The organism is Pseudomonas sp. Sample_9, assembly GCF_004307535.1.
In the GTDB taxonomy this organism is placed as follows: Bacteria; Pseudomonadota; Gammaproteobacteria; order Pseudomonadales; family Pseudomonadaceae; genus Aquipseudomonas; species Aquipseudomonas mercuritolerans.
Genome location: NZ_RAZO01000109.1, coordinates 1 through 57,671 on the forward strand (window position 1 = coordinate 1; position 57,671 = coordinate 57,671).

At 60.2% G+C, this 57,671-nt stretch carries 42 protein-coding genes and 1 pseudogene (1 of these 43 running past the window's edge); 19 read left to right on the forward strand and 24 right to left on the reverse strand.

Annotation, left to right across the window (positions count from 1 at the left end; all coding sequences use genetic code 11):
- Position 1: 1 nt before the first annotated feature.
- A complete protein-coding gene (locus D6877_RS05555) occupies positions 2-226 on the reverse strand; it encodes a DUF2188 domain-containing protein (RefSeq protein ID WP_039758787.1) in 225 nt (74 codons plus the stop codon).
- A gap of 574 nt (positions 227-800) precedes the next feature.
- Between D6877_RS05555 and D6877_RS05560 the strand changes: the two genes are divergently transcribed.
- Genes D6877_RS05560 through D6877_RS05575 form a run of 4 tightly spaced genes read left to right on the forward strand, consistent with a single transcriptional unit; the run spans position 801 to position 17,353 of the window.
- Positions 801-12,521 (forward strand): BapA/Bap/LapF family large adhesin, encoded by an 11,721-nt coding sequence (locus D6877_RS05560; protein WP_130910115.1) that lies wholly within the window; start codon positions 801-803, stop codon positions 12,519-12,521.
- A 43-nt stretch (positions 12,522-12,564) separates the two neighbouring features.
- Positions 12,565-14,001, forward strand: coding sequence for a TolC family outer membrane protein (locus D6877_RS05565; RefSeq protein WP_130910116.1), 1,437 nt, complete (start codon positions 12,565-12,567; stop codon positions 13,999-14,001).
- A complete protein-coding gene (locus D6877_RS05570; protein ID WP_039758810.1) occupies positions 13,998-16,160 on the forward strand; it encodes a type I secretion system permease/ATPase in 2,163 nt (720 codons plus the stop codon). Before D6877_RS05565 ends, D6877_RS05570 begins: the two co-directional genes overlap by 4 nt.
- Before the next feature lie 8 nt (positions 16,161-16,168).
- Complete coding sequence (locus tag D6877_RS05575; RefSeq protein ID WP_038862077.1) at positions 16,169-17,353, forward strand: HlyD family type I secretion periplasmic adaptor subunit; 1,185 nt, start codon at positions 16,169-16,171, stop codon at positions 17,351-17,353.
- On the opposite strand, the gene D6877_RS05580 is transcribed toward D6877_RS05575, so the two are convergent.
- Together D6877_RS05580 and D6877_RS05585 are read right to left on the reverse strand one after the other, a co-directional pair.
- Positions 17,354-17,884, reverse strand: a complete 531-nt coding sequence (locus D6877_RS05580) for a trypsin-like peptidase domain-containing protein (protein ID WP_130910117.1) — start codon at positions 17,882-17,884, stop codon at positions 17,354-17,356.
- A gap of 304 nt (positions 17,885-18,188) precedes the next feature.
- Positions 18,189-20,078 (reverse strand): sigma-54-dependent Fis family transcriptional regulator, encoded by a 1,890-nt coding sequence (locus D6877_RS05585; RefSeq protein ID WP_130910118.1) that lies wholly within the window; start codon positions 20,076-20,078, stop codon positions 18,189-18,191.
- A gap of 246 nt (positions 20,079-20,324) precedes the next feature.
- On the opposite strand from D6877_RS05585, the gene D6877_RS05590 reads away from it, so the two are divergent.
- The gene (locus D6877_RS05590; RefSeq protein ID WP_130910119.1) at positions 20,325-22,148 is read left to right on the forward strand and encodes an NAD(P)/FAD-dependent oxidoreductase; all 1,824 of its coding nucleotides are present in this window, start codon (positions 20,325-20,327) and stop codon (positions 22,146-22,148) included.
- 114 nt (positions 22,149-22,262) lie between these two features.
- Positions 22,263-23,267 (forward strand): NAD(P)-dependent oxidoreductase, encoded by a 1,005-nt coding sequence (locus tag D6877_RS05595; protein ID WP_130910120.1) that lies wholly within the window; start codon positions 22,263-22,265, stop codon positions 23,265-23,267.
- 21 nt (positions 23,268-23,288) lie between these two features.
- On the opposite strand, the gene D6877_RS05600 is transcribed toward D6877_RS05595, so the two are convergent.
- From D6877_RS05600 to D6877_RS05660, 13 genes and pseudogenes are all read right to left on the reverse strand, one after another.
- Positions 23,289-24,398 (reverse strand): NAD(P)/FAD-dependent oxidoreductase, encoded by a 1,110-nt coding sequence (locus D6877_RS05600; protein ID WP_130910121.1) that lies wholly within the window; start codon positions 24,396-24,398, stop codon positions 23,289-23,291.
- Positions 24,395-25,498: a DegT/DnrJ/EryC1/StrS family aminotransferase gene (locus D6877_RS05605; protein ID WP_130910146.1), complete on the reverse strand. Its 1,104-nt coding sequence runs from the start codon at positions 25,496-25,498 to the stop codon at positions 24,395-24,397. The genes D6877_RS05600 and D6877_RS05605 overlap by 4 nt, the downstream gene beginning before the upstream one ends.
- Positions 25,482-26,744, reverse strand: a complete 1,263-nt coding sequence (locus D6877_RS05610; RefSeq protein ID WP_347233399.1) for an MFS transporter — start codon at positions 26,742-26,744, stop codon at positions 25,482-25,484. The genes D6877_RS05605 and D6877_RS05610 overlap by 17 nt, the downstream gene beginning before the upstream one ends.
- A complete protein-coding gene (locus tag D6877_RS29555) occupies positions 26,720-28,984 on the reverse strand; it encodes a glycoside hydrolase family 65 protein (RefSeq protein ID WP_206662973.1) in 2,265 nt (754 codons plus the stop codon). The genes D6877_RS05610 and D6877_RS29555 overlap by 25 nt, the downstream gene beginning before the upstream one ends.
- Positions 28,978-30,690: an NAD-dependent epimerase/dehydratase family protein gene (locus D6877_RS05620; protein WP_130910123.1), complete on the reverse strand. Its 1,713-nt coding sequence runs from the start codon at positions 30,688-30,690 to the stop codon at positions 28,978-28,980. Before D6877_RS05620 ends, D6877_RS29555 begins: the two co-directional genes overlap by 7 nt.
- 13 nt (positions 30,691-30,703) lie before the next feature.
- Positions 30,704-31,186 carry an adenylyltransferase/cytidyltransferase family protein gene (locus tag D6877_RS05625; RefSeq protein WP_039758830.1) on the reverse strand — a complete coding sequence of 161 codons (483 nt, stop codon included), beginning with the start codon at positions 31,184-31,186 and terminating at the stop codon, positions 30,704-30,706.
- Positions 31,187-31,192: 6 nt separating this feature from the next.
- On the reverse strand, positions 31,193-31,696 hold the full coding sequence (locus tag D6877_RS05630; RefSeq protein WP_039758832.1) for a GNAT family N-acetyltransferase: 504 nt from the start codon (positions 31,694-31,696) through the stop codon (positions 31,193-31,195).
- Positions 31,686-33,083 carry an aminotransferase class III-fold pyridoxal phosphate-dependent enzyme gene (locus tag D6877_RS05635; protein WP_130910124.1) on the reverse strand — a complete coding sequence of 466 codons (1,398 nt, stop codon included), beginning with the start codon at positions 33,081-33,083 and terminating at the stop codon, positions 31,686-31,688. Before D6877_RS05635 ends, D6877_RS05630 begins: the two co-directional genes overlap by 11 nt.
- 438 nt (positions 33,084-33,521) lie before the next feature.
- Positions 33,522-36,611 (reverse strand): efflux RND transporter permease subunit, encoded by a 3,090-nt coding sequence (locus tag D6877_RS05640; RefSeq protein WP_130910125.1) that lies wholly within the window; start codon positions 36,609-36,611, stop codon positions 33,522-33,524.
- Positions 36,608-37,717 (reverse strand): efflux RND transporter periplasmic adaptor subunit, encoded by a 1,110-nt coding sequence (locus D6877_RS05645; protein WP_130910126.1) that lies wholly within the window; start codon positions 37,715-37,717, stop codon positions 36,608-36,610. The genes D6877_RS05640 and D6877_RS05645 overlap by 4 nt, the downstream gene beginning before the upstream one ends.
- Positions 37,718-37,817: 100 nt before the next feature.
- Positions 37,818-37,983 (reverse strand): annotated as a pseudogene (locus D6877_RS29815) (transporter); the annotation flags it as partial.
- Between the two features lie 144 nt (positions 37,984-38,127).
- Complete coding sequence (locus D6877_RS05655) at positions 38,128-38,754, reverse strand: TetR/AcrR family transcriptional regulator (protein WP_130910127.1); 627 nt, start codon at positions 38,752-38,754, stop codon at positions 38,128-38,130.
- Between the two features lie 134 nt (positions 38,755-38,888).
- Positions 38,889-40,211 (reverse strand): APC family permease, encoded by a 1,323-nt coding sequence (locus D6877_RS05660; RefSeq protein ID WP_137213372.1) that lies wholly within the window; start codon positions 40,209-40,211, stop codon positions 38,889-38,891.
- 546 nt (positions 40,212-40,757) lie between these two features.
- Here D6877_RS05660 and D6877_RS05665 point away from each other — a divergent pair.
- Positions 40,758-41,120, forward strand: a complete 363-nt coding sequence (locus tag D6877_RS05665; protein ID WP_130910128.1) for a hypothetical protein — start codon at positions 40,758-40,760, stop codon at positions 41,118-41,120.
- Between the two features lie 499 nt (positions 41,121-41,619).
- Here the strand turns inward: D6877_RS05665 and D6877_RS05675 are convergent, their stop codons facing one another.
- Both D6877_RS05675 and D6877_RS05680 read right to left on the reverse strand, forming a co-directional pair.
- Positions 41,620-42,756 carry a nickel/cobalt efflux protein RcnA gene (locus D6877_RS05675; protein ID WP_130910129.1) on the reverse strand — a complete coding sequence of 379 codons (1,137 nt, stop codon included), beginning with the start codon at positions 42,754-42,756 and terminating at the stop codon, positions 41,620-41,622.
- Positions 42,757-42,763: 7 nt separating this feature from the next.
- Complete coding sequence (locus D6877_RS05680; RefSeq protein WP_130903043.1) at positions 42,764-43,057, reverse strand: metal-sensing transcriptional repressor; 294 nt, start codon at positions 43,055-43,057, stop codon at positions 42,764-42,766.
- 106 nt (positions 43,058-43,163) lie between these two features.
- Here D6877_RS05680 and D6877_RS05685 point away from each other — a divergent pair, with 106 nt between their 5' ends.
- Genes D6877_RS05685 through D6877_RS05695 form a run of 3 tightly spaced genes read left to right on the forward strand, consistent with a single transcriptional unit; the run spans position 43,164 to position 44,992 of the window.
- On the forward strand, positions 43,164-43,523 hold the full coding sequence (locus D6877_RS05685; RefSeq protein ID WP_130903042.1) for a hypothetical protein: 360 nt from the start codon (positions 43,164-43,166) through the stop codon (positions 43,521-43,523).
- 47 nt (positions 43,524-43,570) lie between these two features.
- Positions 43,571-44,308, forward strand: coding sequence for a HupE/UreJ family protein (locus D6877_RS05690; protein WP_130910130.1), 738 nt, complete (start codon positions 43,571-43,573; stop codon positions 44,306-44,308).
- 12 nt (positions 44,309-44,320) lie between these two features.
- Positions 44,321-44,992, forward strand: a complete 672-nt coding sequence (locus D6877_RS05695) for a transmembrane anchor protein (RefSeq protein ID WP_130910131.1) — start codon at positions 44,321-44,323, stop codon at positions 44,990-44,992.
- A gap of 70 nt (positions 44,993-45,062) precedes the next feature.
- Here the strand turns inward: D6877_RS05695 and D6877_RS05700 are convergent, their stop codons facing one another.
- Positions 45,063-46,037, reverse strand: coding sequence for an AraC family transcriptional regulator (locus D6877_RS05700; RefSeq protein WP_241662855.1), 975 nt, complete (start codon positions 46,035-46,037; stop codon positions 45,063-45,065).
- Positions 46,038-46,228: 191 nt separating this feature from the next.
- On the opposite strand from D6877_RS05700, the gene D6877_RS05705 reads away from it, so the two are divergent.
- The gene (locus tag D6877_RS05705; RefSeq protein ID WP_130910132.1) at positions 46,229-46,741 is read left to right on the forward strand and encodes a nuclear transport factor 2 family protein; all 513 of its coding nucleotides are present in this window, start codon (positions 46,229-46,231) and stop codon (positions 46,739-46,741) included.
- A 516-nt stretch (positions 46,742-47,257) separates the two neighbouring features.
- Here D6877_RS05705 and D6877_RS05715 read toward each other — a convergent pair.
- The gene (locus D6877_RS05715) at positions 47,258-47,569 is read right to left on the reverse strand and encodes a hypothetical protein (RefSeq protein WP_130910133.1); all 312 of its coding nucleotides are present in this window, start codon (positions 47,567-47,569) and stop codon (positions 47,258-47,260) included.
- Between the two features lie 262 nt (positions 47,570-47,831).
- Between D6877_RS05715 and D6877_RS05720 the strand changes: the two genes are divergently transcribed.
- Positions 47,832-48,728, forward strand: coding sequence for a serine hydrolase domain-containing protein (locus D6877_RS05720; protein ID WP_130910150.1), 897 nt, complete (start codon positions 47,832-47,834; stop codon positions 48,726-48,728).
- Here D6877_RS05720 and D6877_RS05725 read toward each other — a convergent pair.
- On the reverse strand, positions 48,702-49,634 hold the full coding sequence (locus D6877_RS05725; protein WP_130910134.1) for a LysR family transcriptional regulator: 933 nt from the start codon (positions 49,632-49,634) through the stop codon (positions 48,702-48,704). The genes D6877_RS05720 and D6877_RS05725 overlap by 27 nt on opposite strands.
- A 145-nt stretch (positions 49,635-49,779) precedes the next feature.
- Here D6877_RS05725 and D6877_RS05730 point away from each other — a divergent pair, with 145 nt between their 5' ends.
- The 4 genes from D6877_RS05730 to D6877_RS05745 all read left to right on the forward strand — a co-directional run bounded on the left by D6877_RS05730 (position 49,780) and on the right by D6877_RS05745 (position 53,812).
- A complete protein-coding gene (locus D6877_RS05730) occupies positions 49,780-50,826 on the forward strand; it encodes an SDR family oxidoreductase (RefSeq protein WP_130910135.1) in 1,047 nt (348 codons plus the stop codon).
- Positions 50,827-50,883: 57 nt separating this feature from the next.
- Positions 50,884-52,194: an MFS transporter gene (locus tag D6877_RS05735; RefSeq protein ID WP_130910136.1), complete on the forward strand. Its 1,311-nt coding sequence runs from the start codon at positions 50,884-50,886 to the stop codon at positions 52,192-52,194.
- An 84-nt stretch (positions 52,195-52,278) separates the two neighbouring features.
- On the forward strand, positions 52,279-52,821 hold the full coding sequence (locus D6877_RS05740) for an AAA family ATPase (protein ID WP_130910137.1): 543 nt from the start codon (positions 52,279-52,281) through the stop codon (positions 52,819-52,821).
- 88 nt (positions 52,822-52,909) lie between these two features.
- The gene (locus D6877_RS05745; protein ID WP_024012629.1) at positions 52,910-53,812 is read left to right on the forward strand and encodes a bestrophin family ion channel; all 903 of its coding nucleotides are present in this window, start codon (positions 52,910-52,912) and stop codon (positions 53,810-53,812) included.
- Positions 53,813-53,855: 43 nt separating this feature from the next.
- Here D6877_RS05745 and D6877_RS05750 read toward each other — a convergent pair whose 3' ends face one another.
- Complete coding sequence (locus tag D6877_RS05750; RefSeq protein WP_130910138.1) at positions 53,856-54,155, reverse strand: hypothetical protein; 300 nt, start codon at positions 54,153-54,155, stop codon at positions 53,856-53,858.
- 110 nt (positions 54,156-54,265) lie between these two features.
- On the opposite strand from D6877_RS05750, the gene D6877_RS05755 reads away from it, so the two are divergent.
- Together D6877_RS05755 and D6877_RS05760 are read left to right on the forward strand one after the other, a co-directional pair.
- Positions 54,266-54,877: a transferase gene (locus D6877_RS05755; protein ID WP_130910139.1), complete on the forward strand. Its 612-nt coding sequence runs from the start codon at positions 54,266-54,268 to the stop codon at positions 54,875-54,877.
- 287 nt (positions 54,878-55,164) lie between these two features.
- A complete protein-coding gene (locus D6877_RS05760; RefSeq protein WP_130910151.1) occupies positions 55,165-56,172 on the forward strand; it encodes a LysR family transcriptional regulator in 1,008 nt (335 codons plus the stop codon).
- Here D6877_RS05760 and D6877_RS05765 read toward each other — a convergent pair.
- On the reverse strand, positions 56,169-56,630 hold the full coding sequence (locus D6877_RS05765; RefSeq protein ID WP_039759017.1) for a Rid family hydrolase: 462 nt from the start codon (positions 56,628-56,630) through the stop codon (positions 56,169-56,171). The genes D6877_RS05760 and D6877_RS05765 overlap by 4 nt on opposite strands.
- A 214-nt stretch (positions 56,631-56,844) precedes the next feature.
- Between D6877_RS05765 and D6877_RS05770 the strand changes: the two genes are divergently transcribed.
- Positions 56,845-57,237, forward strand: coding sequence for an AraC family transcriptional regulator (locus D6877_RS05770; RefSeq protein WP_039758866.1), 393 nt, complete (start codon positions 56,845-56,847; stop codon positions 57,235-57,237).
- 319 nt (positions 57,238-57,556) lie between these two features.
- Here the strand turns inward: D6877_RS05770 and D6877_RS05775 are convergent, their stop codons facing one another.
- Positions 57,557-57,671, reverse strand: the 3' portion of a protein-coding gene (locus D6877_RS05775) for a cupin domain-containing protein (protein ID WP_125926132.1). 272 nt of this gene lie beyond the right edge of the window; 115 of the gene's 387 nt are visible here — the last part of the coding sequence; its start codon lies off the right edge, out of view — the gene reads right to left on this strand; it ends in the stop codon at positions 57,557-57,559.

Genomic DNA, 57,671 nt, shown 5'->3' on the forward strand with positions numbered 1-57,671 from the left:
CTCAGCCTTTGGTTTTTCGCGGGTCGGCTGCGCGCGGAAAGGTGCGTTCTTCCTGGATCGTCCCATCTTCTTTATGGATTTTCAGCGAGGCGGTTTTGTCTTGGAGGTAGTCGCTGGCAATCTGCGTGATCTCGGCTTTGGTCGCAGCCGTTTTCGACGCACGCTGCGCGCCTTCTTTGACCAGTTCCCAGCGCTGCTGGTTTTTACTGATGTGGTAGTTATCCATTCCTTCACCTCTGATGTGAATGACGTGACCGTTACAAGGATTGACCTTGAGCGGTTCAGAGAGTTTGAAAGAAATCGCGATGCGCTCTGTGCCACGTAAACACTAGTGCCCATCCGTTCTCTATCACTTCGGCGATCGATAGCTAGCGCATGAAGTGATGTGGAGGCGAAAAATCCGCTGAAACGAAAAAGCGTAAATACTTATACAAAGCTTGTCGTCCTTCCTGCGCTTATTGATTAATACCTTCGCCAATGGACGACTGCGCAATTCATTTATAGCGCTTAATAATTTCAATACTAATTAGCCATCAACGTTACGGTTGCGATTCTGCTTCCTCTTCGGTCTTTTTTGCCAATTTTAAAAAAGACACATTTTGTTTCATCCAATTATTCGTTGGATCCAACGGCCCGACAAACGGCAGCCTTACAAATTTCTTTTAATTTCAGCTGGATAGTCATCGGAAAAATGCCACTTCGGTAACTCGCCAAAAATCAGGCAGCCTTATTTCAAACTCCCTATCTATGGTTTTAAAACCATCCGTGGACGTCCACCCACCCATTTACAGGGAGTAGTAATGGACAACATCGTCATTGCCGACAAAGCCAATTCTCAGCTCACTGCCCAGAACTGGGGCAATGTTCAGCTCAGTCAGCCTTCAGTTGTACAAATGCCGGTCCGCCCCGACCAACTGGCGTCGACCAGTCGCAGCGGTCAGGATTTGATCGTCAATCTGAAGTCTGGCGAGCAAATCAAAATCTCCAATTTCTTTGTCACCAGCCCTGACGGCGTGCCCAATGACATTGTCTTTCAGGGTGACGACGCGACGCTGTGGCAGGCGCGCTACAGCGCCGAGCCGTTCAATGGCTTTACCTTTGACGAAATCAATTCGCTGGACGAGCTGATCGCTGGCGTCGGTGTGGTGGATGGCGCGACGCCGGCCTGGGCGATTGCCGGGCTTGGCCTGTTGGGCGCGGGTGGTGCGGCAGCCGCTGCCGGCGGAAGTGGGGGCGGCGGAGGTGGTGGTGGCGGTGGAGACGCGACGCCTCCTGCGCCCGCGACGGGATTAACCTTGTCGGCCGATGGCCGGGTGCTGAGTGGTTTTGGCGAAGCTGGCAGTGTCGTTCAGGTACGCGATGCAGCCGGCAACCTTTTGGGTTCCGGTACCGTTGGCGCCGATGGCAGTTTCCAGGTCGACCTGGGTACGCCGCAGAACAATGGCCAGCCGCTCGACGTCACGCTCACCGACCCTGCGGGCAACGTTTCGACGCCGGGTACGGTCACTGCGCCGGATACCACCGCGCCCACTGCGCCTGGCAACCTCGCTGTGAGCGCCGATGGCAGGCAACTCGGCGGCACCGGTGAAGTCGGCTCGACCATCCAGGTGCGCGCCGCCGATGGCAGCCTGCTCGGCAGCGCCGTGGTTGCGGCCGATGGCACCTTCAGCGTCGTCCTCAGCCCTGCGCAAACCGGCGGTCAGCCGCTGACAGTGAATGCCACCGATGCCGCAGGCAATATCTCGACCGGCGCAACGGTCAGCGCGCCGGAGATCGTCGAACCGACGACGCCAGGCAATCTTGGTTTGAGCAGCGACGGCAGCCAACTGACCGGCACCGCCCGGGCCGGCACCACCATTGAAGTCCGTGCCGCCAACGGCGAATTGCTCGGGCGCGCGGCGGTGGCCGCTGACGGTACTTTCCTGCTGACGCTGGTTCGTGCGCAGGCCAACGGTGAAACCTTCAGTGTCGTGGCGGTCAACAGCGCCGGTGCGCAATCGCCGGCCGTTACCTTCAACGCACCAGACATCACCGGCCCCGCCGCGGCGACCGATGTAGCGGTGAGCAGCGATGGCCTCTCGGTGACCGGCCGTGGCGAACCCGGCAGCACAGTCAGCGTCTCCAATGCGCAAGGCACGCTGCTGGGGACAGCTTTGGTCGCCGCCGATGGCTCGTTCACCGTGCAACTCAACCCCGCGCAAATCGATGGCGAGGCGCTGAGCGTGCTGGTCACCGACGCCGCCGGCAACCCTTCGCCAGCAGTGACTATCATCGCGGTTGACCTCGACGGGCTGACTCAACCGAGTGACATCGCAGTGAGCGTCGATGGCACGCAATTGAGTGGACGCGGCCAGGCCGGTTCGACCGTGACGGTGCGCGATGTCAACGGCAACCTGCTCGGCACGGCAGTGGTGGCAGCGGACGGCACGTTCAGCCTGCAACTGAGCAGTCCGCAAAACAATGGCGAAACGTTGCAGATCAGTGCCAGTGATGCGGCTGGCAACACCTCTGCCCCATTGAACTATGTGACGCCTGACACCCAAGGGCCGGCGCCGCTGACGGGCGTCACGCTCGACGGCCAAGGGCAGACTCTGACCGGCACAGGCGAAATCGGCGCTTCGATTACCGTGCGCGATCCGGCCGGCAATATCATCGGCACCGGCACGGTGGGCGCTGACGGCAATTTCACCATTCCACTTTCCACACCACAGACCGATGCGCAACAACTGCAAGTGATCCAGACCGACGCGGACGGCAATCCATCGGCGCCGGTCAACGTGATAGCACCCGATCTGACCACACCGGTAGCCGTGACCGATGTAAGCATTTCCGCCAATGGCGCCATAGTTTCCGGCGCGGGTCAGATCGGCGCCACCGTTACTGTCACTGACACCAATGGGACCGTGCTGGGAACAGCTATTGTCGGCAGCAACGGCCGGTTCGAGGTCACCCTGTCCTCGCCACAAACCAATGGCCAGAACCTCAGCGTCGTGCAGAGCGACGGCTCGCCGTCGGGCTCGCCGGCAGTTCCAGTTGAAGCGCCGGATATCCAGGCCCCCACTGCCCCTTCGGATCTGACACTGAATGCAGGCGGCACTGAACTGAGCGGCACCGGCGAACCCGGTGCCACCGTGTCGGTCAAGGATTCGGCCGGCAATGTGCTGGGCACCGCAATCGTCGACGGCACCGGCGCCTTTACAGTGCCGCTGAACAGCCCGCAGATCGATGGCCAACAACTGCAAGTGAGCCAATCGGATGGCGTGAACGTCTCCCCCAACACGCCGCTGACCGCAGCGGACACCACCGCGCCGCTAGCGCCGGACAATGTCGTGCTCGCCAGTAACGGCGTGACCTTGACCGGCACCGGGCAAGCGGGCAGCACCGTAACCGTCAGCGCAGCGGACGGCACGGTGCTTGGCACTACGGTGGTCGCCAGCGACGGCAATTTCAGCGTCAACCTGAGCCCGGCTCAGCTCGACGGTCAGGTGCTGAGTGTGATCCAGACCGATGCGAGTGCCCTGCCCTCGCCGGCCACGCCGGTTACGGCACCGGACATCACCGCCCCGCCTGCACCGACCGGGCTGGTCGTCGATCCTGCAGGGGCCACGGTCACCGGCATCACGCAGCCCAATAACACGGTGCAGGTGCTGGATGCCGGCGGCAACGTCATCGGCACCGCAACCGCTGACGGCACGGGCGCCTTCACGGTCGACCTCGATACGGCGCAGACCAATGGCGAAGCCTTGCAAGTCGTGGTGTCGGACGGCGCCAACAGTTCGCTGCCAGGCACCGTTGCCGCGCCGGACAGCACGCCGCCGGCGCCGGTCAGCGATCTCGCGCTCAACCCCGCCGGCACGCAGGTCTCTGGCCTTGCCGAACCCGGCACCACGGTCACCGTCAGCATTGCCGGCGGTGGCGCTGTGCTGGGCACCGCGACGGCCGATGCGGATGGCCGCTTTATCGTGACCCTCAGCCCACCGGCCGAGCCCGGCGGCAATCTGGAAGTCATCAGCACGGATGGCGGCGGCAATGATTCGCCCGTCGTGCCGCTGGCAGGACTGGACGGTAGCCAGGTCGCGACCCCGACCGATCTGGCCTTGAGTGCCGATGGTTTCACCCTGACCGGCGCCGGTACGCCCGGTTGCACCGTGACGGTAACCAGCAGCAGCGGCGCTGTGCTCGGCTCAGGTCTGATCAACAGCTTCGGCCGCTTCACCCTGTTGCTCAGTAGCAAACAGATCAATGCGCAAGTCCTCCAGGTGACCGCCACAAGTCCCGACGGTGACGTGTCGATTCCGGGCACGGTGACGGCGATCGATGGCACCGCGCCGGATGCTGTGAGCAATCTAGCGCTGAATGCCAACGGCACGACACTCACTGGACGCGGTGAGGCCGGGGCGACGGTCACTGTCACCGACGCCACAGGTACCGTGCTCGGTACTGCACTGGTCGCCAGCAATGGCACGTTCAGCCTGACGCTGACGCCGGCACAACTTAATGGCCAGGCGCTTACCGCGATCCAGAGCGATGCCGCCGGCAACCTGTCGCAACCCGCCGGCATCATCGCTACCGATCTGCAACCTCCAGCTGCCGCGACTGGCGTCAGCATCAATGACGTCGGCACCGTGGTCAAAGGCCAGGGCGAAGCCGGCAGCACCGTGACCGTGCGCGATGCCGCCGGTAACGTGTTGGCGACCGGCGTAGTCGATCAGAGCGGTAACTTCCAGGTCACCCTGCCCAACGCGCAGAACACCGGCGAAACCCTGCAGGTCACTCTGACCGACGCCAATGGCAACGCCTCGACTTCCACTGGTGTGATCACCGTAGACGGCACCCCGCCGGCCGCTGTACAGAATCCACTGATCAGCGCCGATGGCAGCACCCTCAGCGGCACGGGTGAAGCTGGCGCAACCGTCAATGTCACCACCGCCAACGGCACCCTGCTGGGCAGCGCCGTGGTGGGCGCGGACGGCTCGTTCAGCGTGACCCTGGCGCCGGCGCCGACCAATGGTGAGGCGCTGGCGATCAGCCAGACCGACCCTGCCGGCAACGTCTCGCCATCGACCAGCGTCAATGCGCCCGACATCAGCCCACCAGCTGCACTGACCCAAGTCGCGGTGAATGCTGACGGCGTCACCGTCACTGGTCATGGCGAACCGGGCGCAACGGTGTCCGTGCGCAGCGCCGACGGCACCTTGCTCGGCACCGCGCAGGTCGGCAGTGCCGGCGCGTTCACGGTCACCCTCAACGCAGCACAACTGAATGCCGAAGTGCTGACCGTCACTCAGGAAGATCCGCCGGGCAACGTTTCGACGGCGGTTGAAGTCATCGCCGCGGATTTGACCGCGCCGGCGATTCCGAGCGCATTGACCCTCAATGCTGCCGGCGTGCAACTGGCCGGTAACGCCGAGGCCGGCAGTATCGTGACCGTACGCGACAGCCAGGGCAATCTTCTCGGGACCACCACGGCGGCCGCAAACGGCACTTTCCAGATTACCCTCAACAGCCCGCAAACCAATGGCCAGCCGCTGAACGTGACGGCCACCGATGCGGCAGGCAATCCGTCGGCCCCGGCAATCGTCAATGCGGTCGATAGCACGGCGCCGTTGGTAGCGAGCGATCTGGCGGTGAGCGCCAATGGTGCCACCCTGACCGGCATCGGCGAGGTCGGCGCCAGCGTGGAAGTTCGCGATGCCGGCGGTATTTTGCTGGGTACCGCGACCGTTGCCAGCAACGGCAATTTCAGCGTCACGTTGTCCCCGGCTGCGGTGGCTGGATCGAATCTTTCCGTGGTGCAGATCGATGCTGCCGGCAACACCGGAACGGCGGCGCCGGTGACTGCACCGGGCAATCTGGCGGAAAGTGCACCGACCAACCTGGCCCTCAGCGCCGACGGTCTGACCCTCACCGGCTCGGCCACCGCCGGCAGCACCGTGAGCATTCGCAATGCCTCGGGCGTGTTGCTCGGCAGCGCGCTGGTGGCGGCCAATGGCACTTTCAGCGTCACCCTCAACGCCGCGCAACTCAACGGCGAACAGCTGTCTGCCGTGGCAACCTCGAGCACCGGTATCAATTCGTCACCGACCGACTACACCGCTGCCGACATCGCCGCGCCAACGCCGCTCAGCGAACTGAGTCTGGCACCGAACGGCACGGCCCTGACCGGGCGCGGTGAAGCCGGCGCCACGGTGACCGTGCTCGGCACCGGCGGAGTGGTTCTCGGCAGCGCCGTGGTGGCGGCCAACGGCACCTTCAGCGTCACCCTCAGCCCGGCACAGACCTCTGGCCAGACTTTGAGCCTGAGCCAGGCCGACACCGCCGGCAACGAATCCAACAGCGTCAACCTGATCGCCCCGGACCTGCTCGCGCCCAATGCGCCGGCGGCGCTGGTGGCAAGCCCTGACGGCACCTTGCTGTCGGGTACCGGTGAGGCCGGCACCACGGTCAACGTGTACAACGCCGCCGGAGCGCTGGTCGGGACCGGCACCGTGAGCATCGACGGCACGTTTGCGATAACCCTGACCACGCCGCAAGCCAATGGCCAGGCGCTGACCGTGTCGCTGACGGATGCGGCGGGCAACACTTCGGCAGCCACGCCGTTCACTTCGGTCGACAGCACACCGCCAGCGGCCGTTTCGCAACTGAGCATCGGCGGCGACGGCGCAAGTCTGACCGGGCGCGGCGAACCGGGCGCGCAGGTGCGCGTCATCGACAGCGACGGCAACGTGCTTGGCACCGCCGTGGTCAGCGCGACCGGTACCTTCACCCTGCCACTGAACCCGGCGTTGACCAACGCCGAAGTGATCACCGTGGTCCAGGCCGACGCAGCGGGCAACGACTCGCCGGCAGTGAACCTGACCACACCGGACTTCACCCCGCCTGATCCACTGGACAACGTCGATATCAACTCGTCCGGCGCGTTGGTCATCGGTACTGGCGAACCCGGCGCGACCGTGACCGTGCGCGATGCCAATGGCACCTTGCTCGGCACCAGCGTGGTACTCGGCGACGGCACCTTCAGCGTCACCCTCAATCCGCCGCAGATCAATCAACAGATCCTCAGCGTGCAGCAGGCCGATCCACCCGGCAACGTCAGCGCGCCGGTGTCGATCACCGCACCGGATCTGACCCCGCCAGCGACGCCGGCCGATCTGCAACTGAATGCCGATGGCGACACCCTCACCGGGACCGGCGAAGTCGGCGCCACTGTCCGGGTTACCTCGGCCGATGGCACCGAACTGGGCACCGGCACCGTGGGTAGCGATGGTCGTTTCCAGATCACCGTGACCCCGGTGCAGACCAATGGCCAAGCGCTGTTCGTGGTGTTGGCGGATGCAGCCGGCAATGCCTCGCCTGCCGGCACCCTGACGGCGCCTGACAGCACGCCTCCTGCAGCACTGACCGATGTCGAGATCGACGCCAGCGGCAGCCTGATTACCGGTTCCGGTGCGGCGGGCTCGCAGGTAGTCGTCACCAATGCGCTGGGCACCATCGTCGGCACCGGCACCGTCGCGGCCGATGGCAGTTTCAGCGTCACCCTCGACCAGCCACTGCTCAATGGTGAAGCCTTGTCGGTGATCCAGCGCGATGCCGCGGGTAATCCTTCGCCGATCGTGCCCGTCACTGCGCCGGACATCACCCTGCCCGCTGCGCCCACCGGCCTCGTTCTCGCGCCCGACGGCGTGACATTGACCGGCAGCGGTGAAGCCGGCGCCACGGTGCGCGTGCTCAGCGCGACTGGCACGGTACTGGGCTCGGCAACCGTGACCGGCAATGGCTCGTTCAGCGTGACCCTCAATCCGCCGCAGGTGAATGGCGAGCTGTTGAGCGTCAATCAGACTGATCCGGCTTCAAACATTTCACCCACAGCACCTCTGCAGGCAGGCGACAGCACCGATCCGCTGGAAGTCGCCGACCTCGACGTCAGTCAGGACGGCTTGACCGTGACCGGCACCGGCGAGCCCGGCGCAACCGTCACCGTGCTTGACGGCGCGGTGGTGCTCGGCACGGCGACGGTGGCGGCAGATGGCCATTTCAGCGTCACGTTGTCGGCTGCGCAACTGGATGGCCGCGCGCTCTCGGTAGTGCAAGCCGACGCGCAAAACAACCAGTCCGAGCCCGTACTGGTCGACGCGCCCGACAGCACTGCACCTATCGCACCAACGGTGACATCGCTGACCGGCGCCGGCACCTTGCTCGCCGGGACCGCCGAAGCCGGCAGCACCGTGACTGTGCTGTCCGCCACCGGCACCGTGCTCGGCACAGCGGTGGCATTGGGCGACGGCACCTACACCGTCACGCTGAATCCGGCTCAGGCCAATGGTCAGTTGTTGTCGGTGATCGCGACGGACGAGGCGCAAAACGCATCGCCAGCGCTGCTCTACCCAGCGGCAGATACCACGGCTCCGGATGCCGTCACCGGTCTGACCATCAGCGGCGATCTGAGCCAACTCGCCGGTCGTGGCGAAGCCGGCGCCAGTGTCGAAGTGACCGATGCGCTGGGCAATATAGTCGGCACCGGCACGGTCGCGGCCAACGGCACATTCCTGATCGATCTGGACCCCGGCATCACCGCCGGGCAAGTGCTGATAGTAAATCAGACAGACGTCGCGACTAACGTGTCCGCAGACGCCGACCTGACTGTTCCGGCAGTGCCAGCCCCGGCTGCGCCGGACAATCTTGTGCTGACAGCCGACGGCGTGACGCTGACCGGCACGGCGGCGATCGGCACCACCATCAATGTCTACGCGCCGGACAACAGCCTGATCGGCACCGGCGTCACAGGCCAGGATGGCACGTTCAGCGTGGTGCTGACGCCTGCGCAAACCAACGGCCAAAGCCTCGAAGTCACCGCCAACACTGCGTTGGGTGGCGCCTCGCTGCCGACTGAAATCACCGCAGGCGACACCTCGGCGCCGGCGCCACTTAGCGATCTGGCGGTCAATGCCAGCGGCACACTGGTCACCGGTCGCGGCGAAGTCGGCGCGTCGGTGACTATCACCGGCGCTGGCGGCGTGGTGTTGGGCAATGCGACGGTCGGCGCCAATGGCACCTTCAGCGCGCAGCTCAATACGCCGCAGGTCAACGGTCAGGTGCTCAATGCGAGTCAGACCGATGCGTCCAATAACACCTCATCCGGGCTTAACGTAACCGCGCCCGATATCACTCCCCCAGCCGCTCCGACAGCACTGGTACTCAGCGGCGCCGGTCTGGTCCTCGGCGGGCTCGGTGAAGCCGGCGCCACCGTCACTGTTCGCGGTGCGGGTGGCGCGGTGCTGGGCACGGCGACGGTGGCGGGCAATGGCTCGTTCTCGGTGACCTTGTCCTCCGCGCAACTCAACGGCCAGCAACTGAGCGTCACGCAGAGTGATGCGGCGGGCAACGTTTCGCCGGTTACCAACCTCAGCGTCGCCGATACCACCGCGCCAGCGCCGCTGAGCAATGTCAGCCTGAACGGCACCGGTCTGGCGGTCAGCGGCACGGGTGAAGCCGGCGCGACCGTCAGCGTGACCAACGCAGCCGGTACCGTCCTCGGCACCGCCGTGGTCAATGCTGGCGGCACCTTCACCGTGCAACTGTCCAGCGCGCAACTGAACGGCCAACAGCTGAACGTTCAACAGGCCGACCCGACGGGCAATCTATCGCAGGTCTTCAATCTGACGGCCCCTGACGTGCAGGCGCCGATCGCGGCCAGCGGTCTGACGCTCGCTGCCAACGGTCTGACTTTGAGCGGTACGGGCGAAGCCGGTGCGACGGTCAACGTCTACGGCCTGGGCGGCGCGCTGATTGGCACTACCACCGTGGGCAGTGGCGGCACGTTCAGCTTCAACCTGAACACCGCGCAACTCGACGGGCAGCTGTTGACCGTGCGTCTGGTCGACCCGGCCGGCAATCTGTCGCCCAACGCCAGCCTGACAGCGCCGGACATTACCGCGCCCGGCGCGCCGACCGGCGTCAGCGTCAATGGCAGCGGCACCGCGCTCACTGGCGTCGGTGTGCCCGGTTCGACCATCAGCGTACGCGGCGTCGGCGGTGTGGTGCTCGGCACCGCGACCGTTGCCGCCAACGGCAGCTTTTCGGTAGTACTGGCATCGGCGCAGATCAACAGCCAGGTGCTCAGCGTCACCCAGGCCGATCCGAGCGGCAACGTATCGGCTGCGGCGACCGCGACGGCGCCAGACCTGACACCGCCCGCTGCCGCCACGGCGCTGCTGGTCGGCGCCGACGGTCTGACCGTCACCGGTACCGGCGAAGTCGGCGCAACCGTCACCATCAAGTCGGCCAGCGGCGCCGTTCTCGGCACCGGCACGGTCAACAACCTCGGCGTGTTTACCGTCACCCTGAGCAGTGCGCAGATCAACGGTGAAAACCTCACCGTCAACCTCAGCGACGCACGCGGCAACGTTTCGGTGGCCGCCAACGTCATTGCGCCGGACGTCGACGTCAACGCGCCAGTGATCGCCAGCGATAACCTCGCCGTCGGCACCGTCACGCTGGCCCCGGTCACCGCCTCGCAGACCTTCAACGATTCGTTCACCACGCTGTTGGCCGGATTCTCGAAAACCTTCACTTTTACCGTCGCCGGCGGCACGCGTCTTGATCCGACCCTGACGCTGACCACCAGCAGCCTGATTTCGCTGATCGATGGCGTGGTCTACACCCTGCAAGTCAAGGATGCCAGCGGCAACTGGGTGACTCTGGATGTCAACGGCAGCGGCGGCCTGCTCGACCTGATCGCGCTCGCCGGCCAAGGCGTGCGGGTCGACATCGGTAACCTGCTGTCAGGCGATTATCGACTGACGGTTTCAAGCACCGGCATCGGCGTGCTGACCACGGTCAATACCCAGCTGCAACTGGATGTCAGCAGCCTGACCCAGTTCAACGGCATTGCCGGGCCAGCGGTGACTGGCAACGTCATCACCAACGTCGGCGTCGATGGCACGGCCGATCAGACCGGCCCGGACAACGGCGCGCAGTTGCAGATCTTCAAGAACGGCGCCTGGGTCAGCGCCGGCGCCGGCACCACGGTGCAAGGGTTGTACGGCACGCTGACCATCGACGCCAACGGCAACTACAGCTACAAACCGAACGGCAGTGTCGGCAGCGTCGGCAAAGTCGACGTGTTCAACTATCAACTGGTGCACCCGAACGGCTTGAGCGACACCGCCAATCTGTACGTGCGCATCGACAGCCCGCAAGCCAGCGAAGTGTGGAATGACGCCAACCTTGGCAGCCCGGCACTGGTGGTGGATGCCACAGCGGACATCGCCTCGACTGACGTCACCCTGATCAACCGCGAAGTCACCACCAACTCTGCCCTTGGCACGTTCAATGTGCTGCTGGGCGGCGGCAGCGGTAACTACAACACCGTGGTCGCGGCCGATACCGTCAGTGACCTGACCGTGGTGGTCAATTCGAGCAACCTGTTGGCGCTGCTCGGTTCGATGACGGTGGGCCTGTACAAGCTCAACACCGCCACCAACCAGTACGTGCTGGTCAAGAGTTACGGCGGCAACGCGCTGGTCAATCTCGGCGGCGGCAACTACGGGATCAAGTTCGACGACCAGACCGCCGGCAGTTATCAGGTGCGGGTGGCAGTGGGCGGCCTCGGCCTGCTGACCAGCGTCAACACCAGCCTGATCAACGTCGCGACCTACAACAATCAGTTCGTGGTCGGCAGCTACACACCGGTGTCGGGCAACCTGCTCACTGACACCGCGGGCGGCGGTGCCGATGTGCTGGGCTCGGTCTACACCTTGCTCAGCGTGCTGGTCGCCGGCAGTTACGTCGCGCCGGGTTACAACGGCGTCTCGCTGTTCGGCAATTACGGCACCCTGGTGGTGCAGGCCAACGGCAACTACACCTACACGCTCAAGGCCGGGCTGACCGATGCCGTGATCGGTCAGGAAGACACTTTTACCTATCAGCTCACCCACCCCAACGGCACGGTCGATACCGCCACACTGACCATCGACCTGAACAAGGCCGGCGCTTTCGCCAGTACCGCGTTCTCGGCGCTGGCCAGCGATGACCTCGGTCTGGCCCATGTCGCTGGCAGCGAACTGATCCAGGGCACCGAGGGCAACGACACCCTCGACGGCTCGCACGGGGGCGCCGTCACCCTGCAAGGTGGCGGCGGCGACGACACGCTGATCGTCGCCGACCAGCAGTTCGCTTCAGTCGATGGCGGCAGCGGCACCGACACCCTGCTCTGGGCCGGTGGCGACGTGTCGATCAACCTCGGCGATCTGCAGAGCAAGATCCACAACGTCGAAATCCTCGACCTCAACCATTCCAGTGCCGTTGCGCTGACACTGAATCTCAGCGATCTGCTGGCGATCACGTCCTCGGACAACAACACCCTGCTGATCAAGGGTGACGACAGGGACAGCGTGCACATGACCGATGGCTGGGTCGCCGATGGCACGCAACAGGCCGACGGCATCGACTATGTTCAATACACGGCGCAGGAGGATCCGAGCCACCACTTGTGGGTACAGAACGGCATTCAAGTGGTTTGAAACAAGCCATCGAACGTTGGTCTCTCAACAGTAAGGGAAGTCTGTGGAGTCAGTTTTTCGCCAGAAATGGCCGGTGGTCCTGTTGACCATCGGCCTCTACCCCGCTTTCACCGTCGGCGTTCGCGCCGACGACAATCTCGACATCAGCTTGCGCAGCATCAGCCCGTCGCAACTGCAACAACCGGCAGGCACTGACAATCGTCAGCGCCCTGCCCTCGCTTCCAAAGCGTCTGCCGATGCGGATGCGTTGGGTCTGGAACAAGCGGTCAGGCTGGCCGTGGACTGGCACCCACGGATCGGCGAAGCGATCGGCACCCTGTTCCAGCAAGGCGAAGGGGTCAACGTCGCCGAATCCGGCTATTACCCGCAGGTCACCGGCGGCATCAAGGGTGGCTACACCAGCGGTTACGGCAGCGATGCCGGCAGCCAGTCGGTGAACATTTCCCTCAAGCAGATGCTGTATGACTTCGGCAAGGTTTCCAGTTCGGTCGACGCCGCCCGCGCCCGGGTGGCGCGCAGTCAGGCCGGGATTCTGCTGGCGATCGACGACATCGCCCGCGACACCGCCAGGGCCTACATCGAGGTGCAGCGTTATCAGCGTCTGCTCGAGGTTGCGCGTGAACAGATTCAGGGCATCGGCGGCATCGTCGACCTGGCCAAACAGCGCAGCGACATGGGCGCCAGCACCCGCTCCGATATGGTCCAGGCGCAGTCCCGGGCCGAAGGCGCGACTGCGACGTTGCAGGAATTCAAGGCGCAATACGCACGCTGGCAAGCGACGCTGACCAGCTTGCTTGGACGGCGCACGCCGCCGGCAGTCAGCGACGCCGCCGCGCCGACACTGACTCAGGCCTGCGACGCCTCGCAGATCTCCGACACCCTGCCCGCTGTCCTTCAGGCAGCTGCGCAACGCACGCAGGCTCAGGCCGAACTGGCGCAAGCCAAGGCCGAAGCCTACCCGACCCTGTCGCTGCAACCGTCGGTCAACCAATATCTGGACGACCATTACGACGATCAGAACTCGCGCGCCGATCGCACTCAGGTCGGGATCTTCCTCAACCTCGAAGTGCCGATCTATCAGGGCGGTGCGATCAGTGCGCGCAGCCGCGCCGCCGGGCATGCGCTGACCGCAGCGGATTCGGCCGAAGACTTCGCCCGTCTGCAAGCGCGCCAGGGTCTGGCTGAAGCCCAGGCGCAAACCTCGGGCCTGAACCGGCGGCTGCGCTCGCTGGAATTTCGCCAGACCAGCATCACCGAAGCGCGCATGTTGTATGGCCGCCAGTACCTGGAACTGGGCACGCGGCCGCTGCTCGACCTGCTCAACGCCGAGCAGGAAATCCATCAGTCGCGCTTCGATCTGGTCAACACCCAGGCTGATCTGCAACGCCTGCAGATCGACTGCTTCTACAACAGCGGTGCGATTCGCCGGGTCTTCGGCATCGACCACAGCGCCATCCAGAATGTCGAGATCCTGCCATGACCGATGCCAGCATCACTGTTCCCGAACCCGCCGCTGCCGAGGCTCGCGAAGATTATTCGCCATGGCTGGAAGCGGTGCTCAAGGTCGCCCGCCACTATCGCCTCGACGTCTCCCCGGAAAGCGTGCGCCTGGCCTCGGTGCACAGCGAAGGCCGCGTCGAAGAAGTGGTTCGGCACATGGCGCGTCAGGCCGGTTTGAGCGTCAAATTCGCGGTGTTCGACAACAAGAGCCTGAGCCGCTGGCGCACGCCGCTGGTGGTGCAACTGCGCGACGGTCAGGTCGGCGTGCTCGAAAGCATCGGCGAAACCGGCGAGCTGGGCATCTGCTTCAGTGGCGATCAGGGTTTGCAGAGCCGCATGGAGGCTGGCGCGCTCGCCGAGCAGGCATTGCGCACGGTGATTCTGCGTCCGACGCAACCAGTGGCGGACGTGCGCACCAACGATTACATCAAGCCCTACGACGAGCACTGGTTCCGGCGCATCGTCCTCACCGACCTGCGCCCCTACAGCCAAGTGATGATCGCCTCGCTGGTCGCCAACCTGCTGGGCATGGCCGGCGTGCTGTTTTCCATGCAGGTGTACGACCGGGTGATTCCGGCCGAGTCGCTGCCGACCCTGTACGTGTTGTTCGGCGGGGTGATGCTGGCGCTGCTGTTCGATTTCGTCATGCGCATTCTGCGTCTGCGCATCACCGATGTGCTGGGCAAACGCGCCGACTTGCGCGTCTCCGATCTGGTCTTTGGCCACGCCTTGCGTCTGCGTAATTCGGCGCGGCCGAAATCCACCGGTTCGTTCATTTCGCAATTGCGCGAGCTGGAGCAGATCCGCGATCTGATCACCTCCAGCACCGCCACGGCACTGGCGGACATGCCGTTTTTCCTGCTGTTCCTGCTGGTGTTCTATTTGATCGGCGGGCCACTGGTGTTGATTCCACTGGTGGCGCTGGTGTTCATGTTGCTCCCCGGGATCATCGCGCAACCACGTCTGGCGCGACTGGCCAATGCATCAATGCGTGAAGCGGCGCTGCGCAACGCCATGCTGGTGGAAAGTATTCAAGGCCTCGACGACATCAAGGCATTGCAGGCCGAGCAGCGTTTCCAGCAACAGTGGAACCAGTACAACGCCGCCTCGGCGGACAGCAGCCTGCGCCTGCGCACCTTGACCAACAGCCTGGTGGCGTGGACGCAGAACGTGCAAGGCGGAGTGTTCGCGGTGGTCATCGTGTTCGGCGCGCCGATGGTGATTGCCGGCGACCTGACCACCGGCAGTCTGGTCGCGGCGTCGATTCTGTCGTCGCGGATGATGGGGCCGATGGCGCAACTGACCCACGTGCTCACCCGATGGCAGCAGGCCAAGGTCGCGCTCGAAGGCTTGAACCGGATCATGCAGATGCCGGTGGATCATCCCGAAGGCAGTCAGCGCGTGCACCTGCCGGCGATTCGCGGCGACTACCGCCTGCGTCAGGCCAGTTTTCGCTACAGCGAGGAATCGACCCCGGCGCTCAACAACATCGACCTGAGCATCCGCCCCGGCGAACGCATCGCCCTGCTCGGCCGCAACGGCGCCGGCAAGTCGACGTTGCTGCAAGCACTGGGCGGCGCGATGGATCTGAGCAGCGGTGAAACCACTCTGGACGGCATCGCCCTGGCACATCTGGATCCGGCCGATCTGCGCCGCGACGTCGGCCTGCTGTCGCAACAGGCGCGACTATTTCACGGCACCTTGCGCGACAACATCACCCTCGGCGCCGGTCAGGCCAGCGATCAGGAAATCATCGCCGCGCTGACTGTCACTGGCGCGCTGGATTTCGTTCGGCAGTTGCCTAAAGGCATGGATCATCTGGTACTCGAGGGCGGGTTGGGTTTGTCCGGCGGTCAGCGTCAGAGCCTGTTGCTCTCACGCTTGTTGATCCGTCAGCCACAAGTGCTGTTGCTCGACGAACCGACGGCCGCGCTCGATGACGTCACCGAGCGGCTGCTGTTGGAAAAACTCGCGACCTGGACCCAGGGTCGAACGTTGGTGGTCGCCACGCACCGGGTCAGTGTGTTGCAACTGGTCGAGCGGATCATCGTCCTCGACAACGGGCGTATCGTCATTGACGACCACCGCGACGCGGCATTGGCGCGGCTGCGCGCACCGGGCAAAGGGGTGGCGGTATGAAGCCGATGATGACCGATGTGCCGGACCCGATGTCCTATCTCGACGGCCGCGATGAGCGCGCACTTGCCGGTGGCGCAAAGGTGATCTGGGGTTGCGCGCTGATGCTTGCCTGCTTCATTGCCTGGGCGGCGTGGTTCGAGATCGTCGAGGTCTCGACCGGCACCGGCAAAGTGGTGCCCAGCTCGCGCGAACAGGTGATTCAGTCGATGGAGGGCGGCATTCTTGAGCAGCTCAATGTCAGCGAAGGTGCTTTGGTCGAGCGTGGGCAGATTCTCGCGCAATTGGACCCGGTGAAGAACCAGTCCAACGTCGGCGAAAGCGCGGCCAAGTACCGCGCGGCGCTGGCCAGCGTCAACCGCTTGCAGGCCGAAGTCAGCGAAAAGCCGCTGACCTTCGACGCATCGCTGCAGGAATTTCCCGATCTGATCCGCGCCGAAACCGAGCTCTACCAGACCCGGCGCAAAGGTCTGGCAGAAACCCTCGACGGTATTCAGAGCTCGCTGAAACTGGTGCGCAGCGAACTGGCGATCACTGAAAACCTGGCGAAGATCGGCGCCTCGAGTCGGGTCGAAGTGCTGCGCCTGACCCGTCAGCGCTCGGAGCTGGAATTGAAAGCAACCGAAGCCCGCTCCGATTACATGGTCCGCGCCCGCGAAGACCTGGCCAAGGCCAACGCCGAAGCGCAGATGCTCGAAGCGGTGATCCGTGGGCGCACCGATTCACTGTCGCGCCTGACCCTGCGCTCGCCGGTGCGCGGCATCGTCAAGGACATCGAGGTCAGCACGATTGGCGGCGTCATCGCGCCTAACGGCCAGGTCATGCAGATCGTGCCGCTCGATGAACAACTGCTGATCGAGACGCGCATCTCGCCGCGCGACATCGCCTTCATTCACCCGGGCCAGGCGGCGAAAGTGAAAATCACCGCCTATGACTATTCGATCTACGGCAGCCTCGACGGCGAGGTGGTGACGATCTCGCCGGACACGATTCAGGACGAAGCCAAGCCGGAAATCTTCTACTACCGCGTGTTCATCCGCACCGCTTCGGATGAACTGCGCAACAAGGCCGGCAAACGCTTCGCCATCGTGCCCGGGATGATCGCCACGGTGGACATCCGTACCGGCGAAAAAACCGTGCTCGACTACCTGATCAAACCACTCAACCGCGCCCGCGAAGCGTTGCGCGAACGCTGATCAGCGACTGGCCAGTTTGGTCGCTGGAGGAGTCGTTGGAGTGATACTGGCCTGATAGCGCGACCACTCGCGATTGATCTCCGCGTACGGCAAAAAGATGCTTACGCGCGGTTGATCGAGCAAGTCTTTGCGCTTGAGGCGGCTGACGTCGTCACGGGTGAGGAACGCCACGTTGATGCCAACCACTTTCCCGTCGGCGGAAAACACCGGCCCGCCGGACATGCCTTTGGCCAATGCGCCATTGTGGGTGCCGTAAAGCACGTTGCCCTCTTTGACGTCGAGGCGAACCATGGCCGGCAAGGCCTGGCCGGTGCCCTTGACCGACATGTACAGCGAATTGAAGCCCACCGAAGTCAGCTCTTCACCCGGCTTGTAGCCGCGCCACGCCGGCACGCTAGTGGCCTTGTGACGGAAGAACTGCACGTCTGCCTGCCCCTGGAAAACCGTGCCCGACAAGTAAGGAATGTGCTTTACCGTCACGGCGAAGTCTTCATTCCATTGCACAGCCGAACCCATCAGCAGGTAAGGCAAAGGCGCTCCGGAGTGAACGACAAAGGCTTGGTCTAAAACAGGATCCTGAACAAAAGCGACTGGCATTCCATTGCACCCGCTGAGCAGCAACGAGGCTGCAACAAGTGACTTGAGGGGGCGCATTTTCGGTACATCTTGAAGTGAGGGAAGGTGCTGCAATATGTCATTGCGCCATCACTTCTAGCAATAGGCTCAGCCTACCGCTTGTCGGCGTGCGATATAGTGAGTTAATGATTGGATCCAAGCAAATTCCCGGCAATGCACGCAATCAACAGCGAATGAACGCAAATGATCGCAATTGTCTTCAACCAGGTCGATTGATCCCGTACTGACGAAGCTTGCGATACAGCGTATTGCGGCTGATCCCCAGACGACGGGCAACACGCGCGACATGCCAGTGTTCAGCTTCAATCAAGCTGAGCAGAGTTTGCCGTTCGGATACGCCCAGTGGATCGTCAACAGGTTGGTCATCACTTGCGGGCAGTAACTCGTGCACGTCCTCCAGCGTGACCCGGCCGTCCACCGCCAACGCCACCAGCGTACGCAAACAGGTGCGCAGTTGCCGGACGTTGCCCGGCCAGGGCTGAGCCAGCAAGTGTTGTCGAACTCCCGCTTCCAGCCGCACATTCGCACCCGCCGCTTCTTCGCGCAGCAGCAGGTCGAGCAGACGGCCCTTGTCGGAACGCTCGCGCAGCGGTGGCAGTTCCACGGCGAAACCGCCAACGCGATAGAACAGGTCCTCGCGCAGGCGTCCGTCGGCCACGCAGGCTGGCAGATTCTGGTGACTGGCGCTGATCAGGCGTACATCAAGCGGTCGCGGCGTTGCGCTGCCCAGCGGCACAACCTGGCGCTCTTCGAGCACGCGCAGCAGACGGGTCTGTAGCGCGAGGGGCATGTCGCCGATTTCGTCGAGAAACAGAATGCCGCCATGGGCCTGCTCAAGCTTGCCGACCATGCCATCCTTGCGCGCGCCGGTGAAGCTGCCGCCGCGATAGCCGAACAGCTCGCTTTCAATCAGCGTCTCGGGGATCGCCGCGCAGTTGATCGCGACAAACGGCTGGCCGGCGCGCGAGCTGGCGCGATGCAGCGCTGCCGCAAAGGCCTCCTTGCCGGTGCCGGTTTCACCCTGCAGAAACACCGGCACGTCACGCTCCAGTACACGCAACGCGCGAGCGAATCCGCGTTGCAGGCGCGGGTCTTCCAGGCACACGCGCTCATCCTTGATTGGCGGGACAGGCGCAAGGGTCAATGGCGCGGAGCGGATCGGTTCGCGCAACTGGCCGTAGAACAGGCGTCCATCTATCAACCGCATCGGCCAGCAGACGTGCGCCTGGGCACTGGCCTGATTGAGCAACTGCTCCATCGGCGTTTCCAGCAGCATAGTCAACGACTGCCCGACCATCTGCCCGCGGCTCAGGCCCAACAGATCCAGCGCCGCCGCATTCACCGAACAGATCCGCGCACTCTCGTCGAAGCTGAGCAGGCCTTCACCCAGCAGCCCGACAAACCCGGCATCCGGATGAAACCGCAGCAAATAGCGTTGCGGATCGTGGCCGAGGAAAAAACAGCTCTCGATCAACCTGGCCGACAGATTGGTCAGGGCCATGGCCTTGAAGCGTTGCTCAAGGCTGCTTTCCTCGCGCACGGAGGACAGGTTGAGCACCGCGAGCAACTCACCGCTGGCGTCGAATATCGGGCTGGCCGAACAGGTCAGGCCGACGTGCTGGCCACGAAAATGCTCGTCGCGGCGAATGGTCACGTGCTGGCGCTCGACCAGGCAGGTGCCGACACCGTTGGTGCCCTCGTGCTCCTCGCTCCAGACCGAGCCGAGCCACAGCCCGGAGCGCTGGAACTCGCCGCGTTCGGCTTCGTTGAACACGCTGTCGATTGCCACGCCGCGTGCATCGGTGAGCAGCACGACATGGCCGTCACGTCCCAGTTGCTGGTGCAGGCTGTTCATCTGCCAGTGCGCCACGGAAATGATGTGTTCCAGCGGCGCACGGTGTTCGCGCAAACGCGCCTGTTCGAGCACATCCGGCGCGCGGCGGCTGGCCGGATCGAGCTGGTATTGATCCAGGCAACGCCGCCACGAACGGGTGATCGCCAGGTCTGCCGCCGCGCTGTGGCTGGCAACAGAGCCCTGCACCGCTTGCAGTACCTGGCGCGCGTGGGCGCTGATCGAGGCCGGTTTCATTGTTGTTGTTCTCCGCTTCGGTGAAGACACGGGTGTGTCCGCAGCTTAGATGAAAAGCTCGTTGCGGGGGAATTTCGCGCCGAGTGACACAGTGTCATCCGCGATTCTCGAATTTGTGACATGTCGCTTGCGCCAAGCCTTGTCGGCCTTTGCATCAAACGCTCTGGCCCGCGTCTTTCAAGGAGATGGCCCAAGCCTTGCTCTGACGCCATGGCTTACCAAAACAACAAGATCGGGAGTGGCCCCATGAACATCGCTATTGAAACCCCTTTGCAATCGCCAACAGCGCAACTTGCGGCCTGGGTCGAACGCCTCGGCGAACGTCTGGCGCAACGAGATGTGGACGGCACGCTGGAGCTGTTTGCCGAAGAATGTCACTGGCGTGACTTGCTGCTGTTCAGCTGGAACCTCGTCACCCTGGAAGGCAAACCGGCGATTCGCGACATGCTGGAAACACGCCTTGAGCAGACCCGGCCCGAACGCTGGCAACTCGAAGGTGAAGCCACGCTCACCGATGGCGTGCTTGAAGGCTGGATGAGTCTGGAAACCGACACTGCGCGCGGCAAAGGCTACGTGCGCCTGAAGGACGGTTTGTGCTGGACGCTGCTGACCACCATGCGCGAACTCAAGGGTTACGAAGAACCCAGCGGCCGCCGCCGGCCCATGGGGGCGAGCCACGGCCATGCCCACGCTGACAAGCGCAACTGGCTGGAGCGCCGCCGCGATGAAGAAGCGGCGCTGGGCATCACCACGCAACCGTACTGCCTGATCGTCGGCGGCGGTCAGGGCGGGCTCGGCCTCGGCGCAAGGCTCAAACGCATGGGCGTACCGACGCTGATCATCGACAAAGCCGAACGCCCCGGCGATCAATGGCGCGGCCGCTACAAGTCTTTGTGCCTGCACGACCCGGTCTGGTACGACCACATGCCCTACCTGCCCTTCCCCGACCACTGGCCGGTGTTCACCCCGAAAGACCAGATCGGCGACTGGCTGGAGATGTACACCAAAGTCATGGAACTCAACTACTGGCCGCGCACTGAATGCCTCGGCGCTACGTTCGATGAACAGACTGATCGCTGGACCGTGGAGGTCCTGCGCAACGGCGAGCCCGTCACCCTGCAACCGACGCAACTGATCCTCGCCACCGGCATGTCTGGCGTACCGAATGTGCCGGTGTATCCAGGCGCCGAAGACTTCCAGGGCCAGCAACATCACTCCAGCCGTCACCCCGGCGGCGATGCGTGGAAAGGCAAGCGCGCAGTGGTCATCGGCGCGAACAATTCAGCCCACGACATCTGCGCCGATCTGGTGGAAAACGGCACCGAGGTGACCATGGTGCAACGTTCGAGCACGCACATCGTGCGTTCGGACAGCCTGATGGAACTGGTTTTCGGCGGGCTTTATTCCGAAGAGGCGCTCGAGTCGGGTCTGACCACGGACAAGGCCGATCTGCTGTTCGCATCGATTCCGTACAAGGTAATGCCACAGTTTCATCGGCCGATCTTCGACGCGATCAAGGAGCGCGACAAGGACTTCTATGAACGCCTGAGCCGGGCGGGTTTCATGCTCGATTTCGGCGACGATGAATCGGGTTTGTTCATGAAATACGTACGCCGTGGCTCGGGTTACTACATCGACGTCGGCGCCTCGGAACTGATCGCCAACGGCACCATCAAGCTCAAGAGCGCGCCGGGCCTCGGCGTCGAACGCATCGAAGCGGACGCGGTGGTGCTCACCGATGGCAGCCGCCTGCCGGCCGATCTCATCGTTTATGCGACAGGTTATGGCTCGATGAACGGCTGGGCCGCGAAGCTGATTTCCCAGCAAGTCGCCGACAAGGTCGGGCGCTGCTGGGGCCTAGGTTCCGGCACCACCAACGACCCCGGCCCGTATGAAGGTGAACTGCGCAACATGTGGAAGCCGACCCAGCAGCAGAATCTCTGGTTTCACGGCGGCAACCTGCATCAGTCACGGCACTATTCGCTGTATCTGGCGTTGCAGTTGAAAGCCCGTTTCGAAGGCCTCGACACCGATGTTTATCGCCTTGCAGAGCGGCATCATCTGGGCTGACTCCTCCAGTGGTCGTTCGTCGGTGCGCAGGCCAGGCGCACCGGCGAACTGGAAAGTGCGTGCTAGGGTGTCTGGCCCAAGCACGTTTCAATCCAGGAAAAATGAGGAGGATTCATGCCACTTCATCCCATTCTGTTCATGGGCGGCTCCGGCGCCATCGGCCATCAGACGGCTCTCGCATTGCGCGCGGCGCATCCCGATGTTCCCTTGCTGATCGGCGGGCGCGATCTCGCCAAGGCTGAGCAAACCGCCGCGCAAATCGGCAATGCCCAAGGTGTGGCCATCGACGCTCACGCAGAAGACCTCGGGCTGGGTGATCGCCCGGTCAGCGCCATCGCCCTGTTCTACATGGACCACGCCCTCGCCGGGCTGCGCTTTGCGCAAAAGCGCAAGGTGCCGCACTTGAGCATCTCTTCCGGCGTGTTCGAAATCGCCCCGCAAATCGCCAGTTTCATTTACTCGCCCGACGCGTCGCCCATTGTCCTCGGCTACGAATGGATGGTCGGCGCCACCACGGTAGCGACGCTGCACATCGCCCAGGCATTCGCCCGCGTGCACGACATCCGCATTCATGCACTGGTCGACGAACAGGACGGCGGCGGCCCGACCGTAGCCGTCGATTTCGAACACCTGAACAAAATGCTGCCCGCCGCGCTGACCCGCCGTGACGGCGAATTCATCTGGCGTGAAGGCGACGACGCCAAGGTCAGCTTCCGCGCCGTCGACGGCACAATCATGCAGGGCGCCGGTTTTTCTTCCATCGACGTGACAGGCCTGGCCGCCGCCACCGACGCGCCGAACGTCGAGTTCAACCTTGCCAGCGGCATCAGCTCGACCCGGCGTCAGGGCCAGCCGATGTCGACGGAAATACTCATCGAACTTGAAGGCACGGATCACGATGGCCAGCCATTGCGCACCCGCCACGCCGTGGTTCACCGCGCAGGTGCAGCGGCGTTGACCGGGCTCAGTGTGGCCATGTTGCTGGAGCGGCTGGTTGGGCTGGATGGGCAAGCGCCGGTAAGGCCGGGGCTGTATTTTCCGTATCAATTGCTGGAGGCGCAGGTGTTTTTGCAGCGGTTGGAAAAGGAAGATGGCGAGCTGATCGAATTGGACGTGTGACCCCCTCTGGACAAAGGCTGGTCAATTTTGCCCGAGCGCCTGTACGACACGCTCCGCGATGGCGAGACAGCTCGTCAATCCTGGAGATTCGATGCCGAACAGATTAACCAGCCCCGGCACTCCATGCGCCGATGGGCCACTGATGACAAAGTCCGCCGCCGGTTCGTGTACGGCGTTGATTTTCGGGCGGATGCCGCTATAGGCCGGTTCCAGGCTGCCATCGGGCAGGCCGGGCCAATAGCGGCGAATCGCCTGATAGAAACCTTCGGCCCGCTGAGGATCCACACGGTAATCAACCTGATCGATCCACTCGACATCCGGTCCGAAACGCGCCTGCCCCCCCAGGTCAAGCGTCATGTGCACGCCAAGACCCGCGGCTTCGGGCGCGGGATAGATGAGATGGCGAAAAGGTATCCGACCGCTGAAGCTGAAGTAGCTGCCTTTGCACAACCTGGCCAACGGGACGTATCGTGAAGACAGACCGACAATGTGACCCGCAAGCTGGGGCGCAGACAAGCCCGCACAGTTGATCAGTTCGCCACAGCTGACGTTCATGGGTTGCGCACCGCCGATCTGCAACTCAAAACCCTGCGGGCGACGACAGGCCGATTCGAACGGCGTGTTAAAGGCAAACGAGGTGCCCGCCGCCTCGGCGTCTGCCTGCAAGGCAAGCATCAAGGCATGGGAGTCGACAATTGCGGTAGAGGGCGACCAGAGTGCCGCGATACATGACAACTCAGGCTCCAGTTCCAGCGCCTGCCGGGCGCTGAGCAGTTGCAGGTCGTTGACCCCATTGCGCCGTCCCTGCTGCCATAACCGCTGCAATGCCCCGCACTGCGCCTCATCGGTTGCGACAACAAGCTTGCCCAGAGGTTGGCGCGCTACTGCGTGCGCTTCGCAAAAGGCATACAGGCGATGCCTGCCGTCGACGCACATTTGCGCCTTGAGGCTGCCAGTGGGGTAGTAGATGCCGGCGTGAATGACTTCTGAATTGCGCGAGCTCATGCCCGTGCCAATGCGTTCAGCCGCCTCCACCACAATCACTTCACGGCCGCTCAAGGCCAGGGCCCGGGCGACAGCCAGCCCGAGCACTCCGGCGCCAATCACGACACATTCGATATCGACGCTCACCACCTCACCGCGCGTTCAAATTGCTTGATCAGCGTGACGACCTTTTCCACATCGCCATCCGACAAATGATGGTGGCAAGGAAGTGTGATCATTTGCCGGGACAGGCGTTCGGTTGTGGGCAACGCAATGCGCGGCTGACTGCTCAACCATGCCTTCTGCCAATGAATGGGCACCGGATAATGAATGGCCGCTTGCACATCGTGCTCTGCCAGATAAGCCTGCAACTCGTCACGATGCGTGGATTGCACGACATAGTGATAGTAGGCATTTCCCGGTTTGCCGCGCCCCAGGTCAGTGCCCGTGCGGGTTGTCGAGAGGACGTCATCATAGAACGCGGCAATTTCCACGCGTCGCTTCAGCCACTGATCCAGATACTGCGCTTTGATGTTGAGTGCTGCTGCCTGCAACGAGTCGAGTCTGGAGTTGATGCCGAACCGGATCGATTCGTTACGGTTTTCCAGGCCGTGATTGCGTGCAATCCGCGCGTATTCGGCAATTCCCGGATCGCGAGTCACCAGCATCCCACCGTCACCCAGACCACCGAGCGTCTTCAACGGATGCATGGAAAACGCTGACGCATCAGCGCGAGTGCCGACTTGCCGGTCATCGATCGTAGTGCCGATCGCCTGAGCGCAATCCTCGATCACGGCAACCCCGCGCGAGCGGCACAGGTCGATGATGGGGTCGATATCCAGAGGGCGTCCGCGCAGATAGACAGGAATCACGGCTTTGGTCCGATCAGTCACAAGTGGCGCAATCGTCTCGACGCTCAGGAGTTCATCGTCACCCACATCTGCCAGGATCGGCCGGGCACCAACAGCAACAATGGCTCCGACAGTGGCAACAAAGGTATTGGCGCAGGTGATCACCTCGTCACCGGGGCCGATATCGAGCGCGCGCAATGCCAGAAACAGCGCATCCGTGCCTGAATTGAGGGCAACGGCGTGCGCGCCGCCACAACGATCCGACATCCATGACTCGAACGCCAGAACCTGATCGCCGAGAATGAACTCGCCCGATTGCAACAGCTCCCGCCAGCGTTCAAAGATCTCGCCACAGAGATCCTGGGCCTGTTCCTGTACGTTATTGCACTTGATCATTACGCGCACTCCCTGGCATGAACATGATGGACGTCAGGACGATCAGCAGAGTGCCAACCGCGCTGATGACGGCGGTCAACGCAAGCGTCTGGGAATAGCCGATCATCCCGCCGACTACGCCGCTGCCCAGATAAATGAACGGGTGCACACCGCTGGTGACAAAGGTATCCACCGCCACGACTTTGCCCAGATCCTTTTCGGGCGACAGTGTTTGCATGGCGGTTGCCCAGCCGGTGAGCCAGGACGCTTCGACGATACCGACGAACGTCGCCCCCAGAACCGCCATCCATGCCGCCGTTCCCAGCCCGAGTAACGCCATCGCTCCGGCCAGGAACAACCCGCATACCACAGCAAGGCCCACCAGGCGTTCGTGCCCCGAGGCCAGCACGGTGACAACCGATCCGAGACAAGCGCCGAACCCTGATGCTGCCAGGCAATATCCCCACATTTCTTCGCTGAAACGAAGACTGATCGCGTAGGGTGCAACGACCAGAAAAATCGGAAAACACAGCACGTTCACCACCAGCGTCGCCGCAAACCCCAGCAGCAGCGTGGCGTTACGGCTGACCACGGTGATGCCCTTGAACGCCTCGCGCAGGGAGAACTCTTCTTCGGATTCATGACGGCCGACATTCGGTAACTGAGCGGTGTAAATCGCCGCGCCGAAGAAGGTCAAGCCATCGATCAGTATCCCCCAGACCGGATCCCACAAGATGATGAACACGCCCAACGTCGCCGGAAACAGAATGGCGACCAGGTTATCGAGGAAGTTCATCGCGCCGTTGCCCGCGACCAGCGCCTTTTTGGGTAACAGGCTGACCAGCAGCACCTGCGCGCAGGGCCGAGAAACGCCGATGCCGATGCCGAAGATCAGATAGGCCAGCACCAGCCAGCCCCAAGGCGCACCGGTCAGAAGCAGTGCGACGGCCGCAAGCTGCGCCATGCCTCGGGCCGTATCGGTGTAGATGAGCACCTGTCGAGGCGACTTGCGATCCGCCAGCATCCCTCCGGCCAGAGCACCGATGACGGTCCCTACCCCGACTGCGGCCATGATGAAGCCAAACACATCACCACCAAAACCGTGGCGGATCAGCGCTATCGGCAGCGCCGCCAGACAGATGGCGTCGCCGGCCATCGACAGGCCCTGGCCGATCAGCAACTTGCGAAAAGGCAAGACTCGCAGCGCATCGTTATAGGGGGACAAGCGTTCTTTGATAGAAATCATCGGTGCCCCTCCTTGAGGCATATATATCCATCCTGGCCACGTTCGGTTGGCAACTGCCGGCCGCCCTCGCGGATTTCCAGCTCATCGTCTCCGATTACGCAAATGCGCAGACGGCGGCCCCGAAACTCAAGGGTGAAGTGGTAGGCATCCCAATCGGCGGGCAACCTCGGGCGGAAGGCCAGTTGGTCCGCAATGAGATCAAGTCCTGCCAGCCCTTCCACCAAGCCCTGCCAGGCTCCGGCATAGGCGGAAAGATGCAGGCCATTGCTGTAGTCGTCGAGCGGGGTGAAATCCAGGTTGTAGCGGCTGGCCCGAGCAATGAAATCGGCACTGATCGACGTCTTGCCCAAGTGCGCGGCGACAACCGCGTGCGGGCCGTAGCTCAATGACGATTCATGCACCGTACGCGGTTCATAATATTGGAACGCTGCGCGTTTCACGTCCGTTGAAAAATCTTCTGGGAACATCGACATCAACAACACGATGTCCGCCTGTTTGACCACCTGCGACGCGAAATTCTGCAGATTCTCTGCGCTCTCCCGTTCGGCCTCGCCCGCAAACTGCGGCCCACGCTTTTTGTCGGAACGCAGCTGCGTGTCAGGTAAGGCGGCATAACCCTCGAACTCTTCAGGAATGACCACGCCACCCACAGTGATCCAGGGCAGAAAGACGTTATCGGCTATCGATTGCCAGCGCCTGGACTGGCCCTCGGGCAATCCCGGAAACCCCGGCCGGTCGCACAGGGAAAGCGCTGACCGGAGACACCAGCGCAGCATGTAATTGGTAAAAAAGCTGTTGTCCACATGATAGTGGTATTCGTCCGGCCCCATGACCGATTCAACGACATACGCCTGACGACTCTCGGACCACTTGAACACGGACGCGGCGAAACGGGCGCACTCAAGCAGCATTTCAAAGCCGCGAGAGATCATGAACGCATCGTCACCGGTGACCTTCCAGTATTTGTTCACGGCATAGCAAACGTCTGCCGAAATGTGGAGCACCTCATGGACACTCCACTCTCGTCGAATGTCCTGTTCGGGATACGCCAGCACATAATGGGGACCATTTTCCCGCCCTCGATCATTGGCTGCTTCCGGAAAACGCGCTCCCTCATAGCCACTGGCCCGAGCAAACTCCCGCGCTTGTTCCAGACAGTGGTAGCGATAGTCAATCAACGCCCTGGCGACACCGGGTTCGTTCCAGATCCAGAACATGCACTTGTGCAGTTCGGTATCGAAAAACGTCGCTCCGGAGTGATACGTACTGGTCAGGCCGCGCGCCGGCGAGAGCGTTCCCCGCTCGGGGGGTGCGACTCCCACGCCGTGCTGCAGCAATTGAAACATCGCGTATTTGATGCCCAGATCGGTACGTCTCTGCGCGGTTTGAACAGTGACGTCATGCTCGCTCCAGATCCTGCTCCATCGGTCAAGATGGCTGCTCTGGATATGGGTCACATCGAAGTCGCCAGAAAGCGCGTCGGGCATACTGTGCTCGCCATCGATTGCAACCCGCCAATGCGTGGCGATGCGATGCTGCAGCACCGAGTTGAAATCCATGGTGACGGAAGCAATACAACCCTGCAGGCCGTGTCGCCAGCAAACAACGGAACTCGCCGCTGAACCGGACTGTTCGACACGTACGTCGTAGCGCAGCCGATACTCTGCGGCATCGACATCCACAGTGAAGGCCGTTCGATCGACAACACTTTGCCCAAAACGGTAATGTCGGGCGGTCAGCCAGTCACTGGTGCCCAGGTATTCATTCTCGGCACTGCCATCCACGCCGTAATCCAGTCGCAATCGGTGCGCACCGGTCGGCTCGCCCAGTCGAGTCAGACTGATGCGGGTCGACACGGCGCTGTCATCAGGGGCATCAATGAACTGATCAATCGTCAGCTCATAACGGACGCCCCGCAGTTGGAACAGCTCGCGGCTGCTGACTGTCGCCTGATCCATTGCCAACACCACCGCCGGTCCATCGCCTGATGGCTCGAGAGGTTCGCCCGTGTCCACATCGTAGAGGCGCAGGACTGCCGGCGCTGGCAAAGAAATGATCTCCCGCGAAACGCCGACCCCGGGTGCATAGACCCCCGCGCAGAGCAGTTGCGTTCGCCGTGTGCGCGGCGAGGCACTGGGCACATGCGGGCGCACGCCGATCAAGGGATTGGCCAGCATTGCCACGCAGGCTGCGAAGGACGATGTCCGCGGCTCGATACCGACGATATCCTCGCACTCCTCTCCATAAGCGATGGTCAGCACGACGTGTCCCCAGACGGCTGGAACGACCAGTCTTTGTGCAGCATGTTGCGCACATTGTGATAGCGGGTGTCGGACAACACATCGTCACTGTCGTTGAAGTTCCCGGATTGCCATTGCTCGCAGATTTCCACGATGGCATCCCTGATCGAATAGATGAACTCGAAACCCAGTGTCTCCTGCACCCGTCGCGAATCCAGACGGTAAGACCGAACATCATCGCTGCGGGTAGTGGTGATCGGCACGTTGACGAGGAAATAGCGATCGACAACCTGTTTCACCTGATCGGCTATCTCGGTCACCGTGTGGTTTTCGTAGCCGACGTTGATTGCGGTTCCGCAGACTTCGTCCAGCGATTCGCGCTCCACGAGCATCGTATACAGCCGGGTCAGATCGCCGATATGCACATTGGGGCGGTATTGACTGCCGCCGAACACGGTAATTTCACCGCGCGCCAGCGCACTGGCGGTAAGGATATTGACGGTCAGATCCAGGCGCTGGCGAGGCGACCAGCCGCACACGGTAGCGGCTCGAACCGCGACGGTTTCAAAGGATGCATCAGTGAGCCCGAACAGTATTTTTTCGCCGTCAGCCTTGAAGCGGTTGTAGTCGGTGATGGGCACGCAGGGTTGGCGCTCATCGACAAATGGTTCTGTATTGACGCCGTAGACACTGGCTGAGGATGCATAGATAAAGCGCCGGCAGCCAAGGCGCTTTGCACTGCTCATGAGATGCGGCAGACAATCGATATTGATGGACTGGCCGAGTTCGGGTGCCGAATTGAAACTGGGATCATTGGCCACTGCGGCAAGATGGACAACGGTGTGCATCCCCCGAAGCGACTGCTCGACGAGCAGCGGATCGCGAATATCGCCCTTTATGAATTCCAGTGCCGGATGGTTCATCACGCCCTCCAGGCCGTTGCCGAAATAAAGCGCATCCAGTACCCGGACCCGGTAACCGGCAGCCAGCAGTTTTGGTACCAGACGCGAGCCAATGTAGCCCGCACCGCCTGTAACGAGAACAGCGGATTGATTATTCATGGTCCTTCCTTGGGATGGGTTTGCCAGGGGGTATTCATCAAGCGATGACAGTATTGATGCCTGTGGATGAGCAGCCTTGGGCTCAAGAGCATGCCGGCGGATCTGCCAGGCGTGGAGCCCCAGGCCACAGGCCAGATCCGTTGCATAGGGACTGTCGTCAATCAGCTCGACATCCTGCGGATCGCGGCTTCCGACCAGTTGTTGAATCAGCGCTTCGCGGCTCTGACCGGGCGCCTGTCGGGTAATCGATAACCTTGATTCTTGCCGCAGACTGGAGCGCTCGATAGCCGCCTCGAACAATTGCGGCGCATTCAGAGACGCCGTATAAAACATCACTGGCTGTGCGGCTTGTGCAATACGTTCCAGCAATCGCTTTGCGTCCTCGAACAGCTCAGTGCCTTGGGAGAGCTGTAGAAATTCCTTTTGTTTGTGCTGCGCCAGTTCGTCTGCGCTGAGCGAGGCGGTCATTTCAGCACCGATGTCATCGGTGATCAGCGCCAGCAATCGTGAAGCGCCTTCCATGCGAGGACGTCCGGCAATGTGGTCAATGTATTCGCGCTGAGTCAGTTGTTTGCCGGCAAGTCTGTGAGCGACGTTGCTCCACGCTTGAAAATGCGGCGTGTCGATCATTGTTCCGTCGAGGTCAATCAGCAAAAGTTCCGACATGATTGCTTACCTGTCATCTGTGCGTGGACATGACGAGCCGGGCGATTCTGGACGTCGAGTCGAATATCTTGTCGTCCGTCAAGATCATTCGCCCCCCTGCGCTTTCAACCAGTGCGCGCTCCGCCTGAAGTCTCACGTCTGACCCGTCACTGTAATCCGCACCCTTGAAATAGAGGTTGGGACGTAGCGTCTTGATCATCAATTCAGCAGTGGGTGTGTGATTTACGATGACATGATCGCAATAGCGAATAGAGGCAAGAAACTCTGCGCGTTTTTGATCGGGGAATACCGGCCGGTCCGCTCCTTTATTGACATATGGGTCGGCGGTAACTGACACGAACAATCGATCCACCATTGTTCTGGCACGTTGCAAATGATAAAGGTGCCCAGGATGCACAATGTCGAAACAGCCGTGACAAAGACCGATAGTCAAACCTTTTTCGCGGCAATAAACCGCCTCATCCTGCAGTGCAGTGATGTCACTTAAAACGCCCATGATGATTCATTCCTTTGAGATAAGAGATTTAGCCATGATGTTCAGGTGTTCAAGTTCTCCCCAGTAATCGGGAAGCTGCCCGACGATTTGAAAACCATTGCGTAAATGAAAACGGTAGGCTGCACGTTCTTTGTCAATATTTCCTATATCCAGACATAACCATGTCTTTTCATTTGCCAGAGCGTACTTTTCAATTTCGTCATATAACAACGAAGCCACCCCGTATCGACGGTATTGGCTATCAACAATCAACCAGTCTGCCCACAGGACATACTTCGAGGGGATCGGACCTGCGGCGCAGCCCATCGTCCCGATCACCCGTCCGTCTACTGTGGCGACAAATCGCCCCCCCTCAAATTGAGGATTGGCAAGTTCATTGGCAAATTGCTGACCCGCAGACTCGGTAAGATCCTCGCCAGAGGCAATCTGGGCGACCAACCCCAGAACAGCTTCCATGTCAGCCTTTGCAAATCGCCGCAGGCGAATCTTCGTAACAGGTTCATTTGGCATGGTACTGAACCCTCTTGAGTGCCGAATCCAGCCGCTCACAGGCGTCCGCCAACATTTCAGTCGTATGCGATGCACTCAGGGTGACAGGCTCTGGGCAATAACTGAGGGGCATCAAAAAGCCATACAAGTTGTACTCACGGGATAGCAGGGCGAACAACTTCTGGGCAAAGTCGATCGGGTAGAAATGCTCTATCTCTCTCATGGTTCGAGGACGTTCGGAGGTTCCGATGTGGACGCCGATTCGACCGCCGTACCCATCGATATGACAGGGTATGTGGTGTTTATCGAAAACGTCCCTAAGCCCGGCCTTCAAGCGCGATTCCAGCGCGGCGATGTGCCGGTGCACCGTTCCATCCTGCAAATGCTCGATGGCGGCAAGCGCGGCGGACACGGACAGGTATCGCCCCGTATTGGTCCCGCTGACCTGAACAGGACCGCGTGGTGCGATTACGTCCATGTATTCGGCTTTACCGGCAATACCCGCGATCGGCATGCCGCAGCCGAACGCCTTGCCGAAGGCGGCGATGTCGGGTACGACACCGAAGTCCTTTTGCGCACCACCAATGTTTGCGCGGAAACCGGTGAGCACTTCATCGAAGATCAGCAGCGCACCCTTACGGCTGGTCAGCGCACGCACATTTTGCAGAAAACCTTCATCCGGTCTAATGCATCCGATATTCAATGCAACAGGTTCCAGGATCACCCCTGCCACATCGTCCTTGTATTTTTCAAAAGCGTTTTCCAGCGCTTCCAGATCATTCCATGAAACCGAAACCGTCAAGTTGCCGAATTCGTCAGGAATTCCCACAGTGCCCGATAAACGTTCCAGTTCTCTTCCCGCCAATAACGCGCCAGAGCGCGGTGAAGAGTCCACGTTCCAGGTCAAAGAGTCATTAAGCCCATGAAAATGCCCTTCGAACTTGATGATGATGCGTCGACCGGTAACGGCACGGGCGATACGCGTCGCATACATGGTCGCTTCCAGTCCGGAGTTGACCAGCCGCAACTTTTCGGCGCAGGGAACGACCGCACAGAACCGCTCACTCAACAGACGATGTTCATCGGTCTCATACTGCTGAAGAAAGCCCCGCTCCAGTGCCTTGAGAATAGAGTTTTTGATGACCGGACTATCGTGCCCCAACAGGCAGGATCCCCAGCCCATAATATAATCATCGCGCCATTCGCCCGATGACAGCTGAACCCGCGCGCCGGCGGTATTCTGCAAATTTATCGGCCCGACTACCGACAAGTGATTCCATCCCGACAGCACATTGCCGACTCGTGTTTCCTTTAAACAATCCATGACGACTGACTCTCCCTTTAAAAAGTTTAGAGCGAACAAAGTCCAATACCCAGGCAAATGAAATTCGCCATGGCGTTCAAACAAGATTCAATCGTGCGATACGCAATAACGCACAAAGCAGCGCAGCAAGTTGGAGAAAAAACTAGCCCCGCCATCTACGCTGCGTCAATTTAAAAAATAAATGACCAGCTAACAGCTTGTTTGCCAATGAAAACTGTTTTTCTTAAGAGAAAGTCGCGCAAAACATCAGGCGCATTATTTCAAACAGATATAAATGAATTTTCGCACTTATATTTCAGCAAGTTAGCCACAGCAAAACGCATTCTTTCAATGATGGGAAAATCTGATCCGCAAAATTCGCAAACAACTGTGATGCTTATTAATCACATCCTGTATAAGCGGCGGACCTGGTTAATTACGAGGGTCAACTCCGCACACTTGAAAATCTCCAATAGCCAAGAGAGAGGGTTAGTCGCGGATAGCAAAAGGCCCGTCATTGACGGGCCTCTTTCAAACTTGACCTTATACCGAACGCGAGGGTTGAACCTGCCCCCTGTTTTCAGGCCGAATCCTGAACCAGATCGCATACATCGCCGGCAGAAACACCAGCGTGATGATGGTGCCAACAAACGTGCCGCCGATTAGCGTGTACGCCAGCGTACCCCAGAACACCGAGTGGGTCAGCGGAATGAACGCGAGAATCGCCGCCAGCGCGGTCAACAATACCGGCCGCGCCCGTTGCACTGTCGCTTCAACCACGGCATGGAACGGTGCCAGCCCTTCCTGCTCATTGTGATGAATCTGCCCGATCAAAATCAGCGTGTTGCGCATCAGAATCCCCGACAGCGCGATCAACCCGACCAGCGCATTGATACCGAATGGCTGGTTGAAGATCAGCAGCGTCGGCACCACACCGACCAGGCCTAACGGCGAGGTCAGGAATACCATGATCATCGCTGAGATCGAGCGTACCTGGACGATGATGATGAGCAGCGTCATGGCGATCATGATCGGCAGCAACGGCAGAATCGCTTTGCCGGCCTTGCCGGATTCTTCGATGGCGCCCGCCTGTTCAATCCGGTAGCCGGAAGGCAGGTTTTCGATGATCGGCTGCAACTGCTGGATGATCGCGCCGGAAACGTCCGGTGGCTGCAAACCTTCGGCGATGTCGCCACGGACGGTGATGGTCGGCGTGCGATCGCGGCGGCGCAGGATCGGGTCTTCCATGCGCACTTCGACCTGGCCGATCTGCGACAGCGGGATGCGCTGCCCCGCCGCACCGACCAGGGTGAAGCCTTCGATCTGTGCCGGGTCCAGGCGGATATTGCCCGCCGCACGGCCAACGACCTGCACGGAACGGATGTCTTCGCGCACAGCCGTGATCGGCACGCCGCTGAGCAGAAACTGCAACTGCTGGGCGACTGCGCTGGACGTCAGCCCCACCGCCTGCAAGCGGTCCTGATTTAGATTGAAATGCAACGTCGGCGTCAGCGGCCCCCAGTCAGTGTTGACGGTTCTCATCATCGGGCTGTTCTGCATCACCGCCCTGACCTGCTCGGCGATGTCGCGCAATTTCGCCGGATCAGGCCCCATCACCCGGTAGGCCACCGGAAATGGCGAATACGGGCCGAATACGATCTGCGTCGCCCGAACGCGCGCCTCTGGAGCAAGCCCTTCGGCGACCGCTTCGCGCAAACGCAACTTGAGGGTTTCGCGAGCGTCCTGGTTGTCGGTCAGCACGACGATTTTGGCGAAGGATGGGTCCGGCAACTCCGGCGCCATGGCCAGGAAAAACCGTGGCGCACCCTGGCCGATATAGGCGGTGACGATTTTTGCTTCATCCTGCTTGTGCAGCCAGGCTTCGACTTTGGCCGCCGCAGCGCTGGTCTGCTCGATGGACGTGCCGTAGGGCATCTGCACTTCGATCATCACTTCGGGGCGGTCCGAGGTCGGAAAGAACTGCTTCTTCACCAGCCCCATGCCCGGAATCGCAACGGCAAACAGCGCGACCACCGCACCGGCCACCAGCCATTTGCGCGTGATCACCCATGCCAGAACACGCCGGAAACGGTTGTAGCGCGGCGTGTCGTAGATTGCCGCGTGCCCGCCTTCGACTTTCTTGATATCCGGCAACAGATTCACGCCCAGGTACGGCGTAAAAGCCACGGCGACAACCCACGAAGCAATGAGCGCGATGCCGACAATCCAGAACATGTTGCTGGTGTATTCGCCTGCCGTTGATTGCGCGAAGCCGTTGGGCAAAAAGCCAATCGCCGTCACCAGCGTACCGGCCAGCATTGGCGCTGCCGTGTGGCTCCAGGCATAAGCGGAGGCCTTGATGCGGTCGTAGCCCTCCTCCATCTTCACTACCATCATTTCAATGGCAATGATCGCGTCATCGACCAGCAAGCCGAGCGCCAGAATCAGCGAGCCCAAGGTGATCCGGTCAAAGTTCTTGCCAGTGGCCGCCATCACCACAAACACGATCGCCAGGGTCAACGGCACCGCCGCTGCAACGACCACGCCGACGCGCCAGCCCATGCTGAGAAAGCACACCAGCATGACTACCAGCAGCGCGACAAAGAACTTGACCATGAACTCGCCGACGGCCGAGTCGATATTCACCGCCTGATCGGTGACTTTCGACAGCGTCATGCCCAACGGCATTTCCCCGTTGATCCTGACTGTCTCGGCATCCAGCGCCTTGCCCAGATCGAGACCGTTCCAGCCCTCGCGCATGATCACGCCGAGCAATAACGCTTCTTCGCCGTCGTTGCGCACCAGAAAGGTTGCCGGGTCTTCGTAGCCGCGCTCGACCGTGGCCACGTCAGACAGCTTGAGTGTTCGGCCCTGAGCGACAACAGGCGTGTCACGGATTTTCTGCAGCGTGTCGAACGCGCCATCGACGCGCAGAAAAACCTCCGGCCCTTTGGTTTCGACCGACCCGGCGGGGCTCAGCACGTTTTGATTGTTCAGCGCGGCGAAGATGTCCTGCGGCGACAAGCCCAGCGTCGCCAGCCGATCATGGGAAAACGAAACGAATATCCGCTCGGCCTGCTCGCCGATGATGTTGACCTTTTTCACCCCCGGCACGTGCAACAGGCGCTGGCGTAACGTCTCCGCATCGCGTACCAGCAAGCGCTGCGGCTCGCCCTTGGCTTTCAAGGCGAACAGCGCGAAGGTCACGTCGGAGAACTCGTCGTTGACCATCGGCCCGATGACACCCGCCGGCAGCTTGATTGCTTCGTCGTCGAGCTTTTTCCGTGCCTGATAAAACTCTTCCTGCACCTGCGATGGCGGTGTGCTGTCGAGCAACGAAACCATGGTGAATGCCAGTCCCGGACGCGTGTAGGTTTCCGAGCGGTCGTACCACTTCAATTCCTGCAAACGTTTTTCGAGGGGTTCGGCGACCTGATCCTGCATCTCTTGCGCGGTCGCTCCCGGCCACGCGGCGATGACGGTCAGCTGCTTGACCGTGAACGGCGGATCTTCCGCCCGGCCCAATTTGAAGAACGACAGGACGCCAGCAACGGCGATGAGAAAAATCAGAAACACCGTGATCGCACGTTGGCGCACGGCGATAGCGGAAAGGTTGAACCGGCCCTCGCTCATGGACGACTCCCGGCAATCTGGCCATCGTCGTGGGCAAGCAAGCGCACTTCTTCGCCATCGCGCAGCAGATGCGCGCCCAGCGCAACAATCGGTTCACCGACGTTGAGCTGGCCAGCGACACGGGCCGAATCATCGCTCAAGCCCAGCACCTCGACCGGGCGCCAGCTCACTGTCGCCGGTGTGCCGGCGATGACCCACACGCCGGGGCCTTTGCCCGGGTTATAGATCGCGGCGACGGGCACTTTCAGCGCCTGATCTGGCGAAGAACCCTGGGCAATTTCGACGGTGACCGTCGAGCCGATTGGCGCATTGGCCAAACTGCCTTCGAGCACATAGCGCGCCTCAAAAGTACGAGTTGTGCTGTCAGCCGAATCGGAAAGCAGACGCAATTTTGCGCTCACGGCAGCCGACGTATCGCCATACAGTTTTGCCTGAGCGGTTGAGCCCGGCGCGGGGCGCAAGGTCTCGGGCAGATGGACGATGGCCTCCCGCTGACCGGCCCGCGCCAGCCGCACCACCGGTTGTCCCGGGCTGACGACTTGCCCCGGCTCGGCGAGGGTTTCCACTACCACGCCATCAGCGTCCGCCACCAGAACCGCGTAGCCCGAGGCGTTGCGCGCTACGTCCGCTTGCGCCACAGCAGCATTGAGCTGCGCCCTGGCGGTGTCAGCGGCGGCTTTGAACTGATCGTAGGCCGATGCCGAAATAGCGCCGGCGGCGACAAGTTTGCGATTGCGCGCTTCGTCACCGGCAGTCTGTATGGCTCGGGCGCGAGCGGCGCTCACCGCTTCTTGCTGGGCTCGCGCCTGCAGGCCGAGGTCGATCGGGTCGAGGCGCATCAGTGGCTGGCCGCGCTTGACCGTCTGGCCGGTATCAACCAGACGCTCGAGCACCTTGCCCGAAACGCGAAAGCCCAGATCGCCCTGGGTGCGCGCAGCGACGACGCCGGTGAATGATCGAGATCCATTTTCTGCCAGTTGCACCGCCGCCGATCTGACAATCGGCGCCAAGGTACGTGGATCTTTTGCGCTGGAGGAATCCCCGCACGCCGTCAGGGCCAAGGGCAACAAACATACCGCGAGGGGGAAAGGTCGGAGCCGGCGCATGGAATTCCTTCACTGAAAATAGGATGATCATCATATTCTCAGTCTTGTGACCAATGTCGTCAACAGTCACAGAGTCATCGGCCCGATTTTCAGCGCTGAATCAGAAGCGATAGCTGACAGAAGTACCGAGCCCGCTGGCGCTGTTCTTGTATTTCGCGCTGTACGAACCCTTGCCCGCCGAGGTGTCGTTGATCTCGACGCTGAATACGCGGCCCGCGATTGGTGTTGTTCGCGGGAGGCTGATCAACCGAGAACCCAGTAAGCAGCACTGAAATAACCAAACTGCGGCGGCCATGTTGCCCTAGTGACCATACCAGTCAAGAGTCACAAACAGAACAGCGGAAATGTAGTTGCGTCAGGAACAGGATGGGGTTGGGGCAACTGATCCGAGTATTCGGATCAGCAGAGGGTCAAGGCATCAAGCTGCGCAAGATGAGGTTCGAAGTCAGCGTGGGCGCCACTTCGATGAAATCGAGGTTGTGTTGCAGCATCAGTGGATTGACGAAGGGTCGAAGCGCCAAATGGATCGATTCGACGGTTTCATCCAGCGGCGTCCTGCGCTCGAACTCACCGGCCTCGCGCCCTTCACGGACAATGTCGGTGATGAAACGCTTGATCTGCGCATCGTAACGCTGCGCACTCGGCCAGTTCTCACCCGCTGCAAACGCGGCAATGTCGTAGAGCTTGCGGTCGTTGAAGAACAGGTTCACACCCGTAGCGATCACGGTTTTTACCAGTCGGCGGAAACGCTCGGTGGGCGTCAGGTCTTCTTCGTTGATCGCTTGCTCGACCGCCGCAACGATCTGCCCTAGACAGTTCGCGCAGATGGCTTCGCCAATCGCCTGTTTGGAGTCGAAGAATTTGTAGATGTACGCCTTGGAGAAACCGATGGCCTTGGCCAGATCGGACACCGTGGTTTTGGCATAGCCGTACTGGCTGAAATGCTCGTTGGCCGCCGCGACAATCTGATCACGAATGTCGTGATCAACGGGACCACGCGGGCCGGGGAAGGATGGGGAAATTGAGGACTGATTCATATCGGCAGCTTACTCACCCGCCCGCCGACTGACAACGTGTGACTCATTCTGAAAAACACCACCCATCCACTGTGGGAGCGAGCCTGCTCGCGAATACGCCCGCCCAAACAACACCAATTCCCCAAGCTGCTGCACTACCCGGCCTTACTGATCGCAGAAAAATTGATACGAGAAAAGCCATGCAGCAACATCCCGACAATGATCAGCGCCCCCGCCCGCAACCACGTCTCCCACCCCTGCTGACTGAGCAGCACCAGACACGACACGATCGCAAGCACCGGGACAAAGGTCGGCACGCGAAAATGGTCCTCCTCTACCCTGTCACGACGAAGAACCAGCACCGCCACATTGGTACTCAGAAAAACGAACAGCAACAGCAACACCACCGTCTCTGCCAGCGTTGCCAGCGTGCCTGTGAGTGTCAGGGCAATAGCGACCAAGGTCGTTGCGACAATGGCAGCCCACGGAGTTTTTCGTTCAGGCAGCACCGCACCCAAAACACCCGGCAACAGCCCCAGATTCGCCATGCCATAGGTCAATCGGCTGGCCATGATCATGGTTAACAACGCACCGTTGGCCACAGCGATCAGCGCAATAAAAGAGAACAGCGCCGGCGGGATTGCGAGGGTCGATGCGCGGACAACTTCGAGCAAAGGCGCCGACGTTGCCACCAACTTCTCGGTAGGCAACACCGAAGAAGCTGCCACGCCAACCGCCATGTAAACCACGCCAGCGGTGAGCAAAGCCGCGAACAAGGCACGCGGGTAGACCTTGCGCACGTCTTTGATTTCCTCCGCAAGATTGGCCGAGGTTTCGAAGCCTACGAAGGAATAGAACGCCAACAATGCCGCCCCCAGCACCGCCAGCACGGGACTGACGCCCGGTTTGAACGTGAGCGTCCGCCCCAGGTCCGCATCGCCTGTGCGGAAATACCAGACCGCAGCCACGATCACCAGAATCAACCCGGACAGTTCAATCACGGTCATCACCAGGTTTGCCCCAAGCGACTCCTTGATCCCCCGCGCGTTGAGCAGGCCGATAGCCAGAAGAAACACCAGGGCGGCAATCTGCGGCGATACGTCGACGAAGGCGTTGAGGTAATCACCGGCAAACGCCAGCGACAAACCCGCAGCGCTGGTGACCGCAGCCGCCAGCATGCAGAAACCGACGAGGAAGGAAATGAGCGGCGACTTGAACGCCTTTTCCGCGAACACCGAAGCCGCGCCGGCGTGGGGATATTTGGTCACCAGCTCCGCGTAGGAACCTGCCGTCAACATGGCGAAGAACAACGCGATCAGTAGCGGCACCCAAATCGCGCCGCCCACCTCCCCCGCGATCGTTCCGGCGAGTGCGTAAACACCCGCGCCGAGTACATCGCCGAGAATAAACAGAAACAGCATCGGGAAAGTGATTGCCCGGCGCAGAGCAGGTTTATGAGTGGGAGCCGTCACGGTCATTCCTTGGTTCGGGTGTGGAGGAGCTGGAGGGTTGTCACCTCAAACAATGGAAATGGCGCCGAAAGCAAAGTTCAAAATCTGTGACGGCCCGATTGGCACGACGCTATAAACATTGCCAACTCGACACCTGTGGGAGCGAGCCTGCTCGCGAAGACCCCAGCCCGATCAACACAAAACCTCAGCCAAAACCAATTCCCTAAACACCTCGTTTAAAACCGATATCCAGACTGCTCCAGCAAACTACAACGCCTTGCGCCATTGCCTACGACTACGCCAGAATCCGCCGGCTTGTGCGCCTCGGGCCGGGGTTCTATCGTTGGCCGGTCACTGAAAAACAGTGATCGGGTTTGGTAGCCCGCTTTCCACATGGCGCATAACGTCATCCTATGCAGATGCTTTCGCATCGGTTTTATGGTGGCCATGCGCAGGGCGTTTTCGAGCGCGCCGGTTTTTCCATGTGGGCCGGTCTACCAACCTTCGTATGGCCACCACCCTTCGTTTGGTAGCGAGAGTGATGGCTCCCTTGGTCACATATGGAGCTTCACCATGTTCAAAGTCACGCCCAACCCGCCACAGTCAGACGCAACCTCCCCCTACGAATCCCTCGACTCAAAAAAACTCCACAAAGCCGCCGACCGCGCCCTCGACCACTACCTCAAACCCACCGACACCCTCAATACCACGCCCTACCAGACCAGCAGCATGTTCCTCGCCAACCCGAAAATCGCCACCGAAGAACTGCTGGTCAACGCCAGCGAATCGCTGGGCTCGGCCTCGGTGATGTTGAGTGATGTGATCGGGATGGTTGAAGGATCTGCGCGCAAGACACTGCAAGGTATTGCGCAGGTAGTGATGCTCGGCGAGCTGGCGGTCAATCAGGCGTTGGATAATGTCGTGCCGGTGGAGTAAACGAAAATGCCCTGTTACCGGTGAGGTGCAGAGTTTCAAATACAAGCGATGAAGGTCGGGCGTGCGCTTATGTCCCGCCCCCCACCGCGCTCATCACAAGAGCCCAGCCTTGCGCTGGGCTCTTGCCGTTTAGTGGCAGTGGTAGTCGTTGGTCTTGTGGTTGCGATGGCAACCCTTCGAGTCAGTGCCACCGCTGTGCGCAAAGGCAGCAACGGATGTAATCGATAATAGTGCGGCAATCAGAATGGCGGACAGTTTCATCAGGGCTTGCTCCATGCTCGTGTTGTTATTCTTTGTGAGATGTCTCACGCGGAGCAGCGTATGGCCAGGTGCCTTCATTGAGCAAGCGACTTCTCCGAGGATTCGATCAAAGGTCGATTGCTTGCGATGGCTGGGTCACTGGGCGCGAACATCAGCCAAACGACGTCGTTTGTCGGGCTGGTTATGGTGGCAGGTGGCGGCACTGAGTGCCGCAACGAAAAGCACCAACACTCCCGCCTTATGCGCTCAGGCCAATCCAGCCATGAAAGCCGACATACAGGCCAACGCCAATGATCAGCACGCTGGACAGGTAAGGAGCGCGGCGCGCCACGGTTCCCAGCCACGGCCAGCGATTGGAAGCCTGTCTGGCACCGATGGCCGCAGCGGCACCGACAGTGACCAAAGTCAGCGCCAGGCCGATGCTGAAACACAGAACGAGCATGCCGCCGAGCGCGACTTCTTTCACTTGCAGGCACAGCAACAGGACAGTGATGGCAGCCGGACAGGGAATCAGGCCGCCAGTCAGCCCGAACATGACGATCTGACCCGTGGTCACTTCACGGTTGGTGAAGCGTTTACGGATGTCGTTGGCATGAGCACGTTCGTGCGCATCCTGATAGCCATCGATCGACAGCTCCAGGCCTTCCAGCTCGGAATGCGCATGCCCGTGATCATGCTCCTGGAACGTCAGATCGTAATCATGCGAATGCCCGGCATGTCCAAGGCTCAAGCGAGCGCTGAACTCGTGCGGCTCCGGAATATCGATCGTCGACTGCAGAAAACCTTCACGCTCGACGAACGCGAATGACTGGCTGCTGCCGTCCGGACGCGTCGTGGTCAGGCGAACATCCGAGGCTGCCCAGGCGTGTCCGCTCAGGGTCTTCAGGCGCCAGTGCGGTGGCATGCCCTCTTCGAAGATCGACAGTTCAACACGGCCATGACCGGTATCGATCTGGTGGGTCTCATCATGATGGCCATGCTCGTGCTCGTCGTGATGATGATCATCACCTTGCTCGAACTTGAACATCTGCTCACCGCGCCAGGTACGCCACAGCATCCACAACGCAATCGCGATGATCAGTGCAGAGGAAGCAAGCTGGAAATACGGCTCAGTGGTTTCAGCGTCCAGACCTTTGCCCAGGTACATGCCGCCGATGGCGACCAGCCACACCACGGCGGTGTGCGAAAGCGTTGCGGCCAACCCCAACAAAACAGCCTGTTTGACCGAGCCACGGATGGCCACGATGAAGGCCGCCATCATGGTTTTCGAATGACCGGGCTCCAGGCCATGCAAGGCACCGAGCAGAATCGCGCTCGGGAAATACAGCCAGGCGCGAGCCCCGCCTTGCTGCAACAGTTCAGCGAAATCGGGCATGTCAGACCTAAAGGTACTTGGTGATTTGTTTGAAAGCTTCCAGCGGTGCGCGCTCGCCATTGCCCAGGGCCGAAACGGTATCTTCGAGGCAGTGGTCGATGTGATCCTGGATGAGTGTTCGTTTGGCCTGGCAGATCGCTTTCTCGACCGCATGAAGCTGCTGGGCGATATCCACGCACTGACGCCCTTCTTCGATCATGGTGATGATGCCGCGCAAATGCCCGTCCGCCCGTTTGAGGCGTTTGATGATCGCCTCATGACTTTGGTGGGTGTGGGGATGGCTGTGTTCTTGCTCACTCATGACTTGAGGCCCGGGCTTCGATGAATTATGCTCGCATCCTATCCCCCCCAAGGGGATACGGTCAAACATGAGAAAGCCCCATTAAACAGGCCGAAAACCGAATCCCATGTTCAACAGGACACTGACAACGACGGTGGTAATCGCGCTTGCACTCGCCATGTTCATGGCTTGGGCCGGGCATACCTATTCGTTGTCGGTGCCATCGCAACAGCCAGCGTGGGAGATCACTCAAGACGCCCATCACTCCCATGGCGAAGAGGTTTCATCCGGCCACTCAATTCTTTCAGAACACTATCACTCGCCACTGACTCCTGATCATCAGCACGAAACGCCGCAACTCACAGCCGCGTTGATGCTGGCGACCTCGCCAATGCCATCGATGCGCGTCGATGCACTTCGGCATGCTGTTCCTCCCCCGCCGATATTCCTGATCGAGCGCCCGCCACGTCCTTCGTTCGCATCCTGACCATGGCCGCCATGCGGCCCACGATCATTGCAACGTAGGATTAATTCATGCATTCGCACTCAATGAGCGGTGTTGGCGTATTCGCTGCGCCCGCGCATCGCCCGCTATTACTATTGTTTGTATTTTTAGCCGCGCTTTTTTTCGGTATGCCCGAAGCAATGGCGCATGCGGTCGCTGAAGGTGACAAGGGTTTCATTCAGGAAAGCACCGGCGTCATGTTGTTGCCGTTCATCTACATGGGCGCCAAACACATGATGACGGGATATGACCACCTGCTGTTTCTGTTCGGGGTGATCTTCTTCCTCTACCGCCTGAAAGACGTTGGCCTCTACGTCACGCTGTTCGCCGTAGGCCACTCGGTCACGTTGCTGCTGGGCGTGCTGACCGAGGTCAGCATCAGCTCTTACATCATCGACGCCATCATCGGTTTCTCGGTGGTTTACAAGGCACTCGATAACCTCGGCGCATTCCAGCGCTGGTTTGGTTTCCAGCCCAATACCAAAGTGGCCACGCTGATCTTCGGCTTGCTCCACGGTTTTGGTCTGGCGACCAAGATTCAGGAATACGAGATCTCACCAGACGGTCTGATTCCGAACCTGATCGCCTTCAACGTTGGTGTCGAGATCGGCCAATTGCTGGCCCTCAGCGCGATTCTGATTTTGATGGGGTATTGGCGGCGCACCGGCAGTTTCTGGCGCCACGCGTATACCGCCAACGTCGCCATGATGAGTGCCGGTTTCCTCTTGATCGGTTACCAGATCACCGGCCTGTTTGTCTCCGCCTAAGGAATTCTGACCATGTTCAATACTCCGCTTCCAACTGTTAACGAATTGCCAAGCACCCGCAAACTGCTGCGCTCGACCGTCATCGCGATACTGGTCGCCGCCGGCCTTTTGGTGACCGTTGTCATGCCGTCTGAATACGCCATTGATCCTACAGGTGTAGGCCGAACACTGGGGCTTACCCAGATGGGCGAGCTGAAAATCATCCTTGCTCAGGAAGCGCTGGCAGATGCCGCGCCGCCTCAAGCAGCCGCTCCAGCTCCGACTCCAACTCCAACTGCTGCTCCAGCTCCGGTGCAGCAAGTTGCGCAAGTCCAGCCCGTTCAGAAGCCTGTCGCTCAGCCAGTAACGGCACCCTCCCCGGCCCTGAAGTCCAATCAGATGAGCGTAACGCTCAAACCTGGCGAAGGGACGGAAATCAAACTGGAAATGCTGAAAGGCAAGACTGTCAGTTATGAATGGACAGCCACTGGCGGGCTGGTGAATTACGACACTCACGGCGAGCCCTACAACGGCGAAAAGGGTTACTTCCACAGCTACAACAAGGGCAAGCAGGTCAAAAGCAATAAAGGTGAATTCACCGCGTTATTTGACGGCACCCATGGCTGGTTCTGGCGTAACCGCAGCAACAAGGACGTGACCATCTCGCTGAATACGACCGGCGATTACCTGAGCGTCAAACAGTAGTCCGGAACACATTGAAAACGAGGCCGCAAATGCGGCCTCGTTTTTTTCTGCGCGACGAAAAGCGCTGGATTCAAATTCCACAAATGTCCGTGCGCAGCCGCCAGGCGTCTTTCGCCGGTGGCATGCCGAACAGACGGGCGTAGTCTCGGCTGAACTGCGAGGGACTTTCGTAACCGACTGCATATCCCGCCTCTGCGGCATCGACCGCTTCGGTGACCATCAGCCGACGTGCTTCCTGTAGCCGCAACTGGTTGCGAAATTCCAGCGGGCTCATCGAGGTGATCGCCTTGAAATGCGCATGAAAAGAAGAACGGCTCATGCCGGCGATATCGACAAGGTCTCCTATCCGACACGCTTCGTTGTAGTGGCTGCGCAGCCAGGCAATGGCCTTGGCAATCTGGTTCAAGCGGCTGTCTGCTTGTGCCATCTGCCTGATGATGCTGTTGCCGTTTTCGGTGAGAAGGCGATAAAGCATTTCGCGAATCACCAGCGGAGCGAGCGCTTCGATATCCCGTGGCCTGTCGAGCAGCCCGGCCAGCCGAACCGCAGCATCCAGCAGTTCTGGAGTCGTATCGTTGAGCGTAATGCCTGCCGGCGGTGCACTGACGCTCTCTTCTCTTAGCGGATGGCGCAGCGCAAGTTCACTCAATACAGCGGTATCGAGATCCAGCGCCAGGCACAGATAGGGAACAGCCTCACTCGCCTCGATGACCGAGCCCATCACCGGAAGGTCTACCGATGCAATCAGGTATTTGGCCGGATCGTAAACATAGGCGGTAGTGCCCAGCATCGCTTGTTTTCGTCCCTGAGCCACTAGGCAAAGTGTCGGCTCATACACCACCGGCATAGGCATCGTGGGCGAAGCCGAACGAATCAGGCTGACACCCGGAATCGCGGTGCTGTGAATGCCGTCATTCTGGGCGTGACGACCAATGATATCGACAAGCTTGGACAGGGAACTCAAACGCAACTCCATAACGAGGGCATGCGGCGGTTGAACAACTGGTATCGGATGATCAAGCAAGAAATCAGGACGATCCTGCAACAGCCCTCCTCCGCTCATAAGTCACACTTCAGATGAAGCCCAGAGGTACTGCCGGCCACACCCGCGCCGATTCTTTGCCAAAGCCCCATATAGAGCAACGGCGTGAGGGAACGCAACTAGCGGCTTACAGATAACAACAACGGCCCATCCAACTCGACGGGGCTCATCGAACAGATTAAGGAGCACAGGAAATGACGCTTGTTCAACGCCTCTCTACAGCGCTAGCACTGGTCTTCACCACACTCATTACAGGGCCGGCGCCCGCCATGGCCAGCGAACCAACTACGGAACGCAATCGCCAATTCATTGCGCAAGCGTTCAACCAGTGGGCTCAAGGCGGCCGGACGTTCTTCACAGATGTGCTGGCTCCCAATGTGATCTGGACAATCAAGGGGACCAGCCCTTCGGCGGGTACTTATCGCGGCCGAGATGACTTCCTGAAACGCGCAGTCCAACCCTTCGCAAAACGGCTCGCCTCGCCCGTTCGCCCGACGGTGACGGATATCTGGGCTGAAGGCGACGACGTCGTCGTGCACTGGGACGGCACCGCCACCGCAGCTGACGGCGCGCCTTATCGCAACAGCTACGTGTGGATCATGCGCATGCAAAATTTGCAGGCAGTCGAGGTCACTGCCTTTCTGGACCTGGTGCCTTATGACGACGTTATCAGGCGAATTCCGCTTGAAGCGGGAGATCTTGAATAGATAAGCCCGCCAGGATCGACTGGAGGATCTGCCCGGAACACGGTGCAAGATGATGCAGATAGAGATGTCACCGAATGTCGGCTTTCGGCCAATAGCTGCCTCTCATTTCAGCAGCAATGGGCAGGTGAAGACTGCATCTTATGACTGAGTACGGGTGCAATTCAGAGGGGGCATTTCTTCATTGAGAGCCGTAGTCGTTGCCATTCATTCCAGCAGTCCTCGGCGACTAAGTCCCGGAACCCACGTTCGTTCTCCATATCCAGGGCGACGTCGAATGGAACTGCAACACACGTCGCGTGATCACGAATTTTGAGTGCCTCGGACTCTGTAAGTGGGGAGCCTTTGTTCGTTTCGGCGCTTTGCAAAGCCACCGAAAGCGCCGGAATGAATACAACGCAAAGCTGTTCCGTCATCTGTTGCTTGCCTCAATTGTGCGAGAAGGCCGAAAGATTACGCTGGTCGCTTAATCACGGCTATTGGCCAGAAGCTGCCTCCCAGGCAGCGAACCGTGAATGGTCACTCGTCAAACAAGGTCCAGCCATGGCAAATGCCGGCAAAGTCTTTTGCCGTAAAAAATAATGTCAGTTCCTTTGGGTCAAATTCTTTGTAGAGCCAATGCCCAGGAATGGGGCCTCTCGTTATCGCGTATTCCAAGCGGTATTTTTGAACAGGTCCAATACCGAAGGAGCGTGAATTCAACTCAAACCTGTCACCTCTGTTGAGCGCCCATAGCTTTTCAACAAGGCAGTCATCAAGCACCACCTCTCCCGCTACCTCAACGAGATACTTTGAATGAAGTTTCTGTTGAAGCCTAACGCTTCTGGCCATGCATCAACCTACCTATGAACAGTCCGAGCATCGGCGCAATAATACTTGAACATGATGACGACCGCTTTGGGTTGGAAAAAAGTGCGTTGAGCGTCCGCTTTTGGCCGATTGCTGCCCGTCGCAATGCGCACCTTGCTGGCAGGCAATGCAAATGGATAACGGTGAAGATCCTGGAAAATCAAAAAACCCCGACAGCCCCATAACCCGTCCAGACAAGCTATCGTGTCGAGCCCTCGCTTCGTCAAAAACCCCAGGAAAGCCAATGCCCAGCTTACTTGTAATGAATGGCCAGGCTCACGAGTTCGACCGTCCAGCCCCCATAGCCCCATGGTGGAGCTTTACCAAAACAGTGTTGGCAGCGACCGCCCTTTCGTTGGTACGTGACGGTCTGATCGAACTGGACGAGCCAGTTCTCAACCAGCCTTTTACGCTGCGTCAGTTGCTGCGGCATGAGTCAGGCCTCGCCGATTATGGCGAGCTGGCTGAGTATCACGACGCCGTCGCTGGCAATGAGGACGCATGGCCGGTGATTGAAATGATGCAACGTCTTGAGGGTGCGCGACTTCGATACCGCCCTGGCACCGGATGGCGTTACTCGAATGTTGGTTACCTTTTCGTCGTGAGACTCATTGAACAGCTCACTGAGCTGACGCTTGAAGAGGCCATCCGCCGACGCGTTTTGACCCCCTTAGGCCTTTCTAGCGTTCGCTTTGCTAAAACGCGGGCCGATTTGAAGGAATGCCAAGGTGGAAATACGTTGAACTACGACCCCGCCTGGGTTTATCACGGCTTGCTGATTGGTCCCCTCTCCCAAGCAGCGTTATTGCTGGATCGACTCCTCGCCGGCCAACTCCTTCCCTCGACGTTGCTCCAGGCAATGCAGACAGCAAAACCCTTGGGCGGCCCGATTCCAGGACGCCCATGGATCGCTCCGGGGTACGGCCTTGGTTTGATGCAGGGTTCGATTGAGGGCGGATTGATCCTGAGCGGACACACAGGTTGCGGACCCGGCAGCGTCATTGCCGTTTACCGAGTCTGCGATGGCAACGCATCAGCCTGTTGCGCGGGTTTCGAGATGGGAGCCAATGAAGGTGCCGTTGAAGCCCACGTCGTCCAACGATTGGTGCAGGCCTTACGACACGGTGCTGACAACGCCTGAGTTCTCTGCCGGCTGCCCTTCCCCCCGCAAAAAATCCACAAACGCCCTCAGCGGCGAAGGCATGTGACGGCGGCCGTGGTAGTAAAGAAACGGACCGTCGAAGGCCTGCCACCAGTCCTCGAGAATCGGCACCAGTCGACCATCGGAGAGCGGCTCGCGTAGAAAATCCTCGAAGGTATAGACGATGCCCAGTCCATTGATGGCCGAGCGAATTTTCAGATCGTGCGACGACGTCAGCAGTTGCCCCTGAGGCGGGATACGCACGATACGGCCGTCTCGATGGAACTCGAATACGCCGACTTTGCCACTCTCGAACCGATGGCCAAGCAGGTCATGGCCCGGCAGTTCTTCGGGGTGAGTGGGCGTACCGCGTTCAGCCAGATAGCGCGGGGCGGCGGCTGCAACGAAGCGTTGGCGACGCGGGCCGATGGGCACGGCGATCATGTCCTTGGCCAGGCTCTCTTCATAGCGCACGCCGGCGTCATAGCCGCCAGCGTTGACGTCGACAAAGGCGTTGTCCATGACGACTTCGACACTGATCCCTGGATAAAGGCGCAGAAAACGCGCCAGCAGGTCGGGCAACAGAAAGCGTGCCACCGGCACTGGCACATTGAGTTTGAGCGTGCCGACCGGGCGCTGAGCGTCGTCGTCGAGATCGTTGAAAGCGGCGTCGATTTCTTGCAAGGCCGGGCGCAGGCGCTCGAGCAATCGCTCGCCGGCGGCCGTCGGCGTGACGCTGCGCGTGGTTCGGTTGAGCAGGCGCACGCCCAGGTCGCTTTCCAGCCGGCGCATGCAATCGCTCAGCGACGAGGCGGACAGCCCCCGCTTTTGCGCGGCAGCACGGAATCCCCCCGCCTCGACCACCGCAGCAAATATCGACACATCGGTAAGGTTGGGTTTACGCATGAATGCTTCCTCCGCAGGCGGCTGACTGTACGCCATAGCGTACGGGCCATCCACCAATGCCCGACTTATCCTCGAGCACTCGTACACCGATACTGCTCACTCGCCCCGCCGAGCGGGAACCTGTCACGCGAATGAGAATCCCCCGATGAGCCATTCACCCGCTACGCCGAGCAATACCGCGACCCAACGCCTTCTCAAGGCCACCCGAATGCTGTTCGCCATTTCCGCGATGGCCGGCACACTGGCTGCGCAGGCGACTTCCCGAACGGAGCCGAAGCCGGACTGGTCAACCCACGACATGCCCAGCCAGAAAGGCCGCATCGTGCTGGTGACCGGGGGAACCAGCGGCATGGGCTATGAAGACGCGCTGGCCCTGACGCGCGCCGGTGCCGAGGTGATCATCGCCGCACGCAACGCCGAGCGCGGCCGCGAGGCGATCGCCAACATCAAGCAAGCCGTGCCCGAGGCGCGCGTGCAATTCGAAACGCTGGACCTTGCCAATCTGCAATCGGTGCGCGACCTCGCCAACCGTCTGCAAGGGCGCCTGCCGAGGCTCGACGTGCTGATCAACAATGCCGCGATCATGTCGCCGCCTGTTCGAGGCGTTTCGGCCGATGGCTACGAGATGCAACTGGCGACCAATTATCTGGGGCATTTCGCCTTGACCGGCCTGCTGATGCCCCTGCTACGCAAAAGCGACGATGCTCGGGTGGTCAGCCTGTCGAGCATCGCCGCCGGGCGCGCAAGCCTGAACTTCGATGACCTGCAGGCTGAGCGCAGTTACGACCCTTTCGCCAGCTACAGCCAATCGAAACTGGCGGTTCTGAAGTGGAGTATTGAGCTGCAGCAGCGCAGCGATGCCGCCGGTTGGGGGATACGCAGCATCGCCGCGCACCCCGGCGTTGCCGTGACCGAGCTGATCGCTCGTGGGCCTGGCCTGGACAGTGAATTCGGCAAACAATGGGCGGTAGAGCGGGACCTGTATCATTCCGCAGCGCAGGGCGCGCTGCCCACGCTGTATGCGGCGACGGCGCTGGAGGCGGTTGGCGGCGCCTACTACGGCCCCACCGGTGATAACGAGAAGCGCGGGCCGCTGGGCTTCGCCAAGATGCCGCCGGCCGCTGCCGATCGCTCGAATTCGGCCACACTGTGGCAACTCTCCGAGCGACTGACCGGCGTCACCTACCGCTGACCGCCCGGCACGGGCAGGCCCCGTGCCGTTGCCCCGCCACTCCCACAGGAGCGCAACATGGATACGTCTCTTCTCGCCCACCGCGCCGGGGCCATCATCAATGCCGAGGCTCACGAGCTGCGCCCTGCGCTCAACGGTTTTCTGCTGTTCGTTTGCCTGTTCGCCGGCTATTTCATGCTCCGTCCGATCCGCGAATCGATGGGCATCACTGCCGGCGTAGAGAACTTGCAGTGGCTGTTCACCGCGACCTTCCTGGTCATGCTGGCGGCCGTTCCACTGTTCGCCTGGCTCAGCGCACGCGTGCCGCGCCTGCATTTCGTGGACTGGGTATACGGATTCTTCTGCACCAACCTGCTGTTGTTCGCCGTCTTGTTCCTCGGCGAGGAAAGCCCGTGGCTGGCGCGCGTGTTTTACGTGTGGATATCGGTCTACAACCTGTTTGTCGTATCGGTCGCCTGGAGCCTGATGGCCGATGTCTTCGACAGTGCCCAGGCCAAACGTCTGTTCGCGTTCATCGCGGCGGGCGCCAGCGTCGGCGGCCTGAGTGGCCCTGCGCTGAGCGCCTTGCTGATCGGTCCGCTGGGCGAGTCCGGCCTGATGCTGCTGGCCGCTGTTCTGCTGGCCGCTGCGATGTGGTTCAAGCGCCAGCTGATGCGCTGGCGTGAACGGGGTGGCGCAGGACGCCCCGATGCCGCGCCGAGCGAAAGCCCTCGCAGGCCGTTGCCGGGCAATCCGTTCAGCGGTATGACGGCCGTTTTGAAATCATCCTATCTGCTCGGCATCTGCGGCTTTGTGGTGCTGCTGGCGACAGTCTCCACCTTCCTTTACTTCGAGCAGGCACGCGTCGTCGCCGAACACTTCCCGGACCGCGAGGCGCAGGTGCGCGTGTTCGGCATCATCGACTTTGTCGTGCAGGCGGGCGCCCTGCTCTGTCAGCTGTTCATCACCGGACGCCTCGCCCAAAGGCTCGGTGTCGGCGTGCTGTTGGCCATGGTGCCGCTGGTCATGTGTGCGGGGTTTATCGGGCTGATCTTCGCCCCCGGCTTTGGCCTGATCGCCGCGCTGATGATCGTGCGCCGCATCGGTGAGTACGCCTTCGTGCGCCCAGGCCGAGAGATGCTGTTTGCCCCGCTCGATGCCGAAAGCAAGTACAAGGCGAAGAACTTCATCGACACCGTGGTCTACCGCGCCGGCGACGCCATCAGTGCCTGGGCGAAAAGCGCGCTGGACGCCCTCAGCCAAGGTGCAGGCATGGCAGCGCTGGTCGGCGCGTTGTGCGCACTGCTGTGGGGGCTGCTGGGATGGCGGCTCGGCGAGCGGGCGGACCGCCGAGCCAGTGTGTCGGCGGCGCGGCAAAACCCAGCGTAGCGTTCAATGGTCATTGACTGAGACAGGCATTGCCGTAGAATCGCCCGCCCAAAAAATCAGCTTGCAGAGCGAGAAGGAGCTTCGATGCAACGGGTGATGATTGTTGGTCAGCCTGGGTCTGGCAAAAGTACGTTGGCGCGCAAGCTGGGTGAGCGCACGGGGTTGCCGGTGGTGCATATCGACACGATCCATTGGCAGCCAGGCTGGATCGAGCGAAGCCCGGATGAGAAGACCCGACTTTGCCTGGAAGTCGAGGCGCGCGAGCGCTGGATATTCGAAGGTGGCCATTCAACCTCTTGGGAAAACCGCGTCGCACGAGCAGATTTGCTGATCTGGATCGATCGTTCGCCACCGCTTCGATTCTTGCGCGTCTTGCGTAGAACGCTGCTCAACCACGGTCAGTCTCGGCCCGACTTGCCGGAAAACTGCCCCGAACAGCTGGCGAACCTGCCGGAGTTTCTAAAGTTCATGTGGCGGACGAGAAAAACCTCGCGAGCCAAAATGCGCCAATTCGTGACAACGGCGCCATCGGCTTGCCGGGTGGTTTATCTGCGGTCGAATCGAGAGACGAGGATTTTTCTTGAAAGCATTGGCCATGCACAGGGCCAAACTTTGCAGACTGACTGACGGCTGACCGCTCCACCAGGGAACTGCCGCTGCCAGGCATCGTCCGAGCTTAAGCGTTTAAGCAAACTGCTCGCCACGAGGTTTCCGTTTGAAAGCTGCCATCGTCAAAAAATACCGTCTGATCATCAAGACCCTGGGTTACGTGGGCTGGTCTTTGTTCTGGTTGCTGCTCTGGGACATCGCCGTCACTGTCGACTTCATGCTGTTTCTCAACGCCAAGCTGAACCTGCCGTTGATGCCGCTGACCTTGCTCGGTTCGGCGTTGATCGTGTTGATCAGTTTTCGCAACAGCAGCGCTTACAACCGCTGGTGGGAAGCGCGGACGCTGTGGGGGTCGATGATCAACAATTCCCGCAGCTTTGCCCGGCAGGTGCTGACGCTGCTGGACGACGCAGGTGGCGAGGTGAACCCGGTCAAATCGACGCTGTTGCGCCGCCACGTCGCTTACGTGAATTGCCTTGCCGCGCATCTGCAAGGCCAGCCTTGTCCCGACGAGGTGCGGGCGTTTATTCCCGCCGAAGAGTTCGCCCGCAGTGGCACAACCAATAACTTTGCCAACGATATCCTCACCGGCTCGGCGACTTTGCTCGCTCGCGAATACAAGGCCGGGCATCTGGACAGTATTCGTCTGGCGCGGCTTGAGTCGACGCTGGTGGACTTGTCCAACAGCCAAGGCGGCATGGAGCGGATCGCCAATACCCCGCTGCCCTACCCTTACGTGTATTTTCCACGGCTGTTCATTTCGCTGTTCTGCCTGATCGTCCCGATAGGTCTGGTGGAATCCCTCGGCTGGTTCACGCCGCTGGCGTCGACCGTGGTCGGGTTCATGCTGCTGGCCATCGAACGCATCGGCACCGATCTGCAGAGTCCGTTCCGCCACAGCGAACACCAGATTCAAATGGAAGCGCTGTGCGAAACCATCGAAAAGAATCTGCAATCGATGCAGCGTGATTCGTTGGGGGATGTGCGCAGGGTTGAGGAGCCCGCTTGAGGCGCTGCCTTAGCAGCAGCGCTTTTCATCAGATGCGCAGCGGCTATTGACGAGTGTCCGCCTCCTCGGCCGGGTAAAACTCGCCCTGTTTGCCCATTTCTTCGAGTCGTTCGCGCGCTACCGCCTCAACACGTGCCACTGCTTCTCGATCATCAGGGTCAACTAACTGCAAGCACAGGCGTCGGACATTCTGATCATGGGTACCCTCGCTGAGCATTTCGTGGGTGAAGACTTGTTCAGCACGCCATAGGCATAACTGGGTATGGGTCCCGCCGAGCCATATCTCGTTGATTGATCCAAGATCAGTGGTTGCCAGTTGATCCACGGTGATTGTCTTATCCATTGCGCCGTACCTTGAAAATGCTTGTACAGGTACGACTGGCAGGCATAGGGAGTCGTTCAAGTCGTCGACAGTCCACCCACGCCCCACTCTCACTTGTTCGGAAGATTCTTATGAAATCGCCAAAAATCGAAGATTACATCGCTCAATGGCCATTACTGGGCGTGGACTCCGCTGCCCCTTGGGCGGTGGTTCAGGATTGCGAGAGCCGGATTCTGGAATTGCTTGAAACGCTCGGCCCGGGATACCGGCGCCACGATAATTGCGCCGTTCATGAAACCGCCATCGTCGAGCAAGGCGCCGTTCTCAAAGGCGCAATCATCATCGGCGCGGGCTGTTTCGTAGCAGCGGGCGCTTACCTCCGTGGAGGCGTTTACCTGGGCAGAAACTGCATCGTTGGCCCCAGCTGCGAGCTGAAAAGTACCTTCATGCTCGATGGCAGCAAGCTTGCCCACTTCAACTTCGTCGGCGATTCATTGATTGGCGAAGCGGTAAATATTGAAGCCGGCGCGATCATCGCCAACTATCGTAACGAACTGGACGGGGCTGATATCAGGATCCGCCATGAAGATCAGGTGATCGACACAGGCGTCAGCAAGTTCGGAGCGCTGGTGGGTGACGGCTGCAAGATTGGCGCAAACGCTGTGATTGCTCCTGGCGCTTTGTTGCGGCCCCACACACGTGTTCCTCGTCTGGGGTTGATTGATCAGTTTGCTTATGAGTGAAACCAATTTTGGCGAGAGTACGTCTTCGGCCAATGGCATCCATCTTCATAGGCGCGTCCGTTATGCCCGCTTTCATAACATCGATTTTTCCTGGCCCAGATCCCAAACACCTCTTGCACAAAGGATGACCGCTTTGGGCCGAAATCGGCCAATAGCAAAAATCCGACCTTCGCCACCCCACCGACTGACACCTTGTTCAATCAGAATGCTTGGGCAAAGTCTGCTTGTGCACGCGATTTCTTGGTTCACCTCCAGCCATTTCGTATGATGAGCAATCTAAGTTTGGGATGCTTGGCGTGAAACCGTCATCAAAAAAAGCTTTAACCACTCCGCCCGTACCAACCGGCGTCACCCAGAATTTAAGCGATGCTGTAAGTCAGCTTTCTTGGGACGACTTGCGAATCATCAAAACGCTAAGCGAATGCGGTAATAGAGCCACGACAGCGAAACGGTTGGGGATCAATGTATCCACCGTATCGCGTCGCGTGGCTCAAGTGGAAAAGACACTTGGGGTCGCCCTATTTGACCACCGTCGCTCTGGGTACATGCTCACGCCAGAAGGCATCGAGTTAAGGGCGCTCGCCGAACGCGTCGAGCTTGATATCGTCAGCGTTACACGTCGGGTTTCTCGGGCAGGTCAAGGGCCACAGGGAAAGCTTCGGATCACTACCAGCGACTCCCTGCTTTTGTATTTCCTCACGCCGATCATCGCCGACTTCAAGGCGCTTAATGAAGGAATTGCCATCGAGGTGCTGGTCGGCAACGAGACGTTAAGTCTCGCCCGCGATGAATCTGACGTAGCGGTAAGAGCGACCAAAAAACCTGCCGAAAGTCTCGTCGGGCGCAAGCTCGCTTCGATCGCATGGGCGCCTTATGGCAGCATAAAACACGCGACTACTACCCCCTTCGCAGAAGGCCAGCGATGGGTGTCGTATTCCGCAGGATTATGTGGACTGAAGGCCAAAAGCTACGTCGAAGACAGAATCGGCGCCGACTGTATTTCTTATCGTACGGACTCCGTCGCGGCCGCGAGCGTCGCCATTGCGGCAGGACTTGGTTACGGCTTTCTTCCGTGCATGCTGGGAGACATTACGCCTGGGTTAACACGCGTAGGGCCAGTTGTGCGCGAACTACAGGACGAGCTCTGGCTGCTTACGCATCAGGACATTCGAAAGTCATGGAGAGTCAAAGCATTCATGACTTTTTGTGCAGCAGCCGTAGCGCATCAAAAGCCTTTGATCGAAGGGCAATTGGATCTCCCGGTTGCGCAGGGCGAAACCGGGAGCGTCTCTTAGTCGGCGCGAGATCCGATGACAGCTTTGCAGACAATTTCAATCAGCTGTGAACGTTGAGCCAACCTGGATACACCGATGATATTGCTCGCGCACTGTGGCCGCTCAGTGCGATATGCGGCTTTGCGCACATCACCTACGACGGCGAATGCCGCGTCCATATCCAATACGTACAGCGTTTCTTCGACGACATCATCAAGGGTTGCTCCATAGAGCGCGAGCAGCTTGGCGATATTGTCGTAGGAGGCGCGCATTTGCTCTCCTATCGACGAGAAATCGCTGGGTTTACCCTCGCTATTCAGGGGCGCGGGAGCAACGAGATTACCCTCCTCATCGTGGTTGAACTGACCCGAGATATAGATCTCGTTTCCGACTTTTCTGGCCTGGGGATAGCCGTAGCCCTCCTCCCATGAGACTCCCCAGTAAGCGGTGTTTTTGCCGTGCGGTTGTGAGGCAGCCATTGCTTTCTCCTTGCAGATGACGAATCGAATGATGTCGATTCGAGTTGTCGGGAGGCAAAGGCTAGCATCGGGAACGCGACCGGGAATGTGCATTTTTGCGCCTCCAGTAGCGCAAAATTGCGCCCCCATCCCGTCGCGCCTTCCGTTAGATTTTTCCCATCGACTGACCGCTGGATTGAGCTGATCAACCGGCTAATGGGAAAAAGGAATCAGGATGAACAAGGAAACATGCGCGTCCTCACAAAAGGATCCGGCTAAACAAACCGGACAATTGAAACCCTGGCAGATCCAGCGCGCCAAGCAGCTGATGCTCGATAACCTGGACGCACATATCTCCGTGGCAGCTATCGCACAGGCGTGTGCGCTGTCGCGCAGCCATTTCACTCGTCAGTTCAAAAAAAGCACTCTCGTCTCACCCAAAGAATGGATGCGAGAGCAAAGGATTCTACGGGGCAAGCAGCTGCTTCAGACGTCAAGATTGTTGGTTGCAGAGATCGCACTAGAATGTGGTTTCTTTGATCAGTCTCACTTCAGTCGAACATTTGTGCAAACCGAAGGTGTGACTCCCAGGGCTTGGAAACAGAACAGTCAATCGCCTGCGCTGTGATTTGATGAGCTGCATAACGGGGCTAATTCGTACTTGCAGATTTAACCCCAGAATGCTGCGAATGGAGATAACAGAATCAGTCCGCCGACGACAACTGCCCAACCCCATGCTAAACCACTCTCTACCTTGAAACGGCCGTCATTCATTAAGTCCAACACGAACACGCCAATCCGATGACCTATCAAATCGATAATCAAGTCCATGGTCCTTTCTCATAACAATCTTTGCATGAGAAGTCAGAACCCGCTTTTAACTCATAGCTGCTGGTCAGGTCAGCAATTGCAACTCTGCGCAGACATTGCACAGGATGTGCGTTGGATTATATCCAGACGTCGTTCAAAGCCGTTCTTTCGCCATCTTCATGCCCCGTGTTCAAGATGCCTCGCGGCTCGATCATCATCAGCTTGGCTTCACCTTGGGCAGCCGTGCGATGT

Excerpts from the sequence above, each read along its gene's own strand:
- D6877_RS05555 (WP_039758787.1), bottom strand. The coding sequence starts at position 226 with ATGGATAACTACCACATCAGTAAAAACCAGCAGCGCTGGGAACTGGTC.
- D6877_RS05560 (WP_130910115.1), top strand. The coding sequence starts at position 801 with ATGGACAACATCGTCATTGCCGACAAAGCCAATTCTCAGCTCACTGCC.
- D6877_RS05570 (WP_039758810.1), top strand. The coding sequence starts at position 13,998 with ATGACCGATGCCAGCATCACTGTTCCCGAACCCGCCGCTGCCGAGGCT.
- D6877_RS05575 (WP_038862077.1), top strand. The coding sequence starts at position 16,169 with ATGACCGATGTGCCGGACCCGATGTCCTATCTCGACGGCCGCGATGAG.
- D6877_RS05585 (WP_130910118.1), bottom strand. The coding sequence starts at position 20,078 with ATGAAACCGGCCTCGATCAGCGCCCACGCGCGCCAGGTACTGCAAGCG.
- D6877_RS05590 (WP_130910119.1), top strand. The coding sequence starts at position 20,325 with ATGAACATCGCTATTGAAACCCCTTTGCAATCGCCAACAGCGCAACTT.
- D6877_RS05595 (WP_130910120.1), top strand. The coding sequence starts at position 22,263 with ATGCCACTTCATCCCATTCTGTTCATGGGCGGCTCCGGCGCCATCGGC.
- D6877_RS05605 (WP_130910146.1), bottom strand. The coding sequence starts at position 25,498 with ATGATCAAGTGCAATAACGTACAGGAACAGGCCCAGGATCTCTGTGGC.
- D6877_RS05610 (WP_347233399.1), bottom strand. The coding sequence starts at position 26,744 with ATGCCTCAAGGAGGGGCACCGATGATTTCTATCAAAGAACGCTTGTCC.
- D6877_RS05620 (WP_130910123.1), bottom strand. The coding sequence starts at position 30,690 with ATGTCGGAACTTTTGCTGATTGACCTCGACGGAACAATGATCGACACG.
- D6877_RS05625 (WP_039758830.1), bottom strand. The coding sequence starts at position 31,186 with ATGGGCGTTTTAAGTGACATCACTGCACTGCAGGATGAGGCGGTTTAT.
- D6877_RS05630 (WP_039758832.1), bottom strand. The coding sequence starts at position 31,696 with ATGCCAAATGAACCTGTTACGAAGATTCGCCTGCGGCGATTTGCAAAG.
- D6877_RS05640 (WP_130910125.1), bottom strand. The coding sequence starts at position 36,611 with ATGAGCGAGGGCCGGTTCAACCTTTCCGCTATCGCCGTGCGCCAACGT.
- D6877_RS05645 (WP_130910126.1), bottom strand. The coding sequence starts at position 37,717 with ATGCGCCGGCTCCGACCTTTCCCCCTCGCGGTATGTTTGTTGCCCTTG.
- D6877_RS05655 (WP_130910127.1), bottom strand. The coding sequence starts at position 38,754 with ATGAATCAGTCCTCAATTTCCCCATCCTTCCCCGGCCCGCGTGGTCCC.
- D6877_RS05660 (WP_137213372.1), bottom strand. The coding sequence starts at position 40,211 with ATGACCGTGACGGCTCCCACTCATAAACCTGCTCTGCGCCGGGCAATC.
- D6877_RS05665 (WP_130910128.1), top strand. The coding sequence starts at position 40,758 with ATGTTCAAAGTCACGCCCAACCCGCCACAGTCAGACGCAACCTCCCCC.
- D6877_RS05675 (WP_130910129.1), bottom strand. The coding sequence starts at position 42,756 with ATGCCCGATTTCGCTGAACTGTTGCAGCAAGGCGGGGCTCGCGCCTGG.
- D6877_RS05680 (WP_130903043.1), bottom strand. The coding sequence starts at position 43,057 with ATGAGTGAGCAAGAACACAGCCATCCCCACACCCACCAAAGTCATGAG.
- D6877_RS05685 (WP_130903042.1), top strand. The coding sequence starts at position 43,164 with ATGTTCAACAGGACACTGACAACGACGGTGGTAATCGCGCTTGCACTC.
- D6877_RS05690 (WP_130910130.1), top strand. The coding sequence starts at position 43,571 with ATGCATTCGCACTCAATGAGCGGTGTTGGCGTATTCGCTGCGCCCGCG.
- D6877_RS05695 (WP_130910131.1), top strand. The coding sequence starts at position 44,321 with ATGTTCAATACTCCGCTTCCAACTGTTAACGAATTGCCAAGCACCCGC.
- D6877_RS05705 (WP_130910132.1), top strand. The coding sequence starts at position 46,229 with ATGACGCTTGTTCAACGCCTCTCTACAGCGCTAGCACTGGTCTTCACC.
- D6877_RS05715 (WP_130910133.1), bottom strand. The coding sequence starts at position 47,569 with ATGGCCAGAAGCGTTAGGCTTCAACAGAAACTTCATTCAAAGTATCTC.
- D6877_RS05720 (WP_130910150.1), top strand. The coding sequence starts at position 47,832 with ATGCCCAGCTTACTTGTAATGAATGGCCAGGCTCACGAGTTCGACCGT.
- D6877_RS05725 (WP_130910134.1), bottom strand. The coding sequence starts at position 49,634 with ATGCGTAAACCCAACCTTACCGATGTGTCGATATTTGCTGCGGTGGTC.
- D6877_RS05730 (WP_130910135.1), top strand. The coding sequence starts at position 49,780 with ATGAGCCATTCACCCGCTACGCCGAGCAATACCGCGACCCAACGCCTT.
- D6877_RS05735 (WP_130910136.1), top strand. The coding sequence starts at position 50,884 with ATGGATACGTCTCTTCTCGCCCACCGCGCCGGGGCCATCATCAATGCC.
- D6877_RS05740 (WP_130910137.1), top strand. The coding sequence starts at position 52,279 with ATGCAACGGGTGATGATTGTTGGTCAGCCTGGGTCTGGCAAAAGTACG.
- D6877_RS05750 (WP_130910138.1), bottom strand. The coding sequence starts at position 54,155 with ATGGATAAGACAATCACCGTGGATCAACTGGCAACCACTGATCTTGGA.
- D6877_RS05755 (WP_130910139.1), top strand. The coding sequence starts at position 54,266 with ATGAAATCGCCAAAAATCGAAGATTACATCGCTCAATGGCCATTACTG.
- D6877_RS05760 (WP_130910151.1), top strand. The coding sequence starts at position 55,165 with ATGCTTGGCGTGAAACCGTCATCAAAAAAAGCTTTAACCACTCCGCCC.
- D6877_RS05765 (WP_039759017.1), bottom strand. The coding sequence starts at position 56,630 with ATGGCTGCCTCACAACCGCACGGCAAAAACACCGCTTACTGGGGAGTC.
- D6877_RS05770 (WP_039758866.1), top strand. The coding sequence starts at position 56,845 with ATGAACAAGGAAACATGCGCGTCCTCACAAAAGGATCCGGCTAAACAA.